General features: G+C 58.8%; 57 protein-coding genes and 1 tRNA gene (1 of these 58 only partly in view). 23 read left to right on the top strand and 35 right to left on the bottom strand.

Annotation, left to right across the window (positions count from 1 at the left end; genetic code table 11):
- From QZ383_RS10090 to QZ383_RS10070, 5 genes are all read left to right on the top strand, one after another.
- Positions 1-87, top strand: the 3' portion of a protein-coding gene (locus tag QZ383_RS10090) for a hypothetical protein (RefSeq protein ID WP_192112751.1). 360 nt of this gene lie to the left of the window's left edge; 87 of the gene's 447 nt are visible here — the last part of the coding sequence; the start codon falls outside the window, past its left edge; it ends in the stop codon at positions 85-87.
- 110 nt (positions 88-197) lie between these two features.
- The gene (locus QZ383_RS10085; protein ID WP_291445127.1) at positions 198-2,468 is read left to right on the top strand and encodes a nitrate reductase; all 2,271 of its coding nucleotides are present in this window, start codon (positions 198-200) and stop codon (positions 2,466-2,468) included.
- 78 nt (positions 2,469-2,546) lie between these two features.
- A complete protein-coding gene (locus QZ383_RS10080; protein WP_291445120.1) occupies positions 2,547-2,894 on the top strand; it encodes a hypothetical protein in 348 nt (115 codons plus the stop codon).
- On the top strand, positions 2,891-3,415 hold the full coding sequence (locus QZ383_RS10075; protein WP_291445118.1) for a 4Fe-4S dicluster domain-containing protein: 525 nt from the start codon (positions 2,891-2,893) through the stop codon (positions 3,413-3,415). The genes QZ383_RS10080 and QZ383_RS10075 overlap by 4 nt, the downstream gene beginning before the upstream one ends.
- A complete protein-coding gene (locus tag QZ383_RS10070; protein WP_291445117.1) occupies positions 3,412-4,245 on the top strand; it encodes a 4Fe-4S binding protein in 834 nt (277 codons plus the stop codon). The genes QZ383_RS10075 and QZ383_RS10070 overlap by 4 nt, the downstream gene beginning before the upstream one ends.
- Positions 4,246-4,418: 173 nt before the next feature.
- Here the strand turns inward: QZ383_RS10070 and QZ383_RS10065 are convergent, their stop codons facing one another.
- From QZ383_RS10065 to QZ383_RS10055, 3 genes are all read right to left on the bottom strand, one after another.
- Positions 4,419-5,324: an FRG domain-containing protein gene (locus QZ383_RS10065; protein ID WP_291445116.1), complete on the bottom strand. Its 906-nt coding sequence runs from the start codon at positions 5,322-5,324 to the stop codon at positions 4,419-4,421.
- Positions 5,325-5,395: 71 nt separating this feature from the next.
- Positions 5,396-5,480: transfer RNA gene (locus QZ383_RS10060), tRNA-Leu, on the bottom strand.
- 8 nt (positions 5,481-5,488) lie between these two features.
- Positions 5,489-5,935: a hypothetical protein gene (locus QZ383_RS10055; protein ID WP_291445114.1), complete on the bottom strand. Its 447-nt coding sequence runs from the start codon at positions 5,933-5,935 to the stop codon at positions 5,489-5,491.
- Between the two features lie 122 nt (positions 5,936-6,057).
- On the opposite strand from QZ383_RS10055, the gene QZ383_RS10050 reads away from it, so the two are divergent.
- A complete protein-coding gene (locus QZ383_RS10050; RefSeq protein ID WP_291445113.1) occupies positions 6,058-6,528 on the top strand; it encodes a phosphatidylglycerophosphatase A in 471 nt (156 codons plus the stop codon).
- A 102-nt stretch (positions 6,529-6,630) separates the two neighbouring features.
- Here the strand turns inward: QZ383_RS10050 and infA are convergent, their stop codons facing one another.
- From infA to QZ383_RS10025, 5 genes are all read right to left on the bottom strand, one after another.
- Positions 6,631-6,849: a translation initiation factor IF-1 gene (infA, locus tag QZ383_RS10045; RefSeq protein WP_006008898.1), complete on the bottom strand. Its 219-nt coding sequence runs from the start codon at positions 6,847-6,849 to the stop codon at positions 6,631-6,633.
- A gap of 136 nt (positions 6,850-6,985) precedes the next feature.
- On the bottom strand, positions 6,986-7,846 hold the full coding sequence (lgt, locus tag QZ383_RS10040) for a prolipoprotein diacylglyceryl transferase (RefSeq protein WP_291445111.1): 861 nt from the start codon (positions 7,844-7,846) through the stop codon (positions 6,986-6,988).
- A complete protein-coding gene (gene moaC / locus QZ383_RS10035) occupies positions 7,843-8,334 on the bottom strand; it encodes a cyclic pyranopterin monophosphate synthase MoaC (RefSeq protein ID WP_027180997.1) in 492 nt (163 codons plus the stop codon). Before moaC ends, lgt begins: the two co-directional genes overlap by 4 nt.
- Before the next feature lie 233 nt (positions 8,335-8,567).
- A complete protein-coding gene (locus QZ383_RS10030; RefSeq protein WP_291445110.1) occupies positions 8,568-9,776 on the bottom strand; it encodes a metal-dependent hydrolase in 1,209 nt (402 codons plus the stop codon).
- 3 nt (positions 9,777-9,779) lie between these two features.
- Positions 9,780-10,118 (bottom strand): chemotaxis protein, encoded by a 339-nt coding sequence (locus QZ383_RS10025; RefSeq protein ID WP_291445109.1) that lies wholly within the window; start codon positions 10,116-10,118, stop codon positions 9,780-9,782.
- A 283-nt stretch (positions 10,119-10,401) separates the two neighbouring features.
- Here QZ383_RS10025 and QZ383_RS10020 point away from each other — a divergent pair, with 283 nt between their 5' ends.
- From QZ383_RS10020 to QZ383_RS09990, 7 genes are all read left to right on the top strand, one after another.
- Positions 10,402-11,043, top strand: a complete 642-nt coding sequence (locus QZ383_RS10020; RefSeq protein ID WP_291445107.1) for a phosphatidylserine decarboxylase family protein — start codon at positions 10,402-10,404, stop codon at positions 11,041-11,043.
- Positions 11,044-11,120: 77 nt separating this feature from the next.
- Positions 11,121-11,882, top strand: a complete 762-nt coding sequence (gene pssA / locus QZ383_RS10015) for a CDP-diacylglycerol--serine O-phosphatidyltransferase (protein WP_240825535.1) — start codon at positions 11,121-11,123, stop codon at positions 11,880-11,882.
- A gap of 115 nt (positions 11,883-11,997) precedes the next feature.
- On the top strand, positions 11,998-13,545 hold the full coding sequence (locus QZ383_RS10010) for a 2-isopropylmalate synthase (protein WP_192112774.1): 1,548 nt from the start codon (positions 11,998-12,000) through the stop codon (positions 13,543-13,545).
- 201 nt (positions 13,546-13,746) lie between these two features.
- On the top strand, positions 13,747-15,009 hold the full coding sequence (locus QZ383_RS10005) for a 3-isopropylmalate dehydratase large subunit (RefSeq protein ID WP_291445106.1): 1,263 nt from the start codon (positions 13,747-13,749) through the stop codon (positions 15,007-15,009).
- A 69-nt stretch (positions 15,010-15,078) separates the two neighbouring features.
- A complete protein-coding gene (locus tag QZ383_RS10000; RefSeq protein WP_291445103.1) occupies positions 15,079-15,570 on the top strand; it encodes a 3-isopropylmalate dehydratase small subunit in 492 nt (163 codons plus the stop codon).
- Between the two features lie 316 nt (positions 15,571-15,886).
- Positions 15,887-16,960 (top strand): 3-isopropylmalate dehydrogenase, encoded by a 1,074-nt coding sequence (leuB, locus tag QZ383_RS09995; RefSeq protein ID WP_192112777.1) that lies wholly within the window; start codon positions 15,887-15,889, stop codon positions 16,958-16,960.
- Positions 16,961-17,060: 100 nt separating this feature from the next.
- Entirely contained in the window at positions 17,061-17,918 is an 858-nt protein-coding gene (locus QZ383_RS09990) for a (Fe-S)-binding protein (protein ID WP_291445101.1), read from the top strand.
- Positions 17,919-17,973: 55 nt separating this feature from the next.
- On the opposite strand, the gene QZ383_RS09985 is transcribed toward QZ383_RS09990, so the two are convergent.
- The 5 genes from QZ383_RS09985 to mqnB form a co-directional block, all read right to left on the bottom strand.
- Positions 17,974-18,867, bottom strand: a complete 894-nt coding sequence (locus QZ383_RS09985; RefSeq protein WP_291445099.1) for a DMT family transporter — start codon at positions 18,865-18,867, stop codon at positions 17,974-17,976.
- A gap of 144 nt (positions 18,868-19,011) precedes the next feature.
- Positions 19,012-19,830 (bottom strand): septal ring lytic transglycosylase RlpA family protein, encoded by an 819-nt coding sequence (locus QZ383_RS09980; RefSeq protein ID WP_291445098.1) that lies wholly within the window; start codon positions 19,828-19,830, stop codon positions 19,012-19,014.
- Between the two features lie 435 nt (positions 19,831-20,265).
- Positions 20,266-23,265 (bottom strand): AIR synthase-related protein, encoded by a 3,000-nt coding sequence (locus tag QZ383_RS09975; RefSeq protein ID WP_291445095.1) that lies wholly within the window; start codon positions 23,263-23,265, stop codon positions 20,266-20,268.
- 27 nt (positions 23,266-23,292) lie between these two features.
- Entirely contained in the window at positions 23,293-24,258 is a 966-nt protein-coding gene (locus QZ383_RS09970) for a polyprenyl synthetase family protein (RefSeq protein ID WP_291445089.1), read from the bottom strand.
- A 7-nt stretch (positions 24,259-24,265) separates the two neighbouring features.
- On the bottom strand, positions 24,266-25,027 hold the full coding sequence (gene mqnB / locus QZ383_RS09965; RefSeq protein ID WP_291445087.1) for a futalosine hydrolase: 762 nt from the start codon (positions 25,025-25,027) through the stop codon (positions 24,266-24,268).
- Positions 25,028-25,187: 160 nt separating this feature from the next.
- On the opposite strand from mqnB, the gene QZ383_RS09960 reads away from it, so the two are divergent.
- The gene (locus QZ383_RS09960; protein ID WP_022659810.1) at positions 25,188-25,385 is read left to right on the top strand and encodes a DUF2065 domain-containing protein; all 198 of its coding nucleotides are present in this window, start codon (positions 25,188-25,190) and stop codon (positions 25,383-25,385) included.
- 105 nt (positions 25,386-25,490) lie between these two features.
- Here QZ383_RS09960 and QZ383_RS09955 read toward each other — a convergent pair whose 3' ends face one another.
- The 19 genes from QZ383_RS09955 to alr form a co-directional block, all read right to left on the bottom strand.
- Positions 25,491-26,231, bottom strand: a complete 741-nt coding sequence (locus tag QZ383_RS09955; RefSeq protein ID WP_291445084.1) for a ubiquinone/menaquinone biosynthesis methyltransferase — start codon at positions 26,229-26,231, stop codon at positions 25,491-25,493.
- A gap of 1 nt (position 26,232) precedes the next feature.
- Positions 26,233-26,403: a hypothetical protein gene (locus tag QZ383_RS09950; protein WP_192112785.1), complete on the bottom strand. Its 171-nt coding sequence runs from the start codon at positions 26,401-26,403 to the stop codon at positions 26,233-26,235.
- A 456-nt stretch (positions 26,404-26,859) separates the two neighbouring features.
- Positions 26,860-29,364, bottom strand: coding sequence for a hypothetical protein (locus tag QZ383_RS09945; RefSeq protein ID WP_291445081.1), 2,505 nt, complete (start codon positions 29,362-29,364; stop codon positions 26,860-26,862).
- Positions 29,365-29,638: 274 nt separating this feature from the next.
- Positions 29,639-30,025: a cytochrome c3 family protein gene (locus QZ383_RS09940; RefSeq protein ID WP_291445078.1), complete on the bottom strand. Its 387-nt coding sequence runs from the start codon at positions 30,023-30,025 to the stop codon at positions 29,639-29,641.
- Between the two features lie 97 nt (positions 30,026-30,122).
- Positions 30,123-30,902, bottom strand: coding sequence for a precorrin-3B C(17)-methyltransferase (gene cobJ / locus QZ383_RS09935; RefSeq protein ID WP_291445077.1), 780 nt, complete (start codon positions 30,900-30,902; stop codon positions 30,123-30,125).
- Entirely contained in the window at positions 30,899-32,119 is a 1,221-nt protein-coding gene (locus QZ383_RS09930) for a cobalamin biosynthesis protein (RefSeq protein WP_291445075.1), read from the bottom strand. Before QZ383_RS09930 ends, cobJ begins: the two co-directional genes overlap by 4 nt.
- A gap of 91 nt (positions 32,120-32,210) precedes the next feature.
- Positions 32,211-33,482: a glutamate-1-semialdehyde 2,1-aminomutase gene (hemL, locus tag QZ383_RS09925; protein WP_291445073.1), complete on the bottom strand. Its 1,272-nt coding sequence runs from the start codon at positions 33,480-33,482 to the stop codon at positions 32,211-32,213.
- Positions 33,483-33,497: 15 nt separating this feature from the next.
- On the bottom strand, positions 33,498-33,977 hold the full coding sequence (locus QZ383_RS09920) for a siroheme decarboxylase subunit beta (protein ID WP_291445071.1): 480 nt from the start codon (positions 33,975-33,977) through the stop codon (positions 33,498-33,500).
- A gap of 143 nt (positions 33,978-34,120) precedes the next feature.
- Positions 34,121-34,675 (bottom strand): hypothetical protein, encoded by a 555-nt coding sequence (locus QZ383_RS09915; RefSeq protein WP_291445069.1) that lies wholly within the window; start codon positions 34,673-34,675, stop codon positions 34,121-34,123.
- A 353-nt stretch (positions 34,676-35,028) separates the two neighbouring features.
- Positions 35,029-36,753, bottom strand: coding sequence for a cation acetate symporter (locus QZ383_RS09910; protein WP_291445068.1), 1,725 nt, complete (start codon positions 36,751-36,753; stop codon positions 35,029-35,031).
- Positions 36,750-37,064: a DUF485 domain-containing protein gene (locus QZ383_RS09905; RefSeq protein WP_291445067.1), complete on the bottom strand. Its 315-nt coding sequence runs from the start codon at positions 37,062-37,064 to the stop codon at positions 36,750-36,752. Before QZ383_RS09905 ends, QZ383_RS09910 begins: the two co-directional genes overlap by 4 nt.
- A 54-nt stretch (positions 37,065-37,118) precedes the next feature.
- Complete coding sequence (locus tag QZ383_RS09900) at positions 37,119-37,751, bottom strand: 3'-5' exonuclease (RefSeq protein ID WP_291445065.1); 633 nt, start codon at positions 37,749-37,751, stop codon at positions 37,119-37,121.
- A gap of 1 nt (position 37,752) precedes the next feature.
- Positions 37,753-39,567: a putative nucleotidyltransferase substrate binding domain-containing protein gene (locus QZ383_RS09895; protein ID WP_291445064.1), complete on the bottom strand. Its 1,815-nt coding sequence runs from the start codon at positions 39,565-39,567 to the stop codon at positions 37,753-37,755.
- A 1,037-nt stretch (positions 39,568-40,604) separates the two neighbouring features.
- Entirely contained in the window at positions 40,605-40,871 is a 267-nt protein-coding gene (locus QZ383_RS09890; protein ID WP_022659825.1) for an RNA-binding protein, read from the bottom strand.
- Positions 40,872-41,340: 469 nt separating this feature from the next.
- Positions 41,341-42,834 carry a replicative DNA helicase gene (gene dnaB / locus QZ383_RS09885; protein ID WP_291445063.1) on the bottom strand — a complete coding sequence of 498 codons (1,494 nt, stop codon included), beginning with the start codon at positions 42,832-42,834 and terminating at the stop codon, positions 41,341-41,343.
- Positions 42,835-42,842: 8 nt separating this feature from the next.
- Positions 42,843-43,349 carry a 50S ribosomal protein L9 gene (rplI, locus tag QZ383_RS09880; RefSeq protein WP_192112797.1) on the bottom strand — a complete coding sequence of 169 codons (507 nt, stop codon included), beginning with the start codon at positions 43,347-43,349 and terminating at the stop codon, positions 42,843-42,845.
- 10 nt (positions 43,350-43,359) lie between these two features.
- Positions 43,360-43,623, bottom strand: a complete 264-nt coding sequence (gene rpsR, locus QZ383_RS09875; protein ID WP_022659828.1) for a 30S ribosomal protein S18 — start codon at positions 43,621-43,623, stop codon at positions 43,360-43,362.
- Position 43,624: 1 nt separating this feature from the next.
- Positions 43,625-43,933 carry a 30S ribosomal protein S6 gene (gene rpsF, locus QZ383_RS09870; RefSeq protein WP_240825515.1) on the bottom strand — a complete coding sequence of 103 codons (309 nt, stop codon included), beginning with the start codon at positions 43,931-43,933 and terminating at the stop codon, positions 43,625-43,627.
- 140 nt (positions 43,934-44,073) lie between these two features.
- Entirely contained in the window at positions 44,074-45,225 is a 1,152-nt protein-coding gene (alr, locus tag QZ383_RS09865) for an alanine racemase (protein ID WP_291445062.1), read from the bottom strand.
- A gap of 302 nt (positions 45,226-45,527) precedes the next feature.
- On the opposite strand from alr, the gene tgt reads away from it, so the two are divergent.
- Positions 45,528-46,667 (top strand): tRNA guanosine(34) transglycosylase Tgt, encoded by a 1,140-nt coding sequence (gene tgt / locus QZ383_RS09860; RefSeq protein ID WP_240825517.1) that lies wholly within the window; start codon positions 45,528-45,530, stop codon positions 46,665-46,667.
- Between the two features lie 81 nt (positions 46,668-46,748).
- Here the strand turns inward: tgt and QZ383_RS09855 are convergent, their stop codons facing one another.
- Together QZ383_RS09855 and QZ383_RS09850 are read right to left on the bottom strand one after the other, a co-directional pair.
- Complete coding sequence (locus QZ383_RS09855) at positions 46,749-47,027, bottom strand: DUF5665 domain-containing protein (protein WP_291445061.1); 279 nt, start codon at positions 47,025-47,027, stop codon at positions 46,749-46,751.
- A gap of 142 nt (positions 47,028-47,169) precedes the next feature.
- A complete protein-coding gene (locus QZ383_RS09850; protein ID WP_291445060.1) occupies positions 47,170-47,688 on the bottom strand; it encodes a VUT family protein in 519 nt (172 codons plus the stop codon).
- Positions 47,689-48,150: 462 nt separating this feature from the next.
- On the opposite strand from QZ383_RS09850, the gene era reads away from it, so the two are divergent.
- The 7 genes from era to fliQ all read left to right on the top strand — a co-directional run bounded on the left by era (position 48,151) and on the right by fliQ (position 52,943).
- Positions 48,151-49,074, top strand: a complete 924-nt coding sequence (gene era / locus QZ383_RS09845) for a GTPase Era (protein ID WP_291445059.1) — start codon at positions 48,151-48,153, stop codon at positions 49,072-49,074.
- 2 nt (positions 49,075-49,076) lie between these two features.
- Positions 49,077-49,805, top strand: a complete 729-nt coding sequence (locus QZ383_RS09840; protein WP_291445058.1) for a YggS family pyridoxal phosphate-dependent enzyme — start codon at positions 49,077-49,079, stop codon at positions 49,803-49,805.
- 92 nt (positions 49,806-49,897) lie between these two features.
- Complete coding sequence (locus tag QZ383_RS09835; RefSeq protein ID WP_291445057.1) at positions 49,898-50,545, top strand: flagellar basal body-associated FliL family protein; 648 nt, start codon at positions 49,898-49,900, stop codon at positions 50,543-50,545.
- 162 nt (positions 50,546-50,707) lie between these two features.
- Entirely contained in the window at positions 50,708-51,277 is a 570-nt protein-coding gene (gene fliN, locus QZ383_RS09830) for a flagellar motor switch protein FliN (RefSeq protein WP_291445056.1), read from the top strand.
- Positions 51,270-51,863, top strand: a complete 594-nt coding sequence (fliO, locus tag QZ383_RS09825; protein WP_291445055.1) for a flagellar biosynthetic protein FliO — start codon at positions 51,270-51,272, stop codon at positions 51,861-51,863. The genes fliN and fliO overlap by 8 nt, the downstream gene beginning before the upstream one ends.
- 13 nt (positions 51,864-51,876) lie before the next feature.
- Complete coding sequence (fliP, locus tag QZ383_RS09820; RefSeq protein ID WP_365861744.1) at positions 51,877-52,590, top strand: flagellar type III secretion system pore protein FliP; 714 nt, start codon at positions 51,877-51,879, stop codon at positions 52,588-52,590.
- An 83-nt stretch (positions 52,591-52,673) separates the two neighbouring features.
- Complete coding sequence (fliQ, locus tag QZ383_RS09815) at positions 52,674-52,943, top strand: flagellar biosynthesis protein FliQ (RefSeq protein WP_291445054.1); 270 nt, start codon at positions 52,674-52,676, stop codon at positions 52,941-52,943.
- Positions 52,944-53,349: 406 nt separating this feature from the next.
- On the opposite strand, the gene QZ383_RS09810 is transcribed toward fliQ, so the two are convergent.
- The gene (locus QZ383_RS09810; protein ID WP_291445053.1) at positions 53,350-54,162 is read right to left on the bottom strand and encodes an RNA methyltransferase; all 813 of its coding nucleotides are present in this window, start codon (positions 54,160-54,162) and stop codon (positions 53,350-53,352) included.
- Positions 54,163-54,434: 272 nt separating this feature from the next.
- Between QZ383_RS09810 and QZ383_RS09805 the strand changes: the two genes are divergently transcribed.
- Entirely contained in the window at positions 54,435-56,117 is a 1,683-nt protein-coding gene (locus tag QZ383_RS09805; protein ID WP_291445052.1) for a lytic transglycosylase domain-containing protein, read from the top strand.
- Positions 56,118-56,484: the final 367 nt, after the last annotated feature.

Here is a 56,484-nt window from a genome sequence, read left to right as displayed (position 1 = left end):
TGTTCCGCCTGTCACCCCAACCATCAGAGCCCCATGCACGGCAAGGCTTACGAATACCGTATGCCCAGCGGCAAGACGGACTGGTAGCCCGCACGTGCGGTATGCGCCGCATCTGGCAGCGCAGGGTGGGCCAGCCCGCAAGCAGGCGGCCCGCAGTAAAGAAACAATCATGCCAAGCTAACAGCGAGGTTGCGGATATGAATTCATCGCGTCGTGACTTTTTACGTTTTTTTGCCATGTCTGCCGCTATGGCGGCGGCCACGGGCGTGGGCCTGCCAACCCTCGCCCTTGCTGCGGACGATCAGAAACCCGACAAATGGGTCAAAGGCGTGTGCCGTTACTGCGGCACCGGCTGCGGGGTGATGGTGGGCGTTAAAAACGGCAAGGCCGTTGCCATTCAGGGCGACCCCAACAACCACAACGCGGGCCTGCTGTGCCTTAAAGGCTCGCTTCTCATTCCCGTGCTCAACTCCAAGGAGCGCGTCACCCAGCCCATGGTGCGGCGCAAAAAGGGCGGCCCCCTTGAGCCTGTGAGCTGGGATGAAGCCCTTGACCTCATGGCCTCCAAATTCCGGCACAGCATTGATACGTATGGCGCAAATTCAGTTGCCTGGTATGGCTCCGGCCAATGCCTGACGGAAGAAAGCTACCTCGCCAGCAAAATATTTAAGGCTGGCTTCGGCACTAATAACGTGGACGGCAACCCCCGTCTGTGCATGGCCTCGGCTGTGGGCGGCTATACCACCACCTTCGGCAAGGACGAGCCCATGGGCACCTATGCCGACATCGATCAGGCCACCTGTTTTTTCATCATCGGTTCCAATACCTCAGAGGCGCACCCCGTGCTGTTTCGCCGCATTGCCCGCCGCAAGCAGGTGGAGCCGGGCATCAAGATCATTGTGGCCGACCCGCGCCGCACCAATACTGCGCGCATCGCCGACATGCACGTGGCCTTTCGCCCCGGCACGGATCTGGCCTTCATGCACAGCATGGCCTGGGTCATCATCAAAGAGGAGCTGGACAACCCGCGTTTCTGGCAGCGCTATGTGAGCTTTGTGGATGCCGAAGGTAAACCCTCGGACTTTGAAGGCTACAAGGCCTTTCTGGAAAACTACCGGCCTGAAAAAGTAGCCGAAATCTGCCGCGTCCCTGTGGAGCAGATTTATTCGGCGGCCAGAGCCTTTGCCGAATCGTCCGCCACCATGAGCCTGTGGTGCATGGGCATCAATCAGCGCGTGCAGGGGGTTTTTGCCAACAACCTTATCCACAACCTGCATCTGCTGACCGGGCAGATATGCCGCCCAGGCGCAACGCCTTTTTCCCTCACGGGCCAGCCCAACGCCTGCGGCGGCGTGCGCGATACCGGTGCGCTCTCGCATCTGCTGCCAGCGGGCCGCGCCATTCCCAATCCCAAGCACCGGGCGGAGATGGAAAAACTCTGGGGCCTGCCGGAAGGGCGCATTTCGCCCAATCCCGGCTATCACACCGTGGCACTTTTTGAGGCCCTTGGCCGGGGCGATGTGAAGTGCATGGTCATTTGCGAGACCAATCCCGCGCACACACTGCCCAACCTGAACAAGGTGCACAAGGCCATGTCGCATCCGGAATCGTTCATCGTGTGCATTGAGGCCTTCCCCGATGCCGTCACCCTGCAATACGCCGACCTTGTGCTTGCGCCTTCCTTCTGGTGCGAGCGTGACGGCGTGTACGGCTGCGGCGAGCGGCGGTATTCACTGACCGAAAAGGCCGTGGATTCGCCCGGCCAGTGCCGCCCTACAGTGAACACTCTGGTGGAATTCGCCAAGCGCGCGGGCGTTGACCCCAAGCTGGTGAACTTCAAAAACGCCGAGGACGTGTGGAACGAATGGCGCATGGTGGCCAAGGGCACCACCTATGATTTCTACGGCATGACGCGCGAGCGCCTGCGCAAAGAATCAGGCATCATCTGGCCCTGTCCCTCGGAGGATCACCCCGGCACCAATCTGCGCTTTGTGCGCGGGCATGATCCGCTGGTGCCAGCCGATCATCCGGACAAGTTCTTCTTTTACGGCAAGCCGGACGGCAAGCCCACCATCTTCATGCGGCCCGCCAAGGGCGCTGCGGAAGAGCCGGATGCCGAATACCCGCTGTACCTTACCTCCATGCGCGTTATCGACCACTGGCACACCGCGACCATGACGGGCAAGGTGCCGGAACTGCTCAAGGCCAACCCGGCGGCCTTTGTGGAAATCAACGAGCAGGACGCCGCCTCCCTCGGCGTGAAGCACGGGGACAACGTGATTCTGGAAACCCGGCGCGACAAAATGGAACTGCCCGCGCGCGTAAGCGATGTGTGCAGGCCAGGGCTTGTGGCCGTGCCGTTTTTTGATCCCAAAAAGCTGGTCAACAAGCTGTTTCTGGACGCCACCGACCCCGGTTCGCGCGAGCCGGAATACAAGATCTGCGCCGCGCGGGTTCGCAAGGTTTAACGCCCATCGGTAAGCCCCATATGAGTGAAGGCCCCGTCCGTGTGTTTGGCATGCGGGCGGGGTAACGCGGGAGGAAATATGGCTATTGCGGGAATAATCCTGAGTGCTTCAGCAGCAGCCTGCGCAAGGCTTGAGAAGGCTTTGCAGGGCAGAGAAGGCATTCTGGATGTGCAGCGCACGCCGGATGGCGCGGACATTGGCGGGCTGGTGGTCGTGGTGGAGCAGCCTTCGGACAAAATCCAGAGGGAACTCATGGCGTTGCGGGAACTGCCGGAGGTGGACGATCTGCATCTGGCCTTTGCCGATTATGAGGATGATCTGGACGTGCAAGGGCACATGGGCTGCCCTGCGCATGAGCCGCGCCGCCATGCGGGCGCGGACGCGGGCAATAGCGGGGGCGGGGAACAGGCAAGGGAGACGAAATGAGCCTTTTTGTGCCGCCTCTGCGCCCGCCGGGTGCTGTGGATGAAGAAACCTTTTTGCGCAAGTGCGTTCGTTGCGGCAAGTGCGTGACCGTCTGCCCGCACGAAAGTATCGAGCTGGCTGGCGGTCTGGGGCGCGCGCGGCGCACGCCGCAGGTGCGCCCCCGCAGAGAGCCCTGCTACCTCTGCATGAAGTGCCCGCCTGTCTGCCCCACAGGGGCGTTGGACACGAGCGTAAGGGAAATTGCGCGGGTCGGAATGGGGCAGGCCTATATTCTTAAAGACCGCTGCCATAATTACAAAACCGGCACCATGTGCATGACCTGCTACGACCGCTGCCCCCTGCGTGGAACAGCCGTGGTGCTGAGCGGCGGGCTGGTGCCTGCCATGACCACGGCCTGCGTTGGGTGCGGCATTTGCGACTATGTCTGCCCGGTGCAAGCTGTGGAGATTGTTCCCGCTTCATCCCGCTTTGTGCCGCCGCTGGCGGCTCCCACGGAAAAATCGCCCGGAGGCAAGGCATGAAGATTCTCGCTTGGGCGCGGCGCGGCGTGCAGGTGCTGGTGGTAGCGGGGCTGTGCATGCTGCCGTGGCTCAATGCAGCAGAACTGCGCCAGATCAGCGGCAGTTTTTTTGCGCTGGATTTTTTCGGCATTCCCTTTGCTGACCCGGTTGGCGCGGCCCAGGTTGCGGCCACAGGCTTTTTACCTGGTGAGCGTCTGCTGATCGGGGCCTTGATCTCGCTGGCGCTGGCCTTGGTGCTGGGCAGAGTTTTTTGCTCGTGGATATGCCCCTACGGATTTTTTTCCGAGCTGGCGCACTGGGCGCGTGGGCGTCAAGGCGGCGCGCACGTGAAGGAAGGCCGTGCGTTTGCGGGCAAGGCTCTGCTGCTGGGGGCAGGGCTTGCGGCGGCTCTGGTGGCGGGCTTTCCCGCAATGGGCATAGTTTCGCTGCCGGGCGAGCTATCGCTCCTGCCCATGCTTGTATGGCAGGGCGGGGACTTTTGGCTTTTGCTTGGAGCGGTGGCTGTGCCGCTGGCGGCGCTGGCGCTTGAGCTTGTGGCTGGCAAAAGGCTGTGGTGCCGCTTTGTGTGCCCGCAGTCGGTGCTGCTCGGCGCTGCTGCCCAATGCCTGCCCGCCAAGGCTCCGGGCCTGCGCATCGGCTGGCAGGCTGCAAACTGCACCTGCAAGGGCAAGGCTCCCTGCAAGCAGGCTTGCTCGCTTGAGCTGAATCCGCGCCGCAAGGGCGGGCCAGAGCGCAGGGACTGCACCCACTGCGGCGACTGCGTCAATACCTGCGCGAGCTACGGTAAGGCTCTGGAGTTGCGGGGATGGAATGTTATATTGAAAAAATAAGTGAAGTCCGAGGTTTATTAAATCAGTGATGGCATTGTATTGGCTGAAAAATATTGTGCAGATAGATTAAAATATTATAACTTTATTCGATAATACTAGTAGAATAGATTTTATTCAGAAGTAGGCGTCACCAGAAATGATATTCTGAGGAGGATCGAATTAGTGAAAACTTTTTACCAGACATAGTCAATTTCACCAATTCCAGCATTTTGAGGAAGTATGTTGTGTAATGTTCTATATCCAATATCATAAAAAGGCGATGGGAACATGTAGGACTCTTGAGAAAGGGATCCAGTGCCAAGCCAATCTAATGCATCTTGCGTCTTTATTCGCAAAATACACTCTATGCTATCACTGAAATCATAATTGGCAGTGGTTATATCGCCATATCTTCGCACAACAACCCCATGCTGTGCGTGGGGTCTTAAAAAATTGCTGCCTACAGCGAGTCTCAAGTCAATTATTTGAAAGCTTTCATTTGTTAAAAATATCCCATTGTCCATATCTTTCTGAAGTTCATCAATTTTAACATCATGAAGTTTTTTATATTCTTTGGGGTCTGATGCTTTTCCAAATTTCATTATATAGACATAAGAAAATTCAGATTTGCTTTTTACATATTTAGAAAAATTAACTCCTTTAGCAGTTAATCTTTTGTGAGAAGCAAACCAGAGAGCAACCCATATATTATCTACAAAATCAAGATATCTTGTTGGTACTCCATAGTGTTGCAATAGACCTTCTATTGCGGGTGGATATACACCTTTTAGCTCGTTTTTGAGGGATCCATTTATTAACGTGCTTAATCTTTTAATCTTTTCTCTGAGTGCCAAATTAATTTTGATGTCTGTCTTGTCTGTGTCTTTTGCAATATCACGAAATAAATATGGAATTAGAGAAGGGTAAAAAGAACACTGGCCCCTGTAAAAGACAATATGTTCACAAGAAAGAACACTTTTTGCGTAGCCAACAGCTTGGATGAGGGCTTGGGGGGTATTAATTTGAACTATGTTAAGTGTTCTGCAAAAGGAGCTTTCTCCATCATTTGATATCCACTTGTCCCAGTTAAGTTTCGACAAGAAATACTCCTTGGTCTGTTTGCGAACTGATCTGCAGAATAATTTTTTACTAAAAAAGACAGATAGTAATGTGGTGCCCAGGGCGGGACTTGAACCCGCACACCATTACGGCCAGGGATTTTAAGTCCCCTGTGTCTACCATTCCACCACCCAGGCACATTTCTTTATTCTTTTCGTGACAAATCTTTCAGGTCATCCTCTGCGAGATCCTGCGGGCCGGAGCCTGCAATGCGCCACGTTTTGAGGTCGCTTGGCGGGTCTTCGGGAACAGGACGTTCCTCTTCCTGCCATTCGCCGGGGCGCAGCCAGAAAACATGCATGGATTCAAAATTCTTGTCCATGCACAGCAATCTGCCGCGTACGCCCTGCGGCAGCAGGGCTGCAATTTCGAGCGCAATCTTGCGGTACACATACAGTCTGTGCGCTTCAAAAACGCACTGGAACATGAGCGCGTCGCCCAGAGGCGTAAAGTCCAGATGGGCCGCCCCGGCCCGCTGGAGCAACTGCTCAACCTCGCGGGTCAGTTCTTCCTCCACTTCAAGCAGAGCCTCGTATGTGAGGCTGTCGTCATAGCTGAAGTGGGCAAAAAGTTCGCTACGGTTCTTGTCCATGAGCTTGCATATACGGCAAAGAAGCCCTTTAGGCAATAATTGCGCGTGGATGTCTTCAGTGCTGGTCTTGCGGGCCCTTTGGGCGTAAGATGCACAAAAAACACGCACATAGCGGAGGCCGCATGAGTTTTTTTGACAAGCTGATTCTGTCGTTCTGCCGTCTGGGCGTAGCCGGGCTTGACCCCAAGGCTCCCGGCACGTGGGGCACGGCCATAGCCTGCCTGCTGGCGCCGTATATTTTTCTGCCCCTGTCCCTGCCGTGGCGGGTCGTGCTGCTGGTCGCGATTTTTGTGGTCGGCGGCCTGGCCTCCACCCGTGCCGAGCACTTGCTTGAGCGCAAAGACCCCGGCGAGGTTGTCATCGACGAGTTGGTAGGGGTGTGGCTTGTGCTGCTGCCTTTTGAAAGCCCCAGTTTCTGGTTGGTGCTGGCGGCTTTTGCCTTTTTCCGGCTGTTCGACATCTGCAAGCCATGGCCCGTGCGGGCCTCTGAAAACTGGCTGCCCGCCGGGTTTGGCATCATGATTGATGATGTTGTGGCTGGCGTGTGGGCCTTGCTGTGCGTGGCTCTGCTGCGTGTGCTGGGCCTTGTGTAGGCTGCGAGGGCAGGGCCACAGAATAGGCGGAAAGCTGCAAGGGGGCGCGGCCAATGGCGCAAGAGGCCACTCTGGTGGCGGAAAAAGCCGCCGCGCCCGCAGCTACTTCATGCGGTAGGTGATGCGCCCGCGGGTGAGGTCGTAAGGGGAAAGCTCCACCTTGACGCGGTCGCCGGGCAGAATGCGGATGTAAAACTTGCGCATCTTGCCGGAAATGTGGGCCAGAACTTCGTGGCCGTTCTCCAGTTCCACACGGAACATGGCGTTGGGCAGGGCTTCCTGCACGACGCCGTCTACTTCGATTGATCCTTCCTTGGCCATGAGTACTCCAAAATATGATGTGGATAAACGCCGGTCAGCTTCACAAAAAAGCGGAGCGCTGTCAACACGCCGGTGCCCCCGCCTGGGGGATATTCGGCGCGCAAACAGCGCCCGCTGTCACTGCACGGGTTGAAAGTTATTTCTTGCGTCCCTTTGGTGATTTGCCGCTGGGCGATTTGCCGCCGGGGCGGGGCTTGTTCTCCGTAGGGGCCACGTGGGGTGCAAGCACCGGGGCATTGCGACACAGCAGCCACAGGCCTGCCAGTATGAGCGGCACGCAGAGCAGTTGCCCCATGGTCAGCCAGCCAAAGGCCAGATAGCCAAGCTGCACGTCAGGCATGCGCACAAATTCCACGGCAAAGCGGAACACGCCGTAGCCCAGAGCAAACAGGCCGGAGACCGCGCCCGTCTTTTTTGGCTTGGACGAAAAAATCCACACCATGAAGAAGAGTATCAGCCCCTCAAGGGCAGCCTCGTAAAGCTGCGAGGGATGACGCGGATTAGGCCCGGCACCGGGAAACACAATGGCCCACGGCACGTCGCTGACCTTGCCCCACAACTCGCCGTTGATGAAGTTGCCGAGCCGCCCGAAAAAGAGGCCCTGCGCCACCAGCGGCGCGATGAAGTCAGAAACTTCCAGAAACGACCTGCCCCGCGAGCGGGCAAAATACCAGAATGCGCCCAGCACACCCAGCAGCCCGCCATGAAAGGACATGCCGCCATTCCAGATGCGCAGAATTTCCATGGGGTCGCTGATGTAGACAGGCAGATCATAAAACAGCACGTAGCCGATTCTGCCGCCCAGGATGATGCCGATCATCACGCAGGTCAGCAGATCATCCACATCAGGGGCTGTCCAGCCGGAGCCGGGACGCGAGGCGCGCCAGCGGCCCAGCGCCCATCCAAGACCAAAGCCCGCCAGATACATAAGCCCATACCAGCGCAATTGCAGGCTGCCTATGGAAAGGGCTACGGGGTCGATTTGAGCGAGGTTCATGCGTCAATATCCGAGGCGTTGAATTCGCCGCTTTTCCCGCCGCGTTTGTGCAGCAGGCGTACACGGCTGATGACGATATCCCGCTGCACGGCCTTGCACATGTCGTAAATGGTGGCCGCTGCGGTCTGAGCCGCAACAATGGCTTCCATCTCCACGCCGGTAGGGCCGACCGTGCGGGTTTCCGCTTCAATACGCACCGTGGGCGGCATTTCTGTTACGGTAAAGCGCACGTCCACATAGGTGAGGTTGAGGGGGTGACACATGGGGATAAGCTCGCCGGTGCGTTTGGCAGCCATGATGCCGCCAATCTTGGCGCAGGTGAGCACATCGCCCTTGGGCAGGGCGTTTTTGATCAGTAGTTCCATGGTGGCCGGGGCCAGTTCCACCACAGCTTCAGCTATGGCTACGCGTTCTGTGGGTGTTTTGGCACCCACATCCACCATGGTGACGTTGCCCTGGCTGTCGAGATGCGTAAAATTGTCGTTCATTGATACCTCAAAAAATTTCCGCAGCGTGGGCTGCCGTGATGTTGTTTCAAATATGCGTCCCGCATGTCGTGCCGGAAAAGCACCGCACGCGGGAGCAATTTATGATGCTACCCCAAAAAGCAATGGGAGTCATTGCGCCTGTAATCGCGCTGCCTGCCGCAGTCTCCCGGAAGGAGAAAGTTCTGGTTGAGCATTGAGCCGTGGGGCATTGAGCTGGGTCGGACAGAACAGGATCAGCGCAAGCCCACAAGCCATTGCAGCAGCGGGGGAGTTGTGGGGGGGCGGGGCGCTTGCCAGAAAGAATCGCGTCTGCTGTCAGAAAAGCGCATCCGTTCCCGCAACAGGCGCTGCGGAAAAGCGGCGATTGTGGATACGATCGGCCCTGCGGTTGCGGCATTTTCCTGCACGAAATTTTCGGCAGGGGCATCCTGCTCGGCAAGCTGCGGTTCAGGAGCCAGCTCCACCATATATTTAAACGGAATATCCGCGCTTGGGCGCATGTTCATGATTTTGCGCACAATGGCAAGGCTGCTGCCAAACCGCTGGTCGTGGATCATCACATAGCTGGGGGCCGTGGTCTTTGCTGTCTGCGTTGCCTGCGGATTATCGGCGGGCAGCATGTCTGCTGGCAGGGGAGCCATCACTGGCAGCAGGGTGAAATTCAAAAAAGCATCAGCCATAACAGACTGCCGCGCAAGGTCGCGGGCAAGGCTCTCGGGCAGGGCGGTGGCGGCAACTTCCGGGCCTCGGGTGGAACCAAGGGCGTTCATGCCCTGAGTGTACACCATGCCCCCGTTGGGTGTGGCTTCTGAATACAGGGCGCGCCAGAAAAAGGGCGAAAAGGCATCCGGCAGCACCACAATTTCCTGAGGTGCGCGGCCTTCCGCCGTAAGGCGTTCGCGGGTCTGCGCCGTATGCCAGGCGTTGAGGCCCATGGAAATGCCGGGATAGACAAAGAGCCACGCCATTGCCATCAGCAGGAGGCCGCGCCGTGCACGCCAGCGCCAGATGGCCCACAGCAGCGGCAGGGTGACCAGCAGATCAATGATAAACACCGCGTTCAGCCGCACCCGCATGTGCGAGAAAGGCAGAAAGATCATGGTGCCGTAGGTGGTGATGCAGTCCAGCCAGATATGCAGCAAGACCATAGCCGTCATGAACAGCCATGTTTTTGCAAACCGCCAGTGCCCAGGTGTTTGCGCCCGCCACAGCGAGCAGCCCACGAGCGCCAGAACCAGCCCCAGCAGCGGAGCAAAAAACAGGGAATGCGTAATGCCCCGGTGCAACAGCAAAAATTGCAGGGGGGTGTTCGCCATCAGCACATCAACATCGGGCGAGGCGGCGGCCAAGGCGGCCAGAGGCACAGCCCATCGGCTCGCGGGGCGGTTGGGCATGGCAAGCATGGCCACCGCGCCGCTTGCGGCGTGAGTTATCGGATCCATGTATTACTGCCTGAACGGGCTGCGCTGCTTGGGCACAGCCCTGTATTGCGGGTCTTCGGGGTTTACGTCCGTATCAAGGCCGTTCATGCGGCGAAACTGCTGCATGCGCCATTGCTGCATGTTGGCCATGACATCGGGGCGGTTTTGATAATAGAGCATGCGCTGGGTATTGTTTGATCCGTACACCGGGTAGCGCAACTGATCTTCCACGCTCACTCCCTGCGGCTGTGAATCGCTTTCGCTGGAGGAACCCGCGCCGATGTCCTTGGGGCCGCAACCGCCCAGCCCGCCAACGGCGGCCAGCAGTAGTACAAAAAGGCAGGCAACGGATTTTTTGTTCATAGGCCGAGTATAGCTGTGTCGCAAAAACTCTGCAACAGGGGCTGAGGCGCGCTTCCTGCTGGAAAAACCGGGATTCTGCGGGTGCCACCCCCCGCAGACATATTCTCCGCTGCATCGTGACAATGTTGTCCCCTTCGCCCGCGCGCATCCTTGCGGCACGGCATCCACCTGTGGGCTTGCCTTGCAGAAAAACGCAGGGTATGTAGCACGTTCAAGACTTGCCCTTTTTTATTCAAGCGTTGTCCGGCGTTGGCTGGCTGCGCCAATTCATACAGGAGTCGCCATGCGTGCACCCAATTGCGGCATCACCCCCGAAGGTTGGCCTTGCATCGGCCTTACCGCGCTCAGCGCGTTGGTTTTTGCCTGCATGGGCTGGTGGCTTCTGGCCGTGATTTTTCTGGCCCTTTGCTGGTTCAGCATGCACTTTTTCCGCGATCCCGAGCGGGTGGTGCCACAGGGCGAGGGGCTTGCCGTAAGCCCTGCGGACGGCAAGGTTATCCGCATTGAGGAGCGCCCCGACCCCTTCACCGATGAACCCAAGCTGTGCATAAGCATTTTTATGAACGTGTTCAGCGTGCACGTGAACCGCGCCCCTGTGGCGGGAACGGTCGAGGGCATCCGCTATTTCCCCGGCGCGTTTGTCAATGCCGCTTTTGACAAGGCCTCCACACACAATGAGCGTTGCGCCTACAGCATGCGTGATGCGGACGGCAATCCCTGGACCATGGTGCAGATTGCCGGGCTTATCGCCCGCCGCATTGTCTGCCGCGTTGACGAGGGCGACGCCCTTGCGCGGGGGGAACGCTACGGCATGATCCGCTTTGGTTCGCGAGTTGACCTTTACCTTCCTCAGGGATATGTTGCGGCCACGCGCATCGGCGAACAGGTCTTCGCCGGGCAGAGCGTGGTGGCCAGAGCGAAGTAGCACAGCCGAAAAACGCGTCCAAATGCCACGCCCAAAAGCCGACAGACAGGCACTTAGTTTAGTAAAGATGGTGAATGATGGCCCCGGAAGTTAAAAAGCCGCGCAAAGGAGTATACCTCCTGCCGAACATGATCACGACGTTGAGCATGTTTCTCGGCTTTTTGTCTATGGTCTGGGCCGTGCAGGGACGTTTTGAGTCGGCCTGCTTCGCCATCCTGCTCTCTGCCGTCATGGACGGCCTGGACGGCAAGGTTGCCCGCCTCACCAATACGGCCAGCGAGTTCGGCGTTCAGTACGATTCGCTTTCCGATCTTGTGGCCTTTGGCATTGCCCCGGCCATGCTCATGTGGCAGTGGGAGCTTTCGGCCCTTGGACGTATGGGGCTTGCCGCCGCCTTCATTTACGCTGCCTGCGGCGCTTTGCGTCTTGCTCGCTTCAATGTGAGCACCGCTGCTGTGGGCAAGCGCTTTTTCATCGGTCTGCCCATTCCTGCGGGCGGCTGCACTGTTGTTACCTTTGTTTTTTGCGCCGCGCATTTCCCTGCTATCATGGCTTCGGCCCTGCCCTACATGACCCTTTTTCTTGCCATTGGCGTTGGGGTTTTGATGGTCAGCAAGGTGCGCTATTTTTCCTTTAAGGAATACGATTTCCTGCGCGCCCATCCCATCCGCAGCATGCTTTTCTTCCTGCTTGTGCTCGGAACGGTCATTTCCTTTCCGCGCGTCATGGGATTTGTGCTTTGCGCCGTCTACATCATTGGCGGCGTTGTCTACACCTTCGTCATCCTTCCCCGCCGCAATCGTCAGCTACTACGCGCCCTATCGCCCCAGAGCGATTGAGGTTGCGTAACGGTTGCCGCCCCCTAAGGGCGGAAACGCTCCCCTGGACAGCCGCCCTTTACGGTGGCCGTTATGCAAGATATAGCCATCTTTGTCAGAACCAGAGGAGTTTGTCATGAACAACCGCGTCTATTTTTTCGATACCACCTTGCGCGATGGCGAGCAGTCGCCCGGCGCTACCATGAACTTGCAGGAAAAGTTGCGTGTAGCCCACCAGCTTGAAGTGCTCGGCGTGGACATTATGGAAGCGGGCTTTCCCGCCTCCAGCCCCGGCGATTTTGAGTCTGTGCAGCGCATTGCCTCACAGGCTGGCGACATCCAGGTGGCGGGGCTTGCCCGTTGCGTTCCCAATGATATCGACCGCTGCTGGGAAGCCGTAAAAGTGGCTAAAAATCCCCGCATCCATGTCTTTTTGTCCACCTCTCCCCTGCACATGAAGCACAAGCTGCGCAAGGACCCCGAAGACGTTCTTAAGATGATCGTCGAGGGTGTCAAACGCTGTGCCACATACACCAGCAACGTGGAATTTTCCCTTGAGGATTTTTCGCGCACCGAGGGCGATTTTGCCTGCCGCGTGGTCGAGGCCGCCATCAAGGCCGGGGCCAGCACCATCAATCTGCCCGATACCGTGGGCTATGCCGAGCCGCAGGAATACGCCGCGCTGCTTGACCACGTCATCAAGAACACGCCCAACAGCGACAAGGCCATCTTCAGCGTGCACTGCCACAACGACCTCGGCCTTGCCGTGGCCAACACGCTTGCCGCCTTCCGTGTGGGTGTGCGCCAGGCAGAGGTTACGCTGTGCGGCATTGGTGAGCGCGCTGGCAACGCCGCCCTTGAAGAAGTGGTCATGAACCTGCGTGTGCGCCACGATTATTACCAGCTTGAGCACAACATCGTCACCGAGCAGCTTTACCCCTCGTGCCGTCTGCTTTCCATGACCATTGGTCAGCCCATTGCCAACAACAAGGCCATTGTGGGCGCCAACGCCTTTGCGCACGAATCGGGCATCCATCAGGACGGCATGCTCAAGAACCGCGAAACTTACGAAATCATGACCCCGCAGTCAGTGGGCCGCACCGAGAGCAATCTTGTGATCGGCAAGCACTCTGGCCGCAACGCCGTGCGCAACAAGTTTGAGAGCATGGGCTACAAGCTGGACGACGAGCAGCTTAACCTCGTGTTTGAAGCTGTGAAGCAGCTGGCCGACCGCAAGAAAACCCTGCACGACGATGACCTCATGGCCCTTGTGCAGGAAGAAGTCTACCGCATGCCCGATCTTTTCCGCCTGCGCCATGTGAGCGTGCAGAGCTCCGATGCGGGCGGCGTGCCGCCCACGGCTGCCGTCATCATGGACATCAAGGGTATTGAAAGCAGCGGCGCTGGCTTTGGCGTTGGCCCCGTGGACGCCCTGTTCAACGTGATCGCCGACATGGTGGGCCGCCAGCCCGAGCTTGAGCAGTACGCCATCAATGCCATCACCGGCGGCACCGATGCCCAGGGTGAAGTGACCGTGCGTCTGCGCGAGGGTGAAGTGAGCGCAGTGGGGCGCGGTACCCATCCGGATATTTTTGTTGCCAGCGCGCGTGCCTACGTCAACGCCCTTAACCACCTGTTCAAGAAGGAGCAGGAAGGGCCAAGGCTGCACTGCCAGCACGATTAAGGGCTGTTTCTCTGGTCTGCAACGGGTCTGCCCGCTCCTCTTTTGGGGCGGCTGGCCTGTGGAGCCAAGGTGCACCCGCGCCACGCAGGCAAAGCCTGTGCGGGCCAAATAAAAAAACAGGCGCTCGATTTTTGCCGCGCCTTACGAAACACCGTATTCGCCGCGCCCCCCTCGGTGGAGCCAGGATGAAAGGAGTAGATCATGCCACAGACGCTTGCGCAAAAAATTTTGCAAGCCCACACAGATGAAGTTGTGGAACAGGACGGTCAGATTGTTCAGTGCCGCGTGTCGCTGGTGCTCGCCAACGACATCACCGGGCCGCTGGCCATCAAATCTTTCAAGGGAATGGGCGCGGAAAAGGTTTTTGACAAAGACAAGATCGCTCTGGTCATGGATCACTTTACGCCGCAAAAAGATATTGATTCCGCCAATCAGGTCATGGTGACCCGCAAGTTCGCCGAAGAACAGAACATCACCCACTATTACGAAGGCGGCGACTGCGGCGTGGAACACACCCTGCTGCCCGAGCAGGGCCTTGTGGGCCCCGGCGATGTGGTCATCGGCGCAGACAGCCACACCTGCACCTACGGCGGCATCGGCGCTTTTGCCACCGGCATGGGTTCTACCGATATTGCCGCTGCAATGGCGCTGGGCGAAACCTGGTTCAAGGTGCCTTCCACCATCCGCGTGACCATCAACGGCCAGATGCCCAAGTGGCTGCGCGGCAAAGATCTGATGCTCATGCTCATCGGCGCTATCGGCGTGGACGGTGCGCTCTACAAGGCCCTGGAATTCGGCGGCTCTGTGGTGGATGATCTTTCCGTTGAAGGCCGTCTGTGCATGGCGAACATGGCTATTGAAGCGGGCGGCAAGGTGGGCCTGTTTGCGGTGGACGCCAAAACGCGCGCCTATTGCGCGGAGCACAACCGCCCCGGCCTGACGCAGGATCTGGCCGCAGACCCCGGCGCGATTTACGAGCGCGTGGTCAATATCGACGTGACCGGCAAGGAGCCGGTGGTGGCCTGCCCGCACCTGCCCTCCAACGTCAAGCCTGTCTCCGAGGTGCGCGACACGCCCATCCAGCAGGTGGTTATTGGCTCCTGCACCAATGGTCGCATCAGCGATATGCGCGATGCCGCCGAAGTGCTGCGGGGCCGCAAGGTTGCCAAGCACCTGCGCTGCATTGTGCTGCCCTCCACGCCCACGGTGTGGAAGCAGTGCCTCAAGGAAGGCCTCATCGAAACCTTCATGGAATCCGGCTGCGTGGTCGGCCCCTGCACATGCGGCCCCTGCCTTGGCGGCCACATGGGCATCTTGGGCGATGGCGAACGCGCCGTGGCCACCACCAACCGCAATTTCAAGGGCCGCATGGGCAGCCTGAGTTCCGAGGTTTATCTGGCAAGCCCCATCGTGGCAGCCGCTTCGGCCATTGCGGGTTGCGTGGCCGGGCCTGATCAGCTGTAGGCAGCACACATCAGCACCTGCCTGCGCCACGGCCCACCGAGCCCGGCGCAGAGAAAGAAGGACAGCCTCATGAATTACAAAGGTAAGGCCCACAAAGTGGGCGAGCACATTGATACGGACGCTATCATTCCCGCGCGTTTTCTGGTCACCACCGATTCCAAAAAGCTGGGCGAAAACTGCATGTCCGGCCTTGAGCCAGACTGGGTCAAGCGCGTGACCCCCGGTGACATCATGGTCGCAGGCCGCAATTTCGGTTGCGGTTCTTCCCGCGAGCATGCGCCCATCGCCATTCTTGGCGCGGGCATGCACGTGGTGATCGGCCACAGCTTTGCTCGCATTTTTTACCGCAACTCCTTCAATATGGGCCTGCTGCTCATGGAAGTGGGCGACGACGTGGACAAGATCAATGACGGCGACGAGCTGGAAATCGACGCCACCACCGGCGTTATCCGCGATCTGACCAACGGTGCGCAGATAACCTGCCCCCCGCTGCCCAAGTCCATGGCTGCCATTCTGGATAAGGGTGGGTTGGTTGGCTATGTCAAGGAACGCTTGGCCTAAATTGGCCTTTTGTCCTCTGGCTGCGTTAGATAATCCTTTTTACTCCGGTCGAGTACCATGAGAGTACACTCCCTGCGCAAAAAGGATTATCTGCCTTGCCTGAGAACAAAAATCCAATTTTTACAGGATATTTTTGGTCAGAACTGCGTCAAAACGGGCTTTTGCCTCCAGTCAAATACTGTAAGAGTATATTCCTGTCGGCAACACCCTTTTTCCTTGTTCTGGCGCAAAAATCTTCATGTAAAAAAAGAGCTGGTAGTCGGCTAATTATAAGAAAATAGGCATCAACAGATAGCATTGAGTTCAAGGATATTTTATGAAAAAGACCATCTGCCTCTTGCCGGGTGACGGCATCGGCCCGGAGATTCTGGCCGAAGGTGTTAAGGTTCTCAAGGCCGCCGCTGAAAAGTTTGGCCACGAATTTGTTTTCGACACCGCGCACATCGGCGGTTCCGCCATTGATGCGGCTGGCGACCCCCTGCCGGAAGAAACCGTGCGCAAGTGCCGCAATGCCGACGCCGTATTTCTGGCGGCTGTGGGCGGCCCCAAGTGGGACGCCCTCGCGCCCGAAAAACGGCCGGAAAAAGGCCTGTTGCGCATCCGCAAAGAGCTTGAGCTTTTTGCCAACCTGCGCCCAGCCATGCTGCTGCCTGAACTGGCTGGCGCGTGCCTGCTGCGTGCCGACATCGCCGCCAAGGGCCTTGACCTCGTGGTTGTGCGCGAACTGACCGGCGATATCTATTTTGGCGAACCGCGCGGGCAGGAAATGCGCGATGGCCTGCGCACCGGCTACAACACCATGGTGTACAACGAGGAAGAAATCCGCCGCATTGCCACGGTGGCCTTTGAAACGGCGCGTAAACGCCGCAACAAGGTCTGCTCTGTGGAAAAGAGCAACGTGCTGGAAACTTCGCGCCTGTGGAAGGAAGTGGTCATTGAAACACACCGCCAGTATGCGGATGTGGAGCTGACCCACATGTATGTGGACAATGCCGCCATGCAGCTTGTGCGTGATCCTTCGCAGTTTGACGTGATTCTCACGGGCAATATTTTTGGCGATATTCTGTCTGACGAAGCTTCGGTCATCACCGGCTCGCTGGGTATGTTGCCCTCGGCCTCCATGGGAGCTTCCGGCCCCGGCCTGTTTGAACCCATCCACGGTTCCGCCCCCGACATCGCGGGGCAGAACAAGGCCAACCCCCTTGCCACCATCCTTTCCGGGGCCATGATGCTGCGCCTTGGCTTTGATATGGGCAAGGAAGCCGATGCCATCGAGGCGGCAGTGCGCAAGGCTCTGGCCGATGGTTTCCGCACTGGCGACATTATGGAACCCGGCAAAACTCTGCTGGGTTGCAAAGAAATGGGCGACAAGGTTGTGGAGCGGCTGTAGCTGCTGCTGCGAACCATTTCAAAAGGCCGTCCGCACCACCGGGCGGCCTTTTGTGGTTTTTACCATGCAGACTTTTGCATAAGGGCATAGAGGCGGGGTTATGAAAGCGACCACAGGCAAGCTGAACGATTGGGTAGTTAAAAGCGCATGCGGCAGAGATTTTGAAACGCAGCTTCAGGATGTTGCAACCACAGGTCAGCACGGCGCACCGCAGGTGTTGCGGGCAATGGCACTAGGGGCCAACGGTTTTGCAGGCTCACCGCAACAGGCGGATCTGGCGCTGGTTTTTGGCTGCTACAGGCCGTTCAGCACGCCCAATATTTTGCGCGAGGTGGCGTGGATTTTGGGCCGTCTTGGCATGGCTCACACTTGGCTGGAGAAAGAAAACTGCTGCGGCTTGCCCCTGATGCATCAGGTCGCGTCAGAGGACAGGCCGCAGATGGTAGAAACCGCTAAGGGTTTTGTGCGGGGCAACAGTATGGCGGCAGCGCAAAAGGGCGCATTCCGCCTCGCATATTGCTGCGCTGGCTGCGCGCATGTGGCCGAGTCGGTTGATGCTGGGGGTGATGTTTCCCACAGCTATATTCTTGACGTGCTGCTGGACGCTCTGAAAGGGCAGAGCTTGCAGATCAGGCCTCTGAAAGTGGCCTATTTTGAGGGATGCCACACCTCTTACCGCAGGCATTTTCCGCAGACCTCGTTGAACTGGCACGCGTACCGGCAGTTTCTTGAAGGGGTGGAAGGGCTTGAAGTTCTGGATGTGGCGGGCGGCCTGTGTTGTAAAAATCAGCCTGATCGGATTGTGGCGACGGCGTTGGATGGCGGCGTTGACGCCCTTGTATGCGCCTGCTCCGGCTGTACGGTAGCCGTTCGCGGGGCTGGTCAGGGTAAACTCAAGGTTATGAGCTATACCGAATTGCTGGCCCGTGCCTTGGGGTATGAACCTTCGGGGTTGTAGCGGTGTTGCAGCAGAAAATAAAAAAAGCGCGGCACTATAATTTGCCGCGCTTTTTTTATGCGTGTTTGTGGCGCTGAAACAAGGCCGTTATCTGCTTGCCCAGCATGACCAGTACAACCGATGCGGCAATAAAGGCCACTCCAGCGACCAGCGACATGCTGAACGGCTCGCTGAACACCAGAATCCCCACCACCACGGCGGTTACAGGCTCCATAACGCCAAGAATGGATGTCAGCGTGGAGCCGATGCGCTGTACGGCAAGGATGAGGGTGAGGTTTGAAATAACGGCTGTCACCACGGCCAATAAGGTTGCGAGCAGCAGTTCCCACCATGAGTGCAGGGGCTGGAACGAATCTGCCAACAGGGCGTTAGCCCCGGATATCACCGCCCCAAAGGCCAGCACGTAAAAAGTCATCACAAGACCGCTCATGTTGGGAATGCGCGCGGCATAAATGGTTGTGATGTATACGGCGTTGCACAGTGCGGAAAGCAGAAGCAGGGCCACGGCCAGCAGGCTTGCCCCTCCCATGTCGCCATCACTTCCGCCGCAGAGCAGATAAACGCCAGCGATTGCCAGCAGGATGGACAGGGCCGTGATCCACGAGAAGCGCTCGTGATAAAACACAATCATGATCAGCATGACCATGACTGGATAGGTAAATTGCAGCGTTGCCACAACGCCGCTCGGCATGTGCTTGAATCCCCAAAAAAAGAGCAGGGCCGCCATGGTATACATGGAACTCATGCCAGCAAGCTTGCACAGATCAATGCCGCGCGCGCTGAATCTTTCGCCGCGTACGGCAAGCACTATGCCCAGCACCACAGTGGCAATGGCAAAACGATAGAACAGGGCGGAAGGCCCTGAAACGCCGCCATGCATCAGCGGTAGTGTAAACAACGGGATAAGGCCAAAGGCCGCAGAAGAAAGAATACTGTAAAAAAAGCCCATGACATCCTTCTTGGTGGGGAACAACAAACAGATTCCATACCGGGGAAGCCGCAGTGTGGCAAGCTTGCGCACGGCATAAAAAAACGTCCCCGGTTTGTACCGGGGACGTTTTCGCGCGTGTGCAGCGCGGAAGGTATTGCGCTGTTACTTGGATTGATCCATGACCACTTCAGCCTCGGGGTGAACCTGGCGCAGTGCTTCATGCATGGCGGCTGCATCCGCAAATGCGCGGAAGGGACCGATTTTTTCATCACCCTGAGCGGCGTTGTAGCGCACAAAATATGCTTCGTCGGGTTTGAGGGGGGTGCCGCTTTCGTCGCTGATGACTTCCAGCTTGACCTTGCTGATGCCTTTGTCATCAATATCAATCTGTTGCGCTGCGGCAAAGGAGAGATCAATGATGCGCCCGCGCACAAAGGGGCCTCTGTCTGTCACACAGACCATAACGCTCTTGCCGTTATTCTGGTCGGTGACGCGAACAACCGTGCCCATGGGCAGGGTGCGGTGCGCGGCGGTAAAGGTATACATGTCGTAATCAAGCCCGCTGGCGGTGGAACCGCCATGGAAATCCCGTCCGTACCATGAGGCCTTGCCGGACATGATTTCGCTTTCCTGAGCGCGTTTCAGCCAGATATCTCGGCTGTCGGTGCTATCCCGGCGTTCTTTTTCGGATAAGGACGCAGTGGGTGAGGATTTGCGTTGCTTGGATTTGGAGCGCGATTCAGCCTTATCGCGCTTTGAGCGCGAGCTGTGCGAAGAGGCGGTTTTGTCACTGGTCTTTTCGCGTTTGGATTTGCGAGTTTCAGTGTCGCCGGAAGACTTTTTGGCGGCGTGGGGGGTAGCGTTCGAATGCTTTTGATCGGAGGGAGCGCTTTGTGAAGCCGCGTCGGCGTTCATGGGGGAGGCCAAAAGCATGCATAAGGCTATGGCCGCCAGCACTAATGGCCAGCGTGAATACTTCATGATCGTTCCTTTGTTAGTGTTCGAGGCTGGCCAGCGAAATTGCCGGACGAACCGCGCCCGCGGTTCTGACCCCAGGAACCTTCCAATGATGGCAGCAAGCGCGCCTTGCGCTCAACGTCCATCGGTTCCCCAGGGGAATGCCTGTTCTTTGTGGAGGCACTATACAGTAAAAAAATGCTCCGTGTCAAACTGATAAAATCTTTTAATTCAGACGGTTATTGAAAAAGATAGTCTAGAAAATGTCAAAAATGCAGCGGAGGGGTATGAAATAGGCGTGTTCGTGCGGTGCGGCGAACCGACATGGAGCAGAGGAAAAACCACGCGCGCGGCAGGCATACTCGTGTAAAAAATGCAGAGAACCGCAACGGATTCTGCCAAATAAAAAGGGCAGGCGGCTGCAAAGCCACCTGCCCCGACAGTTCAGTCGCAGCGGTGTTACCAGTCCAGCGTGCGCTTGAAGGCGCGGGCCAGATCTTCCACCGAAGAGTTGACGATGACGCTGTCGCCGGATTTCATGGTCAGCTGACCGCTACCGGTGACAGTGCCGATACGGGTGCAGGGCTGCCACATTCCCAGCGCATCGAGAATCATGGCCAGATCTGGCTTGACGCTCACAACCAGGCGGCTGGCGCTTTCGCTGTAAAGCAGTTCGGTCACGTTCATGGCTTCAAGGGCGGGCACGGCATCAAGGTTGATTTCCGCACCCAGGCGGCCGCCGATGCACATTTCTGCAATGGCCACGGCAAGGCCGCCGTCAGAGCAGTCGTGGCAGGCGGAAATGGCGCGCTGGCCCATGAGGGCGTTGACCGCGCGGTAGCGCAGCATGGCGTTGGAGGCGTCCACATGGGGAACGCGTCCACCCTTGAGGCCCAGTTCCGTAGCGGCTTCGCTGCCTGCCATTTCACGCCAGGTGCCGCCGAGCACGTAGATGGCATCGCCGGGCTGCTTGAAGTCCGAGGTTTGGGCCGCAGTGACGTTGCGGATGACGCCAAGGATGGAGAACAGCACCGTGGGTGGAATGGAAATGCGTTCGCCGCCGCCGGTGTAGTCGTTCTTCATGGAGTCCTTGCCCGAGATGCACGGCACACCGTAGGCCAGCGAGAACTGGCGCAGGGCGCGGCAGGCGCGCACAAGCTGAGCCAGCTTGTAGCGTCCATCGGGGTTGGAGGGGCTGACCACCGGGTCGCACCAGCAGAAGTTGTCCACACCCGCCAGGGCGTCAGGGTCTGCACCCACGGCAACGGCGTTGCGGATGGCTTCGTCCATGGCGTTGGCCATCATCCAGTAGGTGTCGTAATCGCTGAATTTGGGGCAGATACCGTGGGAGATCACAAGGCCCGCGTCCGATTCCAGCAGGGGGCGGATAACGCCAGCGTCCGCCGGGCCGTCGCGCTTGACGCCCACAAGGGGTTTCACCACGCTACCGCCGCGCACTTCGTGGTCATACTGGCGGATGATGTATTCCTTGGAGCAGATATTGAGCGTGCCGAGCATGCGCTGCAAAAATGCGGTCTGCTCAACTTCGGCCACGTCCACGGTGACGTCGGTGATCTCAGGGGCCTTCCATTCGGCTTCAAGCTCGAGCTGCGGCACGCCGTCGTGCATGAATTCCATGGGCATGGAGGCGATGATGCGGTCGTGGTAGCGCACTTCAAAGAAGCCGGATGTGGTGAAGCGGCCAAGAGCCGTGGCTTCCACATCCATGCGGGCGGCAAGAGCCATGAATTCTTCGAGCTTCTCCGGCGAAACGGCCAGGGTCATGCGTTCCTGCGCTTCAGAAAGCAGAATTTCCCAGGGGCGCAGGCCATCGTATTTCAGCGGAGCCTTGGCGATATCCAGCACGCAGCCGCCCGTATCTTCTGCCATTTCCCCCACGGAGGAGGAAAGGCCGCCGGCGCCGTTGTCGGTGATGGCGTGGTACAGGCCCATATCGCGGGCGCGCATGATGAAGTCGTACATCTTGCGCTGGGTGATGGGGTCGCCGATCTGCACCGCAGTGGCGGGCGAGCCTTCGTGCAGCTCTTCAGAAGAGAAGGTCGCGCCGTGGATGCCGTCCTTGCCGATGCGGCCGCCGGTCATGACAATGTAGTCGCCTTCTTCGGCCTGCTTGAACCAGCCGGGGCGGCCATGAATTTCTGCGGGGATGATGCCCACGGTGCCGCAGTAAACCAGCGGCTTGCCAAGATAGCGCTCGTCAAAAACCAGCGAACCGTTGACCGTGGGAATGCCCGACTTGTTGCCGCCGTGCTCCACGCCTTCGCGCACGCCTTCGAGCACGCGGCGGGGATGCAGCAGACGCGGGGGCAGGTTTTTATCGTGGAAGGGCGAGGCAAAGCAGAACACGTCCGTATTGCACACCAGTTCCGCGCCCATGCCGGTGCCCATGGGGTCGCGGTTTACGCCCACAATGCCGGTGAGCGCGCCGCCGTACGGGTCGAGCGCCGAAGGGCTGTTGTGGGTTTCAACCTTGATGCAGGCATCGTAGCCGTTGATAAAGGCGATAACGCCCGCGTTATCCTTGAAAACGGACTTGCAGTAGTCGTCTTCGCCCATGCGCTCGCGCAGCATGGCCGTGGCATCGCGGATGCAGGTCTTGTAGAGGTTGTCCACCACTTCGCTGCGGCCCGTGGCGGCATCGGTATAATTGATGCGCGAGGCAAAAATCTTGTGCTTGCAGTGCTCGGACCACGTCTGGGCCAGCACTTCCATTTCCACATCCGTGGGGTCGGCGGGCAGGCCAAGGGCCTTGCGGCGGTCGGCTTCTTCCTGCGCGGTGAACTGCTCGCGGATGCTGTGCATTTCCTTGAGATTGAGCGCCCAGGTATTTTCGCGGCTGGCCTTGGTCAGGGCTTCGTCATCCATGGCTGAAAGGGTGATGGTGTCAACGGTTTCGTTGATCTCGCCCGTAACCCTGGCGGCCTGCGCTTCAAAGCCGGGCTGTGCGTCCCATTCCTGACGGCTCTTGATGCGGTAGCGCTGGATGAGCGTGTTGCACAAAAGGTCGCGGGCCAGCATGTCCACTTGCTCGCGGGTGAGGGGCGCGGCCTTGTCGCTGCTGATGCGGTACTGCACGGCAGTGTACACGCGCAGGCTGTCGCGCGGAATGTCCAGCACCATGGCGGCGGTGTCGCGCGCAGTGCGGGCCTCGTTATCCGTCACGCCGGGGCGGAAGCCCACTTCCACAAACCAGTCTGCCGCAGGGTCAAGCAGGGGCAGCGGTTCAAGGGAGGCTTCCTGAAGGATGGGGTCGTGCCAGATGCTTTCGTCCAGCAGACGGGCCACCTGCGCGGCATCAAGCCCGTCAGCCGTAAAGACCTTGATCTGGCGAACGCCAGAAACAGAAATGTTCAGCGCCTTGCGCAGGTGCTGGGCCGTCTTGCGGCCCTGGGTATCGTCAAGTCCGGCGCGGGGGCCGGTTTCCACCCTATAGAGCATGGTTTGCATTCCTCTTGGTTTGGCTGCTTACTTTTTTCTGTCGCGCACGTAGTCGGCCATCTGGCGCATAAGCTCGCGCTCGGGCCTGTCAGGCAGAGTTTCTAATGCCTGCCTGGCCGCGTCAAGAAATTCATCGGCCTGACGGCGCACGGCGTCGTCAAACCCGGCCTGTCGGATGCTCTCGGCAATGCTGGCGGCATCGGCTTCCGTCATCAGCCCTGCGCAAAAGGCGGCGTCAAAGGCGCTACGTTCTGCGGTGCTCAGGCTGCTGCGGTAGAGGCGCAGGGGCGGAGTGAGCTTGCCCTCGCGCACATCGCCGCCAGTGGGCTTGCCGGTCACGCTTTCTGGCGCGAAATCAAGGGCATCGTCCACCATCTGAAAGGCCATGCCAAGGTTTTCGCCATAGGCGGCGGCAGCGGCCACTGCAGCATCGTCGGCCCCAGCGGCGAGCGCGCCCATTTCACAGGCAGCACGGATAAGCCAGGCCGTTTTGCCGCGCACCATATCTTCATAGTCGGCGCTGCTTGAATCCACACGGCGCTGGGCTGCGATTTCAAGGATTTCCCCCGCCGCCGTGCGGCTGGTGGCTTCCGAGAAGCAGCGGGTCAGCCGGGTATCGCCATAATTGGCCACCAGGGCGTTGGCTCCGGCCAGCAGGGCATCGCCCGCAAGAATGACGCTGGAAACATCAAACAGCGTATGCGCAGCGGGCTTACCCCGGCGGCTTACGGCATTGTCCAGCACATCATCGTGCAGCAGGGTCGCGGCGTGGAGCATCTCCAGAGTGATCGCCAGATCCTGTATGCTCTTGGCCTCATGGCCCAGCAGACGGGCCGTGAGCACGGTGAGCAGGGGCCGCAGGCGCTTGCCGCCCGCATCAAAAATGTGCCGGGCCACAGGCCGAACAGGTTCGGGCAGGGTGTCCACTGCCTTGTTCAGAGCGCGGTTGATGCCGGGCAGCTCAAGAGCCAGACGTGCTTTCAATTGGATCATATGCTACTCAGATGAGGTTAAGCGCGGGCAAAACCCGCGTGAGCGCGCGCAGCGCGCCGGGAAAATCCTTTTCGTCATTGGCGCGGGGGCCGACCTTGTTGGAGACGCTGCGCGCCTCCACACAGGGTATGCCCTCGCGGGCGCAGGCATACGCCACGGCAAAGCCTTCCATATTTTCCAGATCAGCCCGGTAGCGGGCGCGCAGGTCTGCCGCTCTGGCAAAACTCGCGCTGACCCCGGCAACGGTAAGCGATGTACAGGGCAAAAAAACATCCGGTTGTTGCCGCGCGCCAAAGCGTTCCAGCGCTTCCGGCCCTGCCAGGGACAGGCGGTTGCGCACCGCAGGCCCGCTCTCTGGTTGCCACTGCGGAAAGCCAAAAGCTTCGGCGGTGACGGAGCGTCCGTCGTGCAGGCCGTATTCCGGCCAGATTTCTTCGTTCACCATGCACAGCCCCAAAAGTGGGCGCTCTGCGAGATCAAAGGCACCGGCAAGACCCGCGTTGAGCACTGCTGTAATGGGCGTGCCCTCGGCTTTAGCCCTGCAAAGGGCCATGCCCATGGTCAGCGCAGCGTTGATGGGCCCAACTCCGGTAATGCAGCACAGCGCGTCGCCACATTTGAGGCGCACTGGCCAGAGGTGCATTTCTGGCCAGGATTTTGCCGGGCTTTCAGTCGCTTCCCGGGCTGGCGCGGCAATCCTCGCCGGGGAAAATCCGGGCACAAGGCCCGCCAGTTCCGGGCCGGTGGCGGCGCATAGCAGCAGGCTCACAGGATTACTGCCTTTGGCTGCTGTTTGCCGGGCACGGGGCTGGGCAGAACGCGCCTGCGGGATAATCCCGGCAGGTCATGCCTGTGCCATTGTGCAGCGCCGTGTGAGCAGCCATGATTCGTTCCTTTACAAAAGGCGGGTTTTCCGTCACCAGAAAACCATGAAATTCGATTACGCTCTTTTTCTACGCGCTCTTGGTCTGGCCATCGTTATTGAGGGCCTTTGCTGGACACTCTTTCCCGGCGGCATGCGGCGCGCCCTGCTGCAATTGCTGCCCCAGCCGGAAAGCCGCCTCCGCGTCCTTGGGCTGATCGCCCTGGCCGTGGGACTTGGTCTGGTGGCGCTGGCCTCGCACTAAGGCCTGATTCCTCGTGCCATCGTATCTGGCTCGCCCGGCGAGCCTTCAGATGCCGCCGTGTGCAATGCGGCATGAGAACGGCATGTTCTTTTGCGCCAATCTGATCTAGCGCGCCTTTTCACCCACATGCAGGCAGACAATGCCGGACGTGAGCTTTTCGTGCCATGCACGTTCAAAGCCCGCTGCACGCATTTCTTTTTCAAGGCTGAGGGCCGAGGGAAACTTGCGGATTGTATCGGCAAGGTACTCGTACGCGCCGGGATCTTTTGAAAATACTTTGCCAACCTTGGGCAGCAGGTGGTTGAGATACACGTTGTACAGGCCGCCCCAGATGCGCTCCTGCCCGGAACCGAATTCAAGGATGCAGGCCCTGCCGCCGGGGCGCAGAACGCGGAGCATTTCGGCAAAGGCCGCCTCGCGGGGCAGAATGTTGCGGATGCCAAAGGCAATGGTGATGCAGTCAACCGAAGCATCGGGCAGGGGCAGGCGCTTGGCGTCTGCGGCAACGGGCAGAATACTGCGGGCGTTGGCGTCCTTGAGTTTGCGGCTGCCGCGCACCAGCATGGGCGGGCAAAAATCCATGGCCGGAACAATGGCCGAGGGGTGGCGGCGGCGAATGGCAAGGGAAACATCCAGCGTGCCAGCCGCCAGATCCAGTACGCGCCCGGTATCGCCCAGGCGCACGTTTTGCGCCAGCACCTTGCGCCAGTACTGGTCAAGCCCGAGGCTGAGCACACGGTTCAGCAGGTCATAAAAAGGCACAATACGGCCAAACATGCCTGCCACAGCCGCATCGTGCGCAGGTTTGACAACAGTTTCCGTAGCGTTGTTGCGGGGAGATTCCACGTTATTTCCCGGCCTTGTCCTGGTCGGCATCCACACCGATGGCGGCGCAGACAACACGATAGACCGAAGGAAAAACCTCAGCAAAATTGCTGGGGGAAACCGTGCGCGTTTCTATGAATTTGGCGGTCAGTTCCTTGGCAACCTGAAGGGCTTCCTTGCGATCCTTATCCATGAGGGCCTCAGCTTCCGGCCCTGAAGGGCGCGGCAAATATGAAAAACCCGCCCCTTTGGGGAACGGCCGTGACCCACAGCGGGTATTGCCTGGACGGGTTAAGAAACGGAAGCAACAGCCCCCGCCCCTTTGTTTTATTGATTGAGAATCGCGGTACAGCGCCCGCGAAACCGCGCAACAGCATATGCGTTCCGCCTGCCATTGGCAAGGCCGGCATGCCTGCGCGCCTGGATCCGGTTAACCTTGAAATACCTGTTGCTGACGGTACTGCGATTGAAGTAGGGCCTTAGGCGCGAGGCGAAGCTGGTTCGGTTTGCAGGCGCGTTGCCGAGGAGATTTCTTCAAAAACCACGCAACTCAGACGGCAGTTATGCTGCCAGCCCGCGCCAGCAGCCCTGAATGGTTCGGCGGCTGGTTGCGGCCTGAACGCGGGCCGCTGCACATGGCAAAAGCCCCCTACTGATCTTCAAGCAGTCTGCCGATTTCTTCGCGCAGTATGCGCGCCGCAGCCGCAGCAGCGGCCCGTTCCACCCTGTCGTTGAAGCGTGGTTCAAGGGCATCCAGCCGGGTTTCAAGGGCATCTATGCGCGCAGTTGCGCTGCGGGCGGCAGTGACAACGGGTTGCAGGTGCTCTTCCACAAGCGATTGCGCATCGTCATGTTCGGTCTGCTGGGCCGGGGCAGATGCAAGGGCTGCGGCAACCGCCTTACTGATGCAATCCATGAGGCTCTGGTACAGGGGATGGCCCTCAACAAACATGTCTTCCAGTTCCTGACGGGGCAGGCTGTTGGAGGCCAGCTCATGCGATGCGTGAATCTGCGCCTCCAAAGCTGTTTCCAGCGCGATGATGCGATCCCCGGCTTCCTGTAGCGCGGCCTCGCACTGCTCAACGCGTGCCGTGAGCTTGCTGGCTGTTTCGGCCGCGTCTGCCGCCCGCGTGGAGGCGTCAAAGGCCTGGGCAAAGGCATCAATGGCGTGGGATGAGGCCTCTTTGGCCTGCTCCATGACAGCCTCAAGGGCTGCGCCAGACACAGCCACTGAGGCTGCACCGTCAGTTGCAGTATCTGTCGAATCCGCAACAGGGGCCGCCTGAGGCCTGAATGCAGGTTCATAAGCGAACTGCCCGGCGCTTTCCGGCATATCTGCCGCAGCAGGCTCCACTTCGGCAGTTTCATTCACTGAAGGCTCTGCCTGCACGCTGGCATCCGGCGGCAGGATTTCATCTGGTTCAAGCAGGGGAAGATCATCGGCCTGTGCTGGTTCCGCAGCGGCAACAGCTTCAAATACATCGGATTCCGCCTGAGCTGAGGCGTCTGCCATAATGTCCTGTATGCCTGCCGGGGCGGCATCCTCAGGGGCGACAGCCGTTGGGGCCATATCCACATGGCTGGTGGCGGCTTGTTCCGTAGCGGCGGCCAGCAGTGCGTCAAAATCTGTGGGCAGTTCCACCGTCTGTTCGGGCTGGGATTCCTGAACTGGCTCCAGCACTGGTTCCAGTTCGGGCAAAGAGTCGGGCAATGCTTCAGCAACAGGCTCTGGCTGGGCATCGGCCATGAGTTCCAGCTCGGGATGGAGCAGAACATCGGAAATGTCTTCCTGCGGTTCAGCGGCAGGGGCCGCACCGCCGGTCACAGCAGCCAGCAGGCTGTCGAGGTCTGCATTCAGATCGGGCTGAGGTTCCGCAGCAGGCGCGGGGGCCGGTGTGGGAGCCGCCTCTGGCTGGGCGGCATCAAGCTTGCTCTGCAAATCATCAACGGCGGCAGCCAGCAGGCTGTCAATATCCACACCAAGGTCGGCACCCGTATCCGGGCTTGCCGCAGGGGCTGGGGCCGGGGCAGGCGCAGGAGCCGGTTGCGGCTCGGGAGTGGCTGCTGGCTGGGCGGCGTCAAGCTTGCTCTGCAAATCGTCAGCGGCGGCAGCCAGCAGGCTGTCAATATCCACACCGAGGTCGGCAGTCATATCCGGGCTTGCCGCTGGGGCAGGAGCGGGTGCAGGCTGCGGTGCAGTAACCGATTGCGGCGCGGGAGCGGCTGGCTGGGCGGCATCAAGCTTGCCCTGCAAATCATCAGCGGCGGCAGCCAGCAGGCTGTCGATATCCAGGCCCATGTCTGGGCTGGCAGCGGGCGCTGCTGCAGGTGCAGGTGTCGGAGCAGGAGCGGCAGCCTGGGGTGCCGGGGAGGCGGCCTGCGCAGGAGCCGGGGCTTCGTCCAGTCCATTGGCCGCAGCAGCCAGCAGGCTGTCGAGATCATCGTTGGAAAAGGCCGGGCTTTGCGCAGCGGGCGCAACGGGAGGTGCCGCCGCAGGTTCCGGCTGTGCTGGCGCGAGGTTGGCAGCGTTGAGCAGGTCATCAATATCGCTGGAGTTTCCGGTGGCTGGGGCGGTATTTACAGATGCCAGCAGTTCGTCCAGATCAGGAATGTTATTCTGCGGCTCAGCAGGCGCTTGCGGCGCAGGCGCTGCGGCGTGAAAATCGTTCAGCAGGGCGTCCACGGCGTCGTCAGCGGCCTGATTCGTGGCCTGACTTGCGGCCTGGTTTGCGCTGGCAGATGCGGCCACTTCCGGTTCCCTTTCCGCTGGCTGCGGGGGGATATCAAGGGCGTTCAGCAGATTGTCCACATCGCCCATGCCCGGCATGAGCAACTGCTCATTGGGGTCGATGGGGTGATCTGTCTGCGTGGACGGGGCAGAGAAGTCCAGCGCCACGTCATTGGGGTCGCTCTGGCCTTCGTCCTTGATGTCCATCTGGGCGAGCAGATCGTCAATTTCTGCATCCGCAGCACTCGAACCATCGTTGAGGCCGCGCAGATGCGCATTCAGCGCTTCCTGATCCGCCTCCACCTCGGGGGCAGCAGCGGCCTGAGGCTGCTCGGACGGATCGTTTGCCGGAACTTCGCCTTTTTCGATCAGTTCTGTGAGATCGATGATCTGGTCATCGGTTTCAGCGGTGTTCTTGGCAACCATGCGCCACCTCATGGGGTTATGTGCAGCGGCCAAAGGCCTGAGTCATGCAAAATACATCGTTTCATACTGCAAAAACGACAGATTTTCGTATCAGTTTATGGCAAAAGACGCAAATCGGGCAAAACTCTTTGCGCCAGAATTACCTTCGGCCGCGATTTTGCAAAAAAAGTCTGGCCAGGAAACAGTCAGGAACTGTTGTCGTCAGTGGCAGGGTTGGCACGCCAACAAAAAAGCCGCCCGGAGGCGGCTTTTGGAGCAAGGCAGCTAACCAGATCTACGGATGGCACTTGGACTTGGCGCAGGCGGTCAGATCTTTCTTGAGTTCGGGCTTTTCTTCCACAACCTTGGAGTGGCAGCCGATGCAGTTGTTGTGCTTGAGTTCTTTCTTGGTGTGCACAACATAGTACAGGCTCTTTTCGCCCTGCTTGCCTGCGAGGTCATCGTGGCAACCGGAGCTGCCGCACTTGGCAAAGCTTTCCTTGCCGTCAACCTGATGGTGACAGGTAACGCATTCAACCTTGGCATGCACAGCGTGCGGGAACATAACGGTCTTTTGGGAACCCTTGAATTCCAGCGGTTTGTCAGGAGCGGCGGGCGCTGCAAGCGCGGGCAGGGCCAGGGCAAACACCATGATACAGGTAAGAACCAGAATTTTCTTCACGGCAGACCTCCTTTTGTGCGGCAGATGAGAACAAATTGGTGTGATTTTACGGCCCTCATTACGGTAAGTCAATGACTATGGGAAAATGACATCCCAACTATTTTGATAAGTTGCCGAGATTGGAACTCTTTTTTCGCGCGTAGCCTCTGGGGGTGAGCATGAAGTTCCCCAAGGCCCGGCTTTCTGCATTGCCGATGATGAGGATGGAGAGCATGTCGACCTGTTCCGGGTCGAACTGGTCTAGGCGGAACACGCGGGCTTCTTCGCCGGGGCGAAAGGCCTTGCGCACAAGCCCCACAGGGCAGTGCGGCGCGCGGAATTGCCGGGCAATTTCAAGAGCTTGTTCCAGATGGTGGGGCCGCCCCTTGGAACGGGGATTATAGATGGCGCAGACAAAATCGGCCTCAAGGGCCGCGTGGAGCCTGCGTTCAATGGTTTCCCACGGCGTGAGCAGGTCGCTCAGGCTGATGCAGGCAAAATCGTGCATCAGGGGAGCGCCCAGCAGGGCTGCCGCCGCGCACACCGCCGGAACGCCCGGCACAACATTGAAGGGTACGCGGCCCACAAGGCCCCGGCTTTCCAGAATCTCGAGGGCCAGACCCGCCAGCGCGTAGATACCGGGATCGCCAGAACAGACAAGGGCCGTGGGCTGGCCTGACAGGGCTGCGTCCACCGCCGCGGCGCAGCGCTCTTCCTCGTGCCGCATGCCAGTGCTGATGCACTGCTTGCCTGCCAGCAGTTCCGGCGGCACAAGTTCCATATAGAGGCTGTAGCCAGCCACGCAGGATGCATTCTCTATGGCCGTGCGGGCCTGAGGGGTAAGACATGCGGCATCGCCAGGGCCGAGGCCGACAACATGCAGACTGGCTGGGTTCATCGTTCAATCCTGTCCGAGATGGCTAAGGCCAGGGTTAACTGACCTTGCTCGATAGTTTTGGGGAGAAGCAGACGGGGCGCGCCCGCCGAAAAAATCTGCGCTGCTGCCAGCAGGGCCGCTGCTTCGCACACGCTGAAAGGTGGCTGTTTAAAGCGCTTGCCCGCCGCTGTGGACGGATTGGGCGTGGGGCAGCGTGCGAGGTCGGCGGCTTCAAAGCCATGCAAAGGAACGCCCATCCTCTCGGCAAGGGCTTGCAGGGCTGGTTCCTGTAATTTTTCTTTCACGGTCGCCAGCGCAGCCACAGCCAGAGGTTCAAGCCTTTGGGCCGCCAGCAGTTTGCGTGTGGCGGTTTCCACCATATCGCTGGGCGCGTTTTTGCGGCAGCCAAGACCGATCACCAGCCGGGGAACAGCCACGCGCAAGATTGCGGGGCTTGGTGCAAGCTCGCGCCAGTGCGCCGCAACCAGGGGGCCGCGGTGTTCCGGCGGCGTGGCATCGGCTTCCCCTGCGGGCAGGCGTTGCAACATGGGATGATCCGGTACGGCATGGCAGGGATCCCAAAGGCTCAGGCTTTCCCCTTCGATTATGGCGGCTTGCGCTGCGGGCAGGCGGTTCCAGTCCACGGGCAGCAGCCCCGCGTTGCGCAGGAGCATATCCAGTGCAGGAGAGCTCTTGCTGGGCTGACTTGTTCTTGCTCCGGGTGCGTCGGAGGCTGAGTCCGAGGCTGTTGTGATAACTGCCGTTGCCCCGAGCAGGTGGGCCACATGGCTGGCCAGTTCGTTGGCTCCGCCCCAGTGGCCGGAGAGCAGGCTTATAACGTGCCGCCCCGCAGGATCAAGTACGATCACGGGGGCATCGGTGCTCTTGTGAGCCAGCAGTGGCGCAAGCGCACGCACGGCTATGCCCGTTGCGCCGATGAAGGCATGCGCCGCAAAATTTTTATAGGTTGCCGCCAGCAGGGAGCCGATTTTTTCAAAGGGCGTAACCCCCGCCGGGCAAAACCGCGATGGGGCGAAAATTTCCACGCGGGCCAGACCGGAAGATTTGCCGGGGGCTGGCTGCTCTGATGACTGGGCCGGACGTGCGGGATGCGGGATTTGACCGGGCAGGCCCCACGGTTTGACCGCAAGGCAGTCCGCCAGGCGCTGCGCCAGAGGCAGAGCAGACTGGCTGAGCGCATAGCAGGCAAGCGCGGTGATTCTGCGGGGACTGTGCAAGGGGCCTCCCTCGGCTGTCTGGCGGATGCCGCTGTGTGGAAAAAATAAAGAAGGGAACCCCGCAGTGAGGTTCCCTTCTTGCTGGTTCGACTTAAAAAATGACCTTGCGGGCCGCGTCCAGAGCCTTGTTGAAATCCTCGTCCGTGTGGACGAAGGAAACCATGCCAGTCTCGTAGCCGGAAGGCGCAAGGTAGATGCCGTGAGCGCGCATCTGCTTGTAGAACGTGGTGAAAAGCTTCTGATCGCACAACGTGGCGCTGGCAAAGTCCGTAACTTCCTGTTCGCTGAAATAGGGGCAGAACATGGAGGCAAGGGTGGGCATCTGAATAGGTACGCCCTTGGATGCCAGAATGTCGCGCAACGCCATGGCAAAGGTATGGGTGCGCTTTTCAAGCGCCGCGTAATCGGCGGTTTTGAGATAGCGCAGAGTGGCAATGCCGGCAGCCATTGCCAGCGGATTGCCCGAAAGCGTGCCCGCCTGATACACGCCGCCTCTGGGCGCGATGAGCTCCATGTAGCGGCGCTTGCCGCCAAAAGCGCCCACGGGCAGACCGCCGCCAATGATCTTGCCAAAGGTGGTGAGGTCGGGATCTATGCTGAAGCGGGCCTGCGCGCCGCCAAAGGCCGCGCGAAAACCGGTGATGACTTCGTCAAAAATGAGCAGGCTGCCGTACTGGTCGCAGACGGCGCGCAGGCCTTCGAGAAAGCCGGGCTTGGGCAGCACAAGGCCCATATTGGCGGCCACGGGTTCCACAATGATGGCGGCAATGCTCGCGCCGTGCTGCTCAAAGATAGTTTTGACCGCATCAAGGTCGTTGTAGGGCGCAAGCAGGGTATCGGCCACAACGGCTGCGGGCACGCCGGGAGTGCCGGGAATGGAGAACGTGGCAAGGCCGGAACCGGCGGCGGCGAGGAAGGGATCGGCGTGGCCGTGGTAGCAGCCTACAAACTTGAGCACCTTGTCCCGCTTGGTGGCGGCGCGGGCCAGGCGCAGGGCGCTCATGGTGGCCTCGGTGCCGGAGTTGACCATGCGCACCATTTCAAGGCTGGGCATGGCGGCAATCACTTCTTCTGCCAGGGTTACTTCTGCCGGGCAGGGAGCGCCGTAGCTGGTGCCGCGTTTGGCGGCCTCGCACACGGCCCGGGTGACGGAAGGTTCGTCATGCCCAAGGATCATGGGCCCCCAGGAGAGTACAAAGTCGACATACTCGTGGCCGTCCACATCGGTAATCCGGCAGCCGTGAGCTTCAGCTATGAACAGGGGCTGGCTGTCCACGTTGTGGCAGGCGCGCACAGGGCTGTTGACGCCGCCGGGAATAACCGCGCAGGCCTTTTCAAAAAGCTGCCGAGAAGTGGTATCCATCAAAGGCTCCTTGTATCAGGCAAAATAGGTCATGGAAATTTTTTTCAGTTCCTTGAGGCTGCGCAGCACGGCATGCTCGCGCAGCAGGGTATCACGCTTGAGGTCTTCCACCACCCCAAGGCATTCGGCCTCGCTGCGTCCATGAATCATGGTGTAGAGTTCATAGGGCCAGTCGGGCGCGGAGCTGGGGCGATAGTAGACATGGGAGATGTGGTCGTGCAGTGCGGCCTGCGTGCCGCACTGTTCCACCAGATCGGCGTTGATCTTCCAGGCCACCATGGCGTTGTGCGTCCAGCCGGTTTTCTGGTGTTTGATGCTGGCTCCAAAACGGCGGATTGCCCCGGATTCCTTGAGCGAACCAAGCAGCTCAAGCACCTGATTTTCTGTCATTCCTGCCTTTTCGGCAATATCGGCGTAAGGCGTGAGCGAATCGGGCAGATTGTCCTGCACGATGCGCAGCACTGCCTGCTCTGCGGGGGTAAACTGACGGCTCATGAATTCTCCGGTACTATGGCTGAGGCGCTGCCTGCGGCAGGTGGGGTATATGCCGCAAGCACGGCCCCGGGCCGTTCGCGAACCAGGGGCCGTTGCAGCAGAAGCGGATTATCTTTCTAGTGCATTGACAATAGTATTCTGCTTTAGCGCGAAAAAGAACGCGCAAACAGGTTCTGAATGGCGATACGGCCATTGTCTTCAAGAAAACGCGTGCCGGTGGCGGCAAAATGGGCGTGGGTGATCATGGGTTCGTCTGTCTGGGTCCAGTTGTCCTTGTTCCAGAAAAACCAGGCATTCTTGGGCTGATCAAAAACAAGCAGGGGCTTGTTGCAGATCTTGGCAAATTCCGCGCCCCACCCGGTGCCGCCCTTGACGGTGCCGTCAGGCTGGACTGCGCCGATAACGATGATCTGCTCGCCGCTGCTGACCTGCCAGCAGATGGACTGCAAGACTTTGCGGAAAAGGGGTGCGCGCGTGTATTCGCGGCTCATGAGGCGTGAAACGTAGGTCAGGCTGACATCCTTGAGGGCCAGTTCTTCAGAGGTGAGCACCCGCACGCCGCGCGTACGTTCGATCTGGTGACCTTCAAAGCTGTAGTTTACTTCTTCCATACCCCAGCTTTCGGCCAAAGCGCCGAAGAACTGCTCTGTTCCTGCGGCGCCGCCGCTGTAAAGCACACACTGGTTGGGGGTAAGCATGGATGCCCTCCTCAAAGGATTGTTGCGCCGGACAAGGGTATAAGGGCCAAAAAAACCGGCAGAAGCGTCATGAACATCATGGCAAAATTTGCAGCAGTCGGCAAGGCAAGCCCGCAAAGAAAAGCGCCGCAACCGGAATGCGTTGGCATACGCAGTCGCGCGCCGCAAAATAAGAGGGCCTACGATGTCGTGTTGCTTTTGCGGATGCGCTTTACAAAGGCATTGAGCCTGCCCGCCCGAAAATTATCTGTTCTGGGCGGGCAGGCTGTTTGATGGGTTGTCCGCAAGGCTGACCCTCCCCGTGTCTGGCCTTGCTACTCGGCTTGGTGAGGGCCAGGCCGCGCTTGCTTGGATTAATGCGCAGTGGGTTTGAAAGCTCCAAGGCCGGTCTCAGACCGGATTTTCTGGTCGGCAAAAGCCTCCCTTTCCTTCTGCGCCTGCGGGGACTGATCGCATATGGACACTACCCAGATGCACAAAAAGGCCAGCGGCATGGAAAAGATGGCCGGGGAGGAATACGGAAAGGGCGCGGAGCCGGGCGGATTGCCCAGAGTCGCCACCCACACGGCATCCGAGAGCATGGTCATGACCAGCGCGGCCAGCAGGCCTGCAAAGCCCCCGGCAACAGCCCCTCTGGTGGTGCAGCCCTTCCACAGTACTGAGAGGATCAGGGCCGGAAAGTTGGCCGAGGCCGCAATGGCAAAGGCCAGCGACACCATGAATGCCACGTTCTGTTTTTCAAACACGATGCCAAGAAACATGGCAATGATGCCAAGGGCCACGGTTGTCAGTTTGGAGATTTTAAGCTCCTCGCTGGAGCTGGCCTTGCCCTTTTTGAGGGCAGAGGCGTAGAGGTCGTGCGCCACGGCAGACGCGCCGGAAAGCGTCAGCCCGGCCACTACTGCCAGAATGGTGGCAAAGGCCACCGCCGACATAAAGCCAAGAAAGATATTGCCGCCAATGGCGTTGGCCAGATGCACGGCAGCCATGTTGCCGCCACCGCGCAAGACGCCGTTAGCATCGAGGAATTCGGGATTGGTGCTCACAAACACTATGGCACCAAAGCCTATGATGAAGGTCAGAATGTAGAAATAGCCGATCCATGTGGTTGCCCAGAGTACGCTTTTTCTGGCTTCCCTGGCGTCCGGAACGGTAAAAAAGCGCATCAGGATATGCGGCAGCCCGGCAGTGCCGAACATGAGGGCAATGCCAAGCGAAATGGCCGAAACAGGGTCTTTGACAAAGCCGCCCGGCCCCATGATGGCCGCGCTTTTTTTGATGCCCACAGCGGCGGTGAAAAGTTTTTCGGGGCTGAACCCATATTGGGCCATAACCATAAAGGCCATGAACGAGGCCCCGCCGAGCAGCAGGCAGGCCTTGATGATCTGCACCCATGTGGTTGCCGTCATGCCGCCAAAAAGCACATAGGCCATCATGAGCAGGCCCACGATAACCACCGCATAGTGGTAATCAAGCCCGAAGAGCAGCTTGATGAGCTGCCCCGCGCCCACCATCTGCGCTATAAGATAGAACAGCACCACGACAAGGGTGCCCGATGCGGCAAATATGCGCACAGGCACCTGCTGGAGCCTGTAGGCCACCACATCGGCAAAGGTGAAGCGCCCAAGATTACGCAGACGCTCCGCCAGCATGAAGGTTATGAGCGGCCAGCCCACCTGAAAGCCGATGGCATAGATCAGGCCGTCAAAGCCCGTTGCCATGACGGCGGCTGAAATGCCCAGAAAGGAGGCCGCCGACATAAAGTCGCCCGCGATGGCAAGGCCGTTCTGAAAACCCGTGATGCCGCCGCCTGCCGTGTAAAAATCCGCAGCGGAGCGGGTGCGCTTGGCGGCCCACTTGGTTATCCACAGCGATGCGCCGACAAAAATGGTGAACATGATGATGGCTGTCCAGTCGGTATTCTGCTTTTGCGTTTCTTCTATGACTCCTGCCGCCAGGGGCTGACCGGGCAGCAAAGCGATAAAAAGCGCCGTGCAGAATGTTGCAGCGCTGATAGTCGGGGCGGATTTTTGTTGCCTGAGCCTATGGGAGGATGTGCAAGCGCTTATTCCACTCATGACCGCACCTCTTTTTCAAGAATCTGCTTGAGCGCAGGGTCAAACTCGTTGTTGGCCTTGCGAACATAGACCGCTGTAAGCACAACGGTCAGCAGGATGATGCCGATGCCCAGGGGGATGCCCCATGTCGTCGTCATTCCTGCTGCAAGAGGTGTGGCAAAGAGCTGTTTGTCAAAGGCGACAACCAGAATAAAACCGTAATATGCGGCAAAAACCACAAGCGTGAGGCGCCAGCCAAGGGCGTTGCGCGTCTTGATCAAGTGCTGGTATTGCGCGTTCTTTTCGATTCGTTGCGTCAGTTCTGAGGCCATTGTTCCCTCCTCGCATACTTTTGTCCGCAATGTCTTTTGCGCAGACATTGGACGTTATGGGAGCCTGTGCGCGCCGTATCCGCGCGATTGCAGCGCCAGATACATCATGGCGGCTGTTATGGCGTCGTTCATGGCATCGTGCCTTGGCAGCGTGGGAAGGCGAAGATTTCTGACCATCGTTTCCCATCGCAGATCAATGTAGGCGCCAGGATATTGCGCAAATCGCCAGTCGTAATAGCGGCCTGAAACCTCTATGCGACTGTTTGGCAATGCTGCCCCCATCAGTGGCCTCAAGTTTTTGTTCAACACTGCAAGGTCGTATTGCAGATAATAGCCCACCAGTGTTCTGCCTCTGACAAACTGAAGAAAAGCCGACAACACATCCTGAAGCGGCAGACCCGTGCTGAAATCACACGGGCGCAACCCGTGCACGCGCACATTCTGCCCGTCAGGGGCATGCTGCGGCGTTATCAGCGCGTAAAAGGCGTCTCTGGTGCAAAGACGCCTGCCGTCTATGCAGACGGCGGCGATGGATAACAGCTCCGCTTCCTTCGCGTTGAGCGAGGTTGTTTCGCAATCAATGCTCACAAGCAGGCCGTCATCCTGGTCCAGCAGGGAACGGTAAGGTTCCCGCAGGCCGCGCATGCGCCAGCGGCGCGCCACGGCCTGTACCCAGGTGTTTTGCATGTTAGAACCTGTCCAGCCCGTAGCGCTGGCTGATCATGCGTTTGAAGCGCTTGACCACCTGGAGGGCGTCCTGCAACAGGTCTTTGTCCAGGGTGGACAGGGAGGCCGTATCAATCTCGTTGCTCAGGGGGATCCCCTTGCACAGCATTTCAAGGCCTGCGTCCAGCCGCAGGCGCATCAGAAAGGCCAGAGATTCGGCCAGATCATCTGCCTGTGATTTTTCAATAGTACTGCGTGATGTGAGGGCCTCCAGTCGGTCAAAGGTGTTGGTGGCATCAATGCCCGCCTCCAGCGCCAGAATACGGGCACCGTGCACAATGGGAAAAATGCCCGCTTTCTTGATGTCGAGCAGGGCGTTTTTTTCGCGGTTAAGCAGTTGCCGCCAAAAGCCGCTTTCGCCTGTTCGGGTGGGGAACTGTTCAATGGGCAGGGCCATGCGCGCAAACCACGCTGTGTCATCGTGCAGGGCCGAGCGCAAGGCCTTGCGGCAGGCCTCAAGCCATGAGGCCGGGCCGGAGACTGTTTCCGCATCCAGAAAAATTGCCAGATGCATAAGCCCCTCGCCCTGCGCGGAGTCCGCCCACTGGCGCAAGGTCTGTTCCCATCCGCGCGCCGTGTGCCGCCAGAGCGGCTGGTTCACCATCATGTCGCCCTGGCAGGGCGGGTAGCCAAGGCTGAGCATGCGCTCCGTAAAACTGTTTGCAGAGTGCTCCACCTCCTTTTCGTCCAGGCCTTCGGCGAGGATCAGCGCGTTGTCTTGGTCGGTTTTCAGTATCTGTTCGCCCCGTCCCTCTGAACCAAGGGCAAGCAGGGCGCTCCCGGCAAATACGGCGGGCGTGGCCGTCATCTGCCAGAGGCGGGCCATGAGCTGCGCGTTGAGCACCTGCACAAGGCGCGCGAGCTGCGGCGTTTTTATGCCCTGGGTAACGAGGGTTGTGACCAGGGCTTCCATGTCCAGCATGGCGCTGTGCAGGTCGGCCAGTGTGGTGGCCGCCTCGAGCTGCCGCGCTATGGACAGGGAATGGTTGGAAAAATAGGAAAGCAGGTCGATCATGGCCAGAACGCCCACAGGCTGCCCCTTGTCCGTCACCACAATACGATGGATGTTGTGGCGGGTCATGAGAAGCAGGGCATTGAAAAGGTAGTCGTCCTTTTCGCAGCTCAGCAGGGAAAACTGCGCGCAGGCCTTGAGTGGCGTCTGGTTGGAAACCGCGTTGGCCACGATGTCGCAAAAGTCGCCCGTGGTGAAAATTCCGGTGCTGGAACCGTCGCGCACAAAGATGGATCGCCTCCGGCTTTCCTTCATGCGCTGCGCGGCGTGGGCAATGGTATCCGTTGCCTTGGCAAATATGGGCGGCCGAAATCCCGCATCGCTGATCTTGACCGCAAAAAGGCTCTGCCATTCGCGGCGGTCGCGGTTTTGGGCAAGTTGGCCCAGCTTGTCGGACACGGTTGCAAAAAAGTACGCACCGAAAAGCGAGTTCTTTTCCGTCAAGGCCAGCACCTCTCGGCCTGGGAACACGCAAAGCAGCACTTCTTCATGCGCCACAAACCTGTGCCGCGTTCTGCCTGTGGCCAAGGCGCGACAATCAAAGGCCTCGTGCTCACGGTAGGCGCCCACAATTTCTTCGCCCGACATTTCACGAACAAGGCCCTTCATGACCAGATAGAGCGCATCAACCTCACTCCCCGAGGCAAGAATCTCCTGATCATTGCTGAAAAAAAGGATATCGGCAGAGGCCGACAGGGCAGATGCCTCTGCCTTGGTCAGCAGATCAAAGGGGGGATGCGTGAGGTCAAAGCGGGTGTTGGGCATAATCTGTCCTGAATGCGTCCCTGCGGTATGATTGTATTTTTACCGACAGTGCCGTGCCTGCGTTGTTTCCCTATTGTGCGAATTATGTTTGCAATAGATAGAAACTGTTCAATCAATGAGCGTATTGTACTATGTAAGTAAATCAGAATTAGTACGTGTAAAAGATGTATGTGAAATATTTCATTGATTGTTTATACAGTTTAAATAAACTAAATTTAACATAAAACTGGCTATTGAAATTATAAATACACTACAATTAATGGCCGTACTCTTGCAATAATTATTTTTTATAGTCATTAATATTCACAAAAATAAATTATAAATAAATTTTTTTGTGAAACGACAATTTCTATACACATAAACTATCTAGTGATCAGGATTGTGTGCAATATATGTAGCTGGAGCATGCGGGTTCAGTAGAAAAAAGAGCTATGCAATAGTACCGGCTTTTGTGGTCTGTCGTCTTTCTTCCTTTACAGCAAGCAATCGGAGGGCGTGGCCGGGTAGCTGTTTTGCAAGCAAGGGCCTCAAGCAGGGCTGCAATGCCCTTACCTTATTGCATAGCAATGCAGTCTGGTTTTACGCGGAGGCAAGCAAAGGCTGATGCGGGAGCGCGCAGTTGCTTATCCGCGTTGAGTAGAGCGGAGTCTTGGCCGCATGAGGAAGCCGGGCGCAGGCGATGCAGGGGGTGAACGAGTGGGGAGGAGTACATGTGTGGAAAGTGGGTACCAGGCAAGTGCTTGATGGTGGGCTTGAAACAATGAGCTTTACGGTATCTGGAGAGAGGCAAACTGGCAGTGCGGCTGGGAGTTCGGAAGCGCGGAAGAACCAGCGTCTGCCTGTGGAGCACGGAGGGAGAAACATCTGGCGGATGTTGCGGTAGGAGGCAAAAATGCTGCGGCGGGGTTTTCGGCAGACAATATCTGTCGAGCCGCCCCGCCGCGCTAGAATGTGCAGGAGCGCCTTAGGCGACCCCTAAGAGGTGCGCGCAACAAAAAACGCCCCAATTGGGGCGTGTCTTTGTCCGTTACAGCGCCCTAGTAGCGGGGCTGGCGCGGGGCTCTGGGTTTGGCTTCGTTCACGCGCAGCGTGCGGCCGCCAAAGCTGAAGTTGTCCAAAGCTTCAATGGCGGAGTCGGCTTCGCCGTCTTCCATTTCCACAAAGCCAAAGCCGCGGGCACGGCCGGTATCCCTGTCGCTAACAAGCTTCACAGACAGAACGCTGCCGTATTCGGCAAAGAGGTCCTGGACCTGTTCTTCAGTGGCAGACCAAGGAAGGTTCCCGACATAGATGGACTTAGACATGAAACACCCTCTCAAAAAAAACAATCTTCCCGCGCTTACGCCCAGTAAAACGTATTACCGGTACGCGGCCCATGAAAAATATGGAAACACGCTTTGTCGGCCTTGTCAACGAATCGCCAAAAAAAAGTTGGCATTGCGTATTCGCGCCAGTAAAAAAAAGGCGCAAACCCGCAGTGTGACTGGATGAGGTGGAAGGAAACGAAGGATTTCCTAGAGGTTGTGCAAAGAATCGCAAAACATGGTGGCCATCGAATGTTCAATACATCGCTGGAACACAACGGGCGTTGAAAAGATAAAGAGTTGCAAAGTGCATTACTAATAATCGGATTGGTTGTTCAACCAACATTAAAATAGAAAGCTATTGCGTGGGAAATACGTTCAGACTGTAATTATTAGTGTCGCACCAATTAGCATGCTAAAAAGCCGCACAACGACAGCTTTTGCGTCAGTTGTACGGCTCTGAAATTGACTAGGATCCGCCTTCTGATGGCGGGGGCATCCAGTCAGGCGCAATATCCTCAAACGAGGTGTAGGGCGACATGTACATAAGCTCTGCAACGCCCACCGGGCCGTTGCGCTGCTTACCGATGATAATTTCGGCAATGCCCTGGGGGGGGCGGTCGGCAGGCTTCTGGAATTTGTACACGTCATCGCGGTACACAAACATGATAACGTCCGCGTCCTGCTCGATAGCGCCAGATTCACGGAGGTCAGAAAGCATGGGGCGTTTGTCGCTGCGTTCTTCCACCTTGCGGTTAAGCTGCGAAAGCGCAACCACGGGCACGTTCATTTCCTTGGCAAGGCCCTTGAGCGACCGCGAAATATCCGAAATTTCCAGTTCGCGCGAATCTGTACGGCGGCTGGTGCGCATGAGCTGCAGGTAGTCCACCACGACCATGCCAAGGCCTTTGTCCGCTTTGAGACGGCGGGCGCGGGCGCGCAGCTCCAGCGTGGTGAGGGCCGGGGTGTCGTCAATAAATATGGGCGCACGGGCCACAACGTCCGCCGCGTCATAGAGGCGCTGCCAGTCTTCATCTGTCAGCAACGAGGGGCGGCGCAATTTGGAAAGATCCACCTTGCCCCAAACGGCCAGCATGCGCTGCATGAGCTGTTCTTTGCTCATTTCGAGCGAAAATACAGCCACAGGCACGTTCTGGCGCACGGCTGCGTTGATGGCCATACACATGGAAAAAGCCGTCTTGCCCATACTGGGGCGGGCTGCAACAATAATAAGATCAGAGGGCTGCAGGCCTGCGGTCAGTTTGTCCAGTCGGGTATAGCCGGTGGTGACGCCTGTAATGACGTCCTTGGCATCGGCCAGCTTGGAAAGCTTGTCGAACACCCGTTCCAGCAGTTCGCGGGTGGGAGTAAAATCCTTGCCCGAGGTGCGCTGCGAAATGGAAAAAACCGCCTGCTCGGATTCATCCAGCAGCTCGCCGACTTCGCGCGTGGCATCGTAGCAGTTGACTATGATGCCAGAGCAGGCGTTGATCAGGCTGCGCTGCAAAGATTTGTCGCGGACTATGGTGGCGTAGTATTCCGCATTGGCGCCGGAAACAACGGCCTGCGCCAGCTCGCCCAGATAGACCGCGCCGCCAGCTTCTTCAAGGGCGTTCATGCTCTTGAGCTGCTCGGCAGTGGCAATAAGGTCGAGGGGGGCCGATTTGCGGTAAAGTTCTAGAAACGCCTTGTAGATGGTGGCGTGCGCGGGCAGGTAAAAATCTTCGTCAGTGAGCTGATCTGCGATGGAGTGCATGAGCTGGGGGCGCATAAAAACGCCGCCGAGCACAGCCTGTTCGGCTTCAACACTGTGGGGGGGCACACGCCGCAGGATGTCGGCCTCGGCCTTTTCCGCGCTGTGCGTTGAAGAGCGAGATTGACCGTCTTTGTTGCGGCCCTGCCCAAAAGGCGAGCCCCCGGCCGCGTGGCCGGGGGCGGAGTTGCTATCGTTGCGGGAAGCCACGCAAACCCCTACTGGGCGGCCTCGGCTTCTTCAGCGGGCGCAGCAGGTGCGGGTTCTTCTTCGATGGGCTGATGGTCGGAGATGACCTTCACCGGCACCATGGCGATCACGCTGGCGTGCAGGCGCACGCGAACGGGATGTTCACCAAGGGTACGGATAGGGGCATCCATAAGGATGCGGCGGCGGTCAACTTCCACACCAAGGGCGGCAAGAGCGTCGCCGATGATGGTGGTGGTGACGGAGCCGTAAAGCTTGTCGTTGTCGCCCACGTGCATGGGGATAACAACTTCCAGGGCTTCCAGACGGGCCTGGAGGGCCTGGGCATCAGCGCGCACGGCATCCATGCGGGCCTGAAGCTTTTTGCGTTCCTGTTCAAAGCTCTTGAGGTTGGAAGGCGAAGCGACCATGGCCAGACCCTGCGGGAGCAGGAAATTGCGGCCATAACCAGCTTTCACTTCAACCACATCGCCAAGGCTGCCGAGATTTTCAACGTCGGCGCGAAGTATCAGTTTCATGTGCGCCTCCTTAAATGGTGCTCTTTTTCTTGACGCCGGAATCGTGCGTCGCGGTGTAGATGAGCAGGGCCATCTGGCGGGCGCGCTTGATTTCGCGGGTCAGCAGGCGCTGGTGATGTGCGCAGGTACCGGTGATGCGGCGGGCAATGATCTTGCCGCGTTCGGTGATGAAGTCGCGCAGAATGTCGGCGCGCTTGTAATCCAGGGGCAGATCTTTGTCTGCGCAGAAGCGGCAGAACTTGCGGCGCGGGGCAAATTTCTTCTTAAAAGCCATGTTAGGCAACCTCCCCGGCCACTTCGTCGGCCAGCTTGACGGTCACAAACTTGAAGATGCCGTCGGTGATGCGAATGTTGCGTTCCAGCTCAGCGATAAGCTCAGCAGGAGCCTGGTACACCAGACGCACATAAAAGCCGCGCATCAGTTTGCGAACCGGGTAGGCGAGGTCGCGCATGCCCCAATTGTCCACTTCCACCATGACGCCCTTCTCACGCTCGATGATCGCGGTAAGGGCGGCAATGGTGCCCTCGCGAGTATCGGCGGAAAGCTCCGGGGAAAGGAGCAGCAGGGTTTCAAATTTCCGCATTGGTATTCTCCTTTTGGATTGGCAGCCCACGCCACACAGGGCGCGAGCAAGGAACGAGTCTTATACTTCCGGCAAATGGGCCTGTCAAGCCGAAATTTTCAGAAGGATGAAAGCCTGCGCTGTCAGGGGGATGCAATGCCCTATGCGTACACGCGCGGGTTCATGCCGCCAAAAAGGCAGAGCACTTCGTAAGAAATGGTGCCCAGTGCATCCGCTATGTCCTGCGGCGTCACCGCCTTTTGCCCTGCCTCGGCGGGGCCGCCCATAAGCCAGGCCGTGTCGCCCACACGCACGGGCGGCAGCTCGCTGACGTCGGCCATGATCATGCCCATGCACACCCTACCCACCTGAGGAGCGCGCCGTCCGTTGATGAGCATGGCGGCGCGCGTTGAAAGCGATCGGTTGAAAGCCGTGGCGTAGCCAATGGCAACAACCGCCACGGTGGCGGGCTTTTGCGCTGTAAACAGTCGACCATACGACACGCTGCGGCCCTCGGCCACCTGACGTACTTCGATAACTGGCGCGCTGACGCTCATGGCCCATTCCAGACCGAGCGCATCGCCCTTGCTTTCCCACGAGGTGCCCGTAAAGGGATTGCCGCCGTATAGCGAAATGCCGGGGCGGCACACCTCGAAATGCGCTTCGGGGCGGCCTATGGTGCCAGCCGTATTGCAGAGCGAGCGCTCAATGTCGGGGAATGCCGTACGCAGCGCGTCAGACATGGCGGTAAAGCGCTTGATCTGGTCCTGTGAATAGGCTTCCTGCTCCGGCACGTCGGCGCATGAAAAGTGCGATATGACCATAGCCGGAGAGATGCCCGGGATGTTGCGCAGCCGGTCGATAGCCTGGGGCAGTTCTTCCTGCGAAAAGCCAAGGCGGCCCATGCCGGTTTCGCACTTTATGGCAACGCGCAGGATGCGCCCGGCGTGGCAATGGGCGGCGGCGCGTTCAAGCTGGTCAAAGTTGCCCACCACCGGGGTCAGGCCCTGCATGGCGGCTCCCTGCCACTCCACATCGGTGAGCGCGCCCAGAAGCGGCACAATGGTTTGCCGCAGGCCGGCCTCGCGCAGGGCCATGCCTTCTGATACGGTTCCCACGGCAAAGCGCCGCGCGCCTGCATCAGACAAAATCCGCGCCACAGGCACAAGGCCGTGGCCGTAGGCATCGGACTTGATGACCGGCATAAGCTTTTCAGCCTTGCCCATGCGGCCAAAATTGCGGCGGATGGCGGCCAGATCAATGTGGCACAGCGATGGTGAAAACGTGCAGTCGCTCACAGGGAATTCCCTCATTTGAACTTTGCTGAAGGACATTCTGCGCGGTTTGTCCGCGCACCGCGCATGGCGGCAGCGAAGGGTCGCCGTCCCCTGCGGCCCCCCGGCGCAACGGCCCCGGCCCTTGCGCGCAACACCCTTTAATGAAAGGGTGCAACCTTAACAATATTGCCCCCGAGGCACAACAATTAGCCGTGCTGCCTCCGCGCGACTTTTGCCGCCGACCATAACTTTTTGAGCAGGAATCCGCGAATATCTGCCCACGATGCGGCGTGCTCCCCCTCTTGCGCAGTGCGGCGCTTGCGGCTACTCTGCGCGGCATGTCCCAATCCGTATTTACCATCGAACACACCGACGGCGCGGCCCGCGCCGGGGTGCTGCGCACGGCTCACGGCACTATCCCCACGCCTATCTTTATGCCCGTGGGAACCGTGGGATCCGTCAAGGCTCTTGCCCCGGATGACCTGGCCGCCATTGGCGCGCCCATCATTCTGGGCAATACCTATCACCTTTATCTGCGCCCCGGCGATGAGCTTGTGCACCGGCGCGGGGGGCTGCACAAGTTCGCCTCCTGGCCCGGCTCCATCCTGACGGACAGCGGCGGTTTTCAGGTATTCAGCCTGAGCTCGCTGCGCAAGATCCGCGAGGAAGGCGTGGAGTTCCGCTCCCACCTTGATGGCTCAAAGCATCTGTTCACGCCTGAAAAGGTGCTGCAAATCCAGCGCAACCTGAATTCAGACATTATGATGGTGCTTGACGAATGCGTGCCCTTTGGCGCGGATTACGCCTATACGGAAAAATCCCTGGCCCTGACCACGCGATGGGCCAAGCGCGCCATGGACGCCTATCCGCCCGGTTCTGCGCACAATCTGATGTTCGGCATCACGCAGGGCGGTTTTTACAAAGACCTGCGCGAGCGCTCGGTAAACGAACTGTGCGCCATGGATTTTGACGGTTTTGCCATTGGCGGGCTTTCGGTGGGCGAGCCGAAAGACAAGATGTACGATCTGCTCTACCACACAGCGCCCCTGCTGCCCGGCGAAAAGCCCCGCTACCTCATGGGAGTGGGGACGCCGCTGGACATTGCCACGGGCATCCATGCCGGGGTGGACATGTTCGACTGCGTCCTGCCCACCCGCAATGCGCGCAACGGCACGCTCTATACATCGCTTGGCAAGATCAACATCAAGCGACGCGAATTTGCCGAGGATGACGGCCCTCTTGATCCCAATTGCCGTTGCTACGCCTGCCGCAATTTTTCGCGCGCCTATCTGCGGCATCTGTATGCCAGTCAGGAATTGCTGTCCTTCCGGCTCAATTCCCTGCACAACCTCACCTATTTTCTCGATCTGGCGCGCAACGCGCGTCAGGCCATCGTGGAAGGGCGCTATATGGATTTTCTGGCGAAAATCACGGCCCTGTATCCCGACGAAGCCGCACGCGCCGCCGCTGGCTCGTAAGCGCAACAAATACCATCCATAATATAGGGAGGGAGCTTTATGGTTCCCTCCCTTTTTGCGGCAAAAGAATGTGCGTTCCTGTCAGCCGCCCTTGGCCATGTTCATGATCTGTTGCAGCAGTTCTGTAAGGTAGGGGATGTTCATGCTGATGATCCGGGCCAGTATCTTGTAAAGAACGGCCAACACCAACGATGCGCCAATGCTGAACCCCAGCCCTCTGGCAATGCCTGACAGAAAGTTGAGCCAGAGTATCTTGCCGGTTTTCTGCGACAGCCGGATGTATTCCGTGAGGCCTGCGTCGTCGAGGCGTTGCAGCAGGAGTTCGGCATCTGTCTGTCTGGCTTCAGTTCGGTTGTCCATTGATCCACCTCGTGCGGAGTGCCGCTTGAGGCAGAGTCTATACGGTAAGCCCCAAAATCACAAAAACCCGTGATCCTGCGACCACGGGTTTGAAAATGTGTGCTGTACAGCAGCTGTAGGGCATGCCCTGCGGTGTCAATCGCTATGCCTGGATGTGCTCCAGCCCGCATTCGCGCTGCTCGCGGCGGCGTACCAGCCAGAAAACAAGCAGTGCTCCTGCCAGCTTGCTCAGGCTCATGGTAATGACAGACCAGGGCGTGGCAATGCCGATCATGCCCAGAAATACGATGCTGTCCAGCGGCGCGCCCACAAGGCTTGAAATGAGAATGCGCTGCGAAAACGGGCGGCGGGTAAAGGTGTATACCGCCCAGTCGCCCAGTTCGCCCACGGCAAAGGCCGCGGCGCTGGCCAGCGCAAGCTGCGGGCTGGCCATGAACCAGCTGACCACGCAACCCACAAGCATTCCCCAAAGCACATGGTGCCCAACACGGCGCTGCGCGTAATCGCGCACCACAAAAATAAAGCCGACGATGAGCGAAAGGGGAGCCCACATATCGCCATTGGGCAACTGGATGAGCGGAGTGACTGAAAAGGCGAAGTTAACGCCCACAATAAGTGCAATATAGGTAAATAGGCTGAACATGGGCGGGAGAGTAGGCATTGGCGCGCCTGTAGTCAAGCGGCGGGCTGTGAAATGTCCCACTGTTGGGGGCGTGACAGAAGCATAATAATGATGAGGTGTTCGGCGGCAAGGGCAATGTAGGTGTTGCCTCCCCGTTCGATTTTTTTCGTCCGTTTTTTGCACCAACTCCTGTGTCCGTCTATGCCCGTTTTGGGGCCTGTACCGGGGTTGGGGCAATGCCCTGCGTCTTGACCCCGAAGCGCGGATGTGGGACAGAAAGCCAGTTATAGTATGTTTCTAGAGTAAAGTTTACTCTGAGTGTGCCGGGCAGGTGCGCAAATCCATGCCCGCCCGAACGCGGAAGCGCAATTTCTTTGAGATGTTAGCCCGCATAGGGCGGCCTTTGTCGTGCCAGTGCGCCCGCGCCCTGCAAAATTGCCAGAAAATTTCCCGTCGAAGTTTACGGCGGTAGAGGCTGGATGTTTCCAGCCGGGAGAAAGAATGTCGGATCAGAACTATCGTTGCGGCTGGGTCGCACTTATGGGGCCGCCCAACGCGGGCAAATCCACCCTGCTGAACGCCTTGCTCGGCCAGAAGGTGACTATCGTCACCCCCAAGCCGCAGACCACGCGCAATCAGATTGTGGGCATCCTTACGGACGAGAAAGCCCAGGTTATTTTTATGGATACGCCGGGCCTTGCCCAGGTGCGCGGTCGGCTGAGCAAAACCATGCTCCAGGCCGTGTGGCAGAGCCTTGCCCAGGCCGAAGTCATCATGCCCGTGCTTGACGCCCACCTGTACATCCGCCACCCGGAATTTCTGGAGCGCGACCTTGAGCCGCTGTCCAGAGCGCTTTCCAATGATGACCGGCCCATGGTTGTGGTGGTCAATAAGGTGGACCTGTTCTCGGACAAAAGCCGCATGCTGCCGCTTTTGACCCGTCTGAGCGAAATGTGGCCCAAGGCGGAAATTTTCCCCACTTCGGCCCTGAATCGCGACGGCCTGCCGGAGCTGGCAAAGCTTATCCGTTCCAAGCTGCCCGTTGCCCAGGCTCAGTTCCCCGAAGACCAGATTTCCACGGCCCCCCTGCGGTTCATGACTGCGGAAATCGTGCGTGAAAAGCTGTTTCTGCATCTGCGCCAGGAAGTTCCCTATTCCGTGGCTGTGGACGTGGAAAGCTGGGAGGAAGACGAAGAGCGCGGCCAGACTGTGATCCACGCGGTCATCTATGTGGGGCGGCCCATGCACAAGGCCATGGTTATTGGCCGTGCGGGCGCTTCCATCAAGCAGATAGGCATTGAGGCCCGCAAGGAAATTCAGGATCTGGTGGGCGGCAAGGTGCATCTGGAGCTTTGGGTCAAGGTGCGCGAACACTGGACTGAAGACGCCGCCTTCCTGCGCGAGATGGGCCTGATGGCGGAGTAGTCATGGGCGATACCTTGTTGCTCGAACGCTATGCGCGGGTGCTTGACCGCATTGACGCGGCCTGCGCATCGGCTGGCCGCCCCCGCGAAAGCGTGAGGCTTATTGCCGTTTCAAAACTGCATCCGGCGGAATCCCTGGCCCAGGTGGCCGCCGCCGGGCAGATTGATTTTGGCGAAAACTACGTTCAGGAGGCCTTGCAAAAACGGCAAGACCTGAGCGCAGATCCGGCCACAGCAGCGCAGTGCGCCGGGATTCGCTGGCACATGATCGGTCATGTGCAAAGCCGCAAGGCACCGCTGGTGGCGGGGGCTTTCAATCTTGTGCATACCCTTGATTCCCGCAAGCTTGCGGACGCCTTTGAGCGGCGTCTGGCAGAGGGTGGTGCGCGTCAGCCAGTGTTGTTTGAGGTGAATGTTGGGGGCGAATCGCAAAAATCCGGTGTGATGTCTGCAGATTTACCGGAATTGGCCGATTATGTTCTTGAGCATTGCCCGCACCTTGAGGTGCAGGGCCTCATGTGTCTGCCCCCGGTTTTTGACGCGGGCGATGCAGCGCGGCCCCATTTTGCAAGGTTGCGTGAATTGCGCGATGCCTTGAGCACCCGCCTTGGCCTGCCCCTGCCCGAGCTTTCCATGGGCATGAGCGGTGATTTTGAAGGCGCGGTGGCCGAAGGGGCCACCATGGTGCGCATAGGTACGGATATTTTCGGGCCGCGTCCTGCCAAGGTGTGAACAGCTTTGGCACAAAGTCTGCTACATGCCATGCAGACCTGAATGACTTGAGCGGTTCGCATTCATGACCCCACAATAGCGGTGGAGTACGTATGGCGGCCAAAGAAAAAGAATCAAAGGCCCTGCCGGAAGGGCAGGCTGAAAACCCCAAGAAGGGCTCCAAGGCCAAGCGCATCGTCATTATTTTGGCGATATTGCTTATCACGCTGAGTGGTGCTGGCATTGGCGGCTATTGGTGGTTTTTCATCCGCACACCGTCTTCGGCAAGTTCTGCGCCTGCTGAAGCTGCATCTGCGGATGCCGCAGGCAAAGGCGCAGCGGGCCAGACAGGCGCAGGCGGTTCTGGCGGCGCAGGCGGCGCATCCGGCCATGCCGGGGCAGGCGGCGCGGGAGGCGCGGGTGACGGGCGCATTGAACGGCAGGGCGATCTGCCGCGCAGTGGTGGTCAGGTCTTGCCGCTGCCGCCCATAACCGTGAACATTTCCGACCCCACAGGGCGGCGGTATCTCAAGCTGGGCATGGAGGTCGAGGTCAATGCGGACGTTGCCGCCGCATTGCAGGCCAACAATCCGCGTATCCGCGATGCCATCATCATGCTGCTGGCGGGCAAGACGTTTAACGATATCTCCACGCCTGACGGCAAGGTGCTGTTGAAGGCGGAGGTGGCCGCGCGGCTGAACCAGATTCTGGGCGCGCAGAGGGTCATACGCGTATATTTTACCGATTTTGTCGTGGAGTAACACTGGAAGCTCTGCCTCTGGCGGGCCCAGGCATCTGCTTCTTGTGCGGACGCGGTTTCAGACAGAGGCTTTTGGCAGCCATGCCCGTTGCGGGGCGCGCCGTTGCCGCGATGCCGCCCGAATGTTCGGGTGTGCATGTTGGAATAGAGAATGAGGTGACGTATGTCGCAGGAAGATCAGGAAGCCTTGGCGGCCCAGTGGGCCGCGCAACTGGAAGATGAAGCCAACGCGGCAGAACCTGCTGCACCTGCTGCGGATGCTGCGCCCGCTGGCGCGGCTGGCGGAACATCCGGCGCTGCGCTGGATGAGGAAGCTCTGGCGGCTCAGTGGGCAGAATCGCTGGCGCAGGATGAGGAAGACAAGGGGCCGACCTCCTTTGGCGGTGCAGGTGCAGGGCTTGGCGGTCATCCGGTAGACGCGCATTTTCAGGACATGACTGAAATGGCCCGTCAGCCCAAGGACAACAAGCTCAAGCGGGAGCTGGATTTTATTCTGGATATTCCGCTGGATGTGTCTGCCGAACTTGGGCGCACCCGTCTGCTCATCAACGAACTGCTGCAGCTTGGTCAGGGGTCCGTGGTGGAGCTGAACAAGCTGGCTGGCGAACCGCTGGAAGTATTTGTGAACGGCAAGCTGGTGGCGCGCGGCGAGGCCGTGGTCATCAACGAAAAGTTCGGCGTGCGCCTCACCGATATCATCAGTCCCATTGAAAGGGTGAAGCAGCTTGGCTAGCCTGCCTGTGTTGTTGGCCGCAGCCGAAGGCGGTCTTTCGGGCAGCGCCGTGCGCGGCGTGGTCACTTCTGGCGCGCAAGGTTCTGCGGCCGCGGTGCCGCCGGGTCTGGAGCAGACGGTGGCTGCCGCAGCCGAGCAGATGCTGCGCGGGCTGGATATGGCCGCTCAGTCTGCGCAACGCGTTGGCATTGCTACGGAGCAGGCCGCAGCCTCGCTGGCGGATCCTGCTTCAACGCTTGGGCAGTCGTCTTTTTCCTGGGGCAGCTACATTCAGGCCGTTGGCATTCTGTTTTTGCTGGTGGCCGTGCTGTGGCTGGCCGTATGGCTGGCGCGCCGTTTCGGCAAGTTCAATTTTCTGCCGCGTCCGGGGGCGCTTCCGCGCGATGCCTTGGTCATGGAGGCTCAGCTTCCGCTTGGGCCGCGTAAAGGCTTGATGGTGGTACGCTTCTTGAATAAAAGGTTGCTGCTGGGCGTTACCGACCAGCAGATTACCCTTCTGACAGAGGAGCAGGCACAGCATGAGCCAGAGAACGCCGATTTCAAACAGATCATGGAAGAAGCCCGTCGCGGCGCTGGCGGCAGCTAGCCTCTTCATCCTCATGCCGGTTCTGGCCCTTGCGGCTCAGGATCTGGCCATGCCCGCAATGCAGCTCACCCTGGCCGGTGGGGCGCAATCGCCGGAAAAAGTCTCGGTCTTGCTGGAAATTCTCTTCCTGCTCACCGTGCTTTCCGTTGCCCCGGCCATCATGCTCACTGTCACCAGTTTCACCCGCATCATTATTGTTTTCAGCTTTCTGCGGCAGGCCATGGGCGTGCAGCAGCTGCCCCCCACCCAGATTCTTGCCAGTCTTGCCATTTTTATGACGGTGGTCATCATGTACCCCGTGGGCAAGCAGATCAATGATAACGCCCTGCAACCCTATCTGGCCGAGCAGATTGATTACAAGGTGGCGCTCGACCGGGCGCAGGCCCCTTTGCGCACCTTTATGTTCAAGCATACGCGCGAAAAGGATCTTTCTGTCTTCTATTCCATCAGCAAGATGGAAGCGCCGCGCAGCAAGGAGGAAGTGCCCACCATGCTGCTGGCAGCCGCCTATGTTATCAGCGAGCTTAAAACCGCCTTTACCATCGGCTTTCTCATCTACATTCCTTTTCTGGTGCTGGATATGGTCATTTCCAGCGTGCTGCTGGCCATGGGCATGATGATGCTGCCGCCCATGATGGTGTCCATGCCCTTCAAGCTGCTGCTCTTTGTTATGGTGGACGGCTGGAATCTGCTGGTCGGCTCGCTTGTGAACAGCTTTCTGCTCTGACCGGAGCCCCGCGCGCAACGTTGGCCCGGTTTTTGCCTAAGAGATGGAAAGATTCACACACCGTCAATTTTCAGGAGTCACCCATGTCCCCAGATTTCGTCATCGGTTTCGGTCGGCAGGCCATTGAACTTTGCTTGATGATGTCCTTGCCCATGCTTGGCGTGGGGCTTGGAGTGGGTGTGATTGTCAGCGTTATTCAGGCTGCAACCCAGATTCAGGAGATGACGCTGACCTTCATCCCCAAGGTTGTGTGCATGTTTCTGGCTCTGCTTATGGCCCTGCCCTGGCTTATGGAGCGCATGACTACCTTTACCCGTGACGTGTTCATCAATATTCCCACTTACATCCGGTAAAGACCGCCTCACGGGTCGCCCTTTTCGGCGCATACAACCCGCCCCGGCAGCAGCGCAATAATGCGTCTCGCTGACAGGGCGGGGTTTTGCGTTCAGCGGAGCTTTGCTTGCCTGTCTGAGACAGGCGGCGCGCAATAACGGATGATATTATGTTGCTGTAGGCGTTTATAAACTGATGTGAGCAGTAGTATGACTGCATTTTGTAAAAGCAATTCATTTTTTACAATATATAAAGTATATCTAATAAAAATCTAGAGAAAGTTTAGTGCCATTATTATTGCAATAAAAAGGGAAGTGCGGTTGCACTTCCCTTTTTATTGCTGTCAAGAGCTTGTCTGAACTGTGTAAAAAAGGCCAGATGTGTTGGCGTACTTTTTGCTTTAGGTTTTGCTGAGCAGAAATTGCCCTACGATGCAGAATTTTTTGCTCTGTGCGCTGCGGCAAGGCCCAGCAGTACGGCGCCGGCCTGCGCCACGTTGAGCGAGTCAAAGGAGCGGGCAAGCGGAATGCGCAGCATGTGGGCGCACCGTTTGGCGACGCCGGGCCTCAGGCCTTTGTCCTCATTGCCCAGAACCAGCACGGCAGGCAACTGCATGGGTTCATCAAAGGCGTTGAGGCTTGATGGGCCATCGCCACCCGCGCCGTAAATGGTCAGGCCAGCTTCTTCGGCACTGTCGAGGGCGTGGCCCAGGTTGGTGACGCGGGTCACGGGCAGTTTTTCCAGTGCGCCAGCCGCGGCCCTGCGGGCTGCGGGGCCAAGATAGGCGCTGTTGTGTTGGGGCAAAATGATGCCCGCACCGCCCAGAGCATACAGGGTGCGGCAGATTGTGCCCACGTTGCCGGGATCTTGCACCTGGTCAAGGGCCACAATGAGGGGCAGGGGGGCATCGCCCGCCGCGGCCAGCAGGTCGGCAAGTTCGGTAAAGCCGGTGGCGGCCAGACGGGCCACAACGCCCTGATGGGAAACGCCGTCACGGCCTTGACGCCCCTGGGCAGTTTGACTGCCAGCGCCACGGCACAGGCGGTCGAGGGCCACTTGGTCTACCAGGCTGAAGCGCACGTTGTGCTGACGGCAAAGGTTCAGCACTTCCTGCGCATCGGGGCCGCGCAGGCCTTTTTTGCAGAAGACGCAGTCGATGCGCTGGGGCTCGCTGGCAAGCAGTTCCAGCACAGGCTTGAGGCCCGGCAGCAGCGGGGCTTGTTCAGTTTCATTATGCATATGAGCCTCCGGGCAGTGTGCATTGGCCGCCGTGCGGCCTGAGTGATTGGAGAGGATTGTGCAGGCAAGAACCCGCTAGAAATATTTATGCGATATGCTGCGCAGTTGCGCACGCGTGTGGGCTTTTGGCAGTCCATGCCGTGGCATCCGCGCACGGGGAAGGAACAGACAGCCCTTGGCGGCTGTGTACGCATCTTCCCGGCAGATGGCAAGCCGGGGCGGCAAAAGGGGAGGAAACAATGGTTGCAGCATCGAACAGGAACGGATCGGCAATGGCAAGGCTGTTTTTTCTGGCTGTTGTCTGCTGTCTGCTGCTTGCGGGGGGCTGCGCCTCTCGGCAGGGCGGCGACTCCGGAGGGGGATTGTCGATGTCTGTGCCGGAAGAGGATACTTCCCCGCCGCTGACGGCCAGTGAAACCGCCGCCCTCAACACTACCGGGCAGGTGGACAAAAACATCCCCGAAAGTGCCATGGCGGACGTGACGCGCCAGTACAAATACTTTTTGCGTAAGGGCCGCCCCACCATGAGCGCATCGTCAAAAAGGGCGGAGCAGTTTCTTGCCTATGCCAAGCGCGTGTTCCGCTCGCGGGGCATGCCGGAAGATCTGGCCTATCTTGCCATTGTGGAAAGTGGTTACCGCTGTGAGGTGCGCTCGCCTGCCGGGGCCGCCGGGGCATGGCAGTTCATGCCCTATACCGGGCAAAAGTATGGGCTGAACCAGGACTGGTGGACGGACGAGCGGCTTGATCCCTTCAAATCCACCGAGGCAGCGGCAGACTATCTGCAAAAACTCTATGGCGATTTTGGCGACTGGCCTACGGCCATTGCGGCCTACAACGCCGGAGAAGGCAAGATTGGGCGCGCCAAGCAGGGCACGGGCGGGCGTGACTTTTTTGAAATCAAGTCGCGCAACCATATGCTGGACGACAAGGCACAGCTGCGCGATGAAACCAAGCAGTATGTGCCGCGCTATCTGGCTGTGACCAAGATCATGCGCAACCTTCCCCAGCTTGGCTTTGATCCCATCCATCCCGACAATGCGCCGGGCGTGCTGCGCCTGACCGCCAAACCCGGCACGGATCTGGCGGGCGTGGCCCGCGCCTGCCGTATGGATATGGACGAGTTTTCGGCATTCAACCGGCATCACAAACGCCCCATGACCGACACTAGCCGCACTACATATATATATGTACCGGCAAGTCGGGAACGGGCGGCTCAGGCATTTCTGTCTTCCCCCCAGTGCGCGCCCTATGCGGGATGGGCCCCCAGTACGGTGGCCTCCAGCGCGGACTCATGGGACAAAATCAGCCGCCGCTGCGGTGTGCCAGTAGCTTCGCTGCGGGCAGCCAACCCTGGCAATCCCTATCTGAAAGCCGGCGAAACTGTGCTGGTTCCGCGTTCGGTAAATATGTCTGCCCAGGCTGTGGCGGCTCTGGATGCCAAACCGGCCAAGGGGCAGACTAAGGCGGGCAAGCCCGGCAATGAAGCTGCCAGCCGCGAACCGCAAGCATCCTCGGCCCGAGTGGTCGCCGCCAATGATGGGGCAAAGCACACCCTACGGGCGGATGAAACACTCACCTCTGTGGCCCGCAAATATGGTGTGAGCGTGCAGGATATCCAGCAGAGCAATGGTATTTCTGATCCGCACAAGGTGCATGCTGGCGCGGTGTTGCGCATCCCGGCCCAGGGCGGCGGTCAAAGCAGCGGACAGGCTGCGCCCGCAGTTGGGCGGCCTGTGGCTGCCGGGCCTGATGGGCATCTCGGCAAGGATCGCGATAAGGACAAGCCCGCCAAGGCCGCCAAAACAAGCAAAACTACCTATACCGTGCAGGCCAACGATACCTTGTGGAAGATCGCCCGCACCTACAATGTGAGCGTGGATGATCTGAAACGCTGGAACAGCGTGGACGAAAAGAACCTGCGCACGGGCGCTCGTCTGGTTGTGGAACAGTAGGCTGAAAGCCGCACTGTTGGCCAGTTTGCGCAGATATGAATGGATTGTTTTGTAAAAATTTACATTTGTTGCTTGACTTGCGGGGGCCTTTAAGGCAATTTCCCCCTTCGCGACAAGGGAAAACGGTTAAGGGAAACGCAAGCGAAAAGATTTTTCGCGGAAACGAAAATAACGGTTGACTCCTGAAGCGAAGGGGAGCATAACCGCTCCTCGCGATTGAAGAAAACGACTGGCTTCACGGTGAAACGAAAGTTTCACGAAACGGAAAAAAGTTGTTGACTTCGAAAGCAAAGGGGAGCATAAACGCTCCTTGCGATTGAAGAAAACGACTGGCTTCACGGTGAAACGAAAGTTTCACGAAACGGAA

The organism is Desulfovibrio sp., assembly GCF_019422935.1.
Lineage (GTDB): Bacteria > Desulfobacterota > Desulfovibrionia > Desulfovibrionales > Desulfovibrionaceae > Desulfovibrio.
The sequence above is the reverse complement of the archived record's forward strand: the minus strand, read 5'-3'. Positions and strand labels throughout refer to the sequence as shown.

Coding starts and splice junctions, on each gene's coding strand:
- QZ383_RS10085 (WP_291445127.1), top strand. CDS start 198: ATGAATTCATCGCGTCGTGACTTTTTACGTTTTTTTGCCATGTCTGCC.
- QZ383_RS10080 (WP_291445120.1), top strand. CDS start 2,547: ATGGCTATTGCGGGAATAATCCTGAGTGCTTCAGCAGCAGCCTGCGCA.
- QZ383_RS10075 (WP_291445118.1), top strand. CDS start 2,891: ATGAGCCTTTTTGTGCCGCCTCTGCGCCCGCCGGGTGCTGTGGATGAA.
- QZ383_RS10070 (WP_291445117.1), top strand. CDS start 3,412: ATGAAGATTCTCGCTTGGGCGCGGCGCGGCGTGCAGGTGCTGGTGGTA.
- QZ383_RS10055 (WP_291445114.1), bottom strand. CDS start 5,935: ATGGACAAGAACCGTAGCGAACTTTTTGCCCACTTCAGCTATGACGAC.
- QZ383_RS10050 (WP_291445113.1), top strand. CDS start 6,058: ATGAGTTTTTTTGACAAGCTGATTCTGTCGTTCTGCCGTCTGGGCGTA.
- infA (WP_006008898.1), bottom strand. CDS start 6,849: ATGGCCAAGGAAGGATCAATCGAAGTAGACGGCGTCGTGCAGGAAGCC.
- lgt (WP_291445111.1), bottom strand. CDS start 7,846: ATGAACCTCGCTCAAATCGACCCCGTAGCCCTTTCCATAGGCAGCCTG.
- moaC (WP_027180997.1), bottom strand. CDS start 8,334: ATGAACGACAATTTTACGCATCTCGACAGCCAGGGCAACGTCACCATG.
- QZ383_RS10030 (WP_291445110.1), bottom strand. CDS start 9,776: ATGGATCCGATAACTCACGCCGCAAGCGGCGCGGTGGCCATGCTTGCC.
- QZ383_RS10025 (WP_291445109.1), bottom strand. CDS start 10,118: ATGAACAAAAAATCCGTTGCCTGCCTTTTTGTACTACTGCTGGCCGCC.
- QZ383_RS10020 (WP_291445107.1), top strand. CDS start 10,402: ATGCGTGCACCCAATTGCGGCATCACCCCCGAAGGTTGGCCTTGCATC.
- pssA (WP_240825535.1), top strand. CDS start 11,121: ATGGCCCCGGAAGTTAAAAAGCCGCGCAAAGGAGTATACCTCCTGCCG.
- QZ383_RS10010 (WP_192112774.1), top strand. CDS start 11,998: ATGAACAACCGCGTCTATTTTTTCGATACCACCTTGCGCGATGGCGAG.
- QZ383_RS10005 (WP_291445106.1), top strand. CDS start 13,747: ATGCCACAGACGCTTGCGCAAAAAATTTTGCAAGCCCACACAGATGAA.
- QZ383_RS10000 (WP_291445103.1), top strand. CDS start 15,079: ATGAATTACAAAGGTAAGGCCCACAAAGTGGGCGAGCACATTGATACG.
- leuB (WP_192112777.1), top strand. CDS start 15,887: ATGAAAAAGACCATCTGCCTCTTGCCGGGTGACGGCATCGGCCCGGAG.
- QZ383_RS09990 (WP_291445101.1), top strand. CDS start 17,061: ATGAAAGCGACCACAGGCAAGCTGAACGATTGGGTAGTTAAAAGCGCA.
- QZ383_RS09985 (WP_291445099.1), bottom strand. CDS start 18,867: ATGGGCTTTTTTTACAGTATTCTTTCTTCTGCGGCCTTTGGCCTTATC.
- QZ383_RS09980 (WP_291445098.1), bottom strand. CDS start 19,830: ATGAAGTATTCACGCTGGCCATTAGTGCTGGCGGCCATAGCCTTATGC.
- QZ383_RS09975 (WP_291445095.1), bottom strand. CDS start 23,265: ATGCTCTATAGGGTGGAAACCGGCCCCCGCGCCGGACTTGACGATACC.
- QZ383_RS09970 (WP_291445089.1), bottom strand. CDS start 24,258: ATGATCCAATTGAAAGCACGTCTGGCTCTTGAGCTGCCCGGCATCAAC.
- QZ383_RS09960 (WP_022659810.1), top strand. CDS start 25,188: ATGAAATTCGATTACGCTCTTTTTCTACGCGCTCTTGGTCTGGCCATC.
- QZ383_RS09950 (WP_192112785.1), bottom strand. CDS start 26,403: ATGGATAAGGATCGCAAGGAAGCCCTTCAGGTTGCCAAGGAACTGACC.
- QZ383_RS09945 (WP_291445081.1), bottom strand. CDS start 29,364: ATGGTTGCCAAGAACACCGCTGAAACCGATGACCAGATCATCGATCTC.
- cobJ (WP_291445077.1), bottom strand. CDS start 30,902: ATGAACCCAGCCAGTCTGCATGTTGTCGGCCTCGGCCCTGGCGATGCC.
- hemL (WP_291445073.1), bottom strand. CDS start 33,482: ATGGATACCACTTCTCGGCAGCTTTTTGAAAAGGCCTGCGCGGTTATT.
- QZ383_RS09920 (WP_291445071.1), bottom strand. CDS start 33,977: ATGAGCCGTCAGTTTACCCCCGCAGAGCAGGCAGTGCTGCGCATCGTG.
- QZ383_RS09915 (WP_291445069.1), bottom strand. CDS start 34,675: ATGCTTACCCCCAACCAGTGTGTGCTTTACAGCGGCGGCGCCGCAGGA.
- QZ383_RS09910 (WP_291445068.1), bottom strand. CDS start 36,753: ATGAGTGGAATAAGCGCTTGCACATCCTCCCATAGGCTCAGGCAACAA.
- QZ383_RS09905 (WP_291445067.1), bottom strand. CDS start 37,064: ATGGCCTCAGAACTGACGCAACGAATCGAAAAGAACGCGCAATACCAG.
- QZ383_RS09900 (WP_291445065.1), bottom strand. CDS start 37,751: ATGCAAAACACCTGGGTACAGGCCGTGGCGCGCCGCTGGCGCATGCGC.
- QZ383_RS09895 (WP_291445064.1), bottom strand. CDS start 39,567: ATGCCCAACACCCGCTTTGACCTCACGCATCCCCCCTTTGATCTGCTG.
- QZ383_RS09890 (WP_022659825.1), bottom strand. CDS start 40,871: ATGTCTAAGTCCATCTATGTCGGGAACCTTCCTTGGTCTGCCACTGAA.
- rplI (WP_192112797.1), bottom strand. CDS start 43,349: ATGAAACTGATACTTCGCGCCGACGTTGAAAATCTCGGCAGCCTTGGC.
- rpsR (WP_022659828.1), bottom strand. CDS start 43,623: ATGGCTTTTAAGAAGAAATTTGCCCCGCGCCGCAAGTTCTGCCGCTTC.
- rpsF (WP_240825515.1), bottom strand. CDS start 43,933: ATGCGGAAATTTGAAACCCTGCTGCTCCTTTCCCCGGAGCTTTCCGCC.
- alr (WP_291445062.1), bottom strand. CDS start 45,225: ATGAGGGAATTCCCTGTGAGCGACTGCACGTTTTCACCATCGCTGTGC.
- tgt (WP_240825517.1), top strand. CDS start 45,528: ATGTCCCAATCCGTATTTACCATCGAACACACCGACGGCGCGGCCCGC.
- QZ383_RS09855 (WP_291445061.1), bottom strand. CDS start 47,027: ATGGACAACCGAACTGAAGCCAGACAGACAGATGCCGAACTCCTGCTG.
- QZ383_RS09850 (WP_291445060.1), bottom strand. CDS start 47,688: ATGCCTACTCTCCCGCCCATGTTCAGCCTATTTACCTATATTGCACTT.
- era (WP_291445059.1), top strand. CDS start 48,151: ATGTCGGATCAGAACTATCGTTGCGGCTGGGTCGCACTTATGGGGCCG.
- QZ383_RS09840 (WP_291445058.1), top strand. CDS start 49,077: ATGGGCGATACCTTGTTGCTCGAACGCTATGCGCGGGTGCTTGACCGC.
- QZ383_RS09835 (WP_291445057.1), top strand. CDS start 49,898: ATGGCGGCCAAAGAAAAAGAATCAAAGGCCCTGCCGGAAGGGCAGGCT.
- fliN (WP_291445056.1), top strand. CDS start 50,708: ATGTCGCAGGAAGATCAGGAAGCCTTGGCGGCCCAGTGGGCCGCGCAA.
- fliP (WP_365861744.1), top strand. CDS start 51,877: ATGCCGGTTCTGGCCCTTGCGGCTCAGGATCTGGCCATGCCCGCAATG.
- fliQ (WP_291445054.1), top strand. CDS start 52,674: ATGTCCCCAGATTTCGTCATCGGTTTCGGTCGGCAGGCCATTGAACTT.
- QZ383_RS09810 (WP_291445053.1), bottom strand. CDS start 54,162: ATGCATAATGAAACTGAACAAGCCCCGCTGCTGCCGGGCCTCAAGCCT.
- QZ383_RS09805 (WP_291445052.1), top strand. CDS start 54,435: ATGGCAAGGCTGTTTTTTCTGGCTGTTGTCTGCTGTCTGCTGCTTGCG.